We start from the raw sequence: 55,830 nt of genomic DNA on the forward strand, positions 1-55,830 counted from the left end.
CGGCAAGACGACCACCATCATGGAGATCCTCGAGCTCGCCGGTGCCCAGCACGGCACCATCCGGGTGAACGGCGTCGACACCGCCTCGCTGTCCAAGAAGGACCGTCTGGCACTGCGCCGCGACATCCAGGTCGTGTTCCAGGACCCGATGGCGTCGATCGACCCGCGCCTCGACATCGGCTCGGTGATCGGTGAACCCCTCACCGTGCACGGCGTCGCGAAGGACGAGATCCGCCGGCGGGTGCGCGAGGTGCTCGAGCTGGTCGGGCTCGAGCCGAGCTACATCGACCGGTACCCGCACGAGTTCTCCGGCGGCCAGCGGCAGCGCATCGGCATCGCCCGTGCGCTCATCGTCGAGCCGAAGATCCTGGTGCTCGACGAGCCGGTCTCCGCGCTCGACGTCTCGGTGCAGGCCGGTGTGATCAACCTGCTCGAGGACCTCAAGCACCGCCTCGGGCTGTCCTACCTGTTCGTGGCGCACGACCTGTCCGTCGTCCGGCACATCGCCGACGACGTCGCGGTCATGTACCTCGGCCGCATCGTCGAGTACGGCGACGGCGACGCGGTCTTCTCGGACCCGCAGCACCCGTACACCCGGGCCCTGCTGTCGGCCGTGCCGGTGCCGGACCCCATGGCCGAGGCCGCCCGCGGGCGCATCCTGCTCGACGGCGACCTGCCCTCCCCCACGGAGCGCATCGACGGCTGCCGGTTCCGCACGCGCTGCCCGCTCTACCAGCTCCTCGACGAGGGCCGGCAGGAGCAGTGCCGCACGATCGACCCGGGTCTCGAGCCCGTGCACGGCCGCGGTGTCGCCTGCATCCAGACCGACCAGGAGCACCTGCTCACCGAGCGGGTCGGCGCGGCCGTCTGACGACGCTGGTCACGTCGTGGACGTGACCAGCAGACGGACGGGAGGCCCGGAGCACGTCGTGCGCCGGGCCTCCCGTCCGTCCTGTGGTCGCGATCGCGAGCCGCGTCAGGCTCCCAGCCACAGGCTGAGCAGCGAAGCGGCGAGGAGCGCCAGCGCGGCTGCGCCGACCGTCAGGGCCGGCACGTCCCAGCCGCGCACGGCGTCGCCGGCACCGGCGCGCTCGCGGTGCTCGGACCAGCGGTCGAGCAGCACGGTCATCTCGTCGGGCTGTCGCAGGACCGCCCGCTCACCCCGCCGGGCCGGTTTCGGCCGCGGCAGCGACGGGCCGCCCCAGCACTGGACCTTCCGACCGGCGACGGTCTCGATCACGATCTGCCAGCGGAGCCGGACGTCGGCGACGGCCTGCCACGGCACCACGGTGCGGCGGAGCGGGTTGACCACGGTGACCGCGCGCTCGTCGATGACGATGCACGGGCGGTAGGTCAGGACCCAGAGCCCCCAGACGAGCACGGCGATCGGGCCGGCGGCGCGGAGGACGACGTCCCAGCTCCCCCGGAACGCCGCATCGCCGAGCAGGAACAGGCCCAGGACGGCGACGAGGCCGGACGCCACCGCGCCCCCGCGACCAGCGCGGAGGACGACGGGGCGTCCGGCCTCGTTCGTGTCCAGGTGGATCAGCGTCCGAACTCGAACCCGGCGCCGGGGATGGCGGCCAGGAGGTCCTTCGTGTACTGCTCCTTCGGGGCGGCGAAGACCTCGTCGGTCGTCGCCTTCTCGACGATCTGCCCACGGCGCATGACGCACACGTTGTCCGCGACGAGGCGGACGACCGCGAGGTCGTGCGTGATGAACAGGTACGTCAGGCCGAGCTCGGTCTGCAGCTCGGTGAGCAGGTCGAGGATCTGGCCCTGCACGAGCACGTCGAGCGCGGAGACGGCCTCGTCGAGGACGATGACCTCCGGCTTGAGCGCCAGCGCGCGGGCGACGGCGATGCGCTGTCGCTGGCCGCCGGACAGCTCGTTCGGGTAGCGGTTCACCATCGACTTCGGCAGCGCGACCTGGTCGAGCAGCTCGAGCACCCGGGCGCGACGCGAGGCCTTGTCGCCCACCTTGTGCGTGGCGAGCGGCTCGGCGATCGTGTTCCCGACGTTGTACATCGGGTCCAGGGAGCCGTACGGGTCCTGGAACACCGGCTGCACGCGGCGGCGGAAGTCGAAGAGGTCCTTGCCCTTCAGCGCGCCGATGTCGATCCCGTCGAACTGCACGGTGCCGCTCGTGATGCTCTCGAGCTGCAGGACGAGCTTCGCGACGGTCGACTTGCCCGAACCGGACTCGCCGACGAGCGCCGTGGTGGTGCCCTTCTGGATCGAGAACGACACGTCGTCGACGGCCTTGAGCTCACGGGTGGCGAGGCTCTTGCCGCGCAGCTTGTAGACCTTCTCGAGGTTCTTCACCACGATGAGGTCCTCGGCCGGACGGTGCTCGCGTTCCTGGGCCCGGGCGATCAGCTCGGCGTCGTCGTTGCCGGCGTCGGCGATGTCGACGCGCGCGTGCTGCACCTTCGACTGGATGCGACGGCTGGCCAGCGACGGGGCCGCCGCGACGAGCCGCTGCGTGTACGGGTGCTGCGGGTTGGCGAGGATCTCCTTCGAGGGACCGGCCTCGACGACCTGGCCCTTGTACATCACGACGAGCTTCTCGGCACGCTCGGCGGCGAGGCCGAGGTCGTGCGTGATGAACAGCACCGAGGTGCCGAAGTCGCGGGTCAGGCTCTCGAGGTGGTCGAGGATGACGCGCTGGACGGTGACGTCGAGCGCACTCGTCGGCTCGTCGGCGATGAGCAGCTGCGGGCGGCTCGACAGACCGATGCCGATGAGCACGCGCTGGCGCATGCCGCCGGAGAACTCGTGCGGGTACTGCTTCAGGCGGGTCGAGGCGTCGCCGAGGCCGGCCTCCTGCAGGACCTCGACAGCACGGTCACGGACGGCCTTCTTGCCGGTCGCCATGCCGTTCGCACGGATCGCTTCTTCGACCTGGAAGCCGATCGACCACAGCGGGTTGAGGTTCGACATCGGGTCCTGGGGGACGTAGCCGATCTCCTTCCCGCGGATCTCCGACATCTCCTTGTCGCTCAGCCCGACGAGCTCGCGCCCGTTGAACTTGATCGAGCCACCGGTGACCTCACCGGTGCCGGGGAGCAGCTTGATGATCGCCTGGGCGCTCGTCGACTTGCCCGAACCGGACTCGCCGACGATGGCCAGCCGCTCGCCCTGCTCGAGGGTGAGGTTGACGCCGCGGACGGCCTGCACGAGGCCGCTCTGGGTCTTGAAGCCGACCTGCAGGTCGGTGATCTCGAGCAGCGGCGCGCCGGAACCACCGGTGCGGCTGCTGTTCGTCTGGGTCAGTGTCTCGCTCATCGGCGGGCCCTCGCCTTCGGGTCGAGCGCGTCGCGCACCACGTCACCGAGGAGCAGGAACGCGAGCACGGTGATGGACAGGGCTGCCGACGGCCAGAAGATCGTCGACGGTGCCGTTCGGATCGAGACCTGTGCGGTTCCGATGTCGAGGCCCCAGCTGAGCGCTGAGTCCGGGAGCCCGATGCCGAGGAACGACAGGGTCGCCTCAGCCACGATGAACGTGCCGAGCGACACCGTCGACACGACGATGACCGGGGCCACGGAGTTCGGGATCACGTGACGGACCAGCGTCTTGAAGCGGCTCACGCCGAGCGCGGCCGAGGCCATCACATAGTCGGACTGCTTCGCGCTGAGCACGGCACCACGCATGATGCGAGCGATCTGCGGCCAGGCGAACGCGGCGAGGACCAACGCCACTGTGATCGCGTTCCGCGCCGGGATGACTGACATGATCACGATTGCGCCGAGCACGGTGGGGATGGAGAAGAAGATGTCCGCGATGCGGGACACGATCGTGTCGAGCCATCCGCCGTAGAAGCCGGCGAGAGCGCCGATGATGACACCGACGATCGTGACCAGCACCGTGGCGACGATGCCGACGATCAGCGAGTTCCGTGCACCCCAGATGACACGTGAGTACACGTCGTAGCCCTGGCGGTTGTACCCGAAGATGTGGCCTGCTTCCGAGCCTTCGTTGCTCTTGGCGAGGATCGCCTTCCTCGGGTCGATGTGCGTGAAGAGGCCAGGGAACAACGCCACGACGATGATGAGCAGGATGAGCACGGCGGACACCCAGAACATCGGGCGGACACGCATGGAGTCCCAGGCATCGGTCCAGGTGGACCGGGTCTTCTCGTTCTCGTCGACCTGGTCGACCGCTTGGAGCGGGGTCTCCTCGATCGGAGCGACGTAGTGCGTCGCCGAGCGGGATGCGGCGTTACTTGGCATAGCGGATCCTCGGGTCCAGGACGGCGTAGAGCAGGTCGACCAGGAGGTTGGCGAGCATGAAGATGATGACCATCACGGCGACGAACGACACGACGGTCGGTCCTTCGCCGAGCTTGACGGCCTGGAACACCGTGCCACCCACACCGTGGATGTTGAAGATGCCCTCGGTCACCACGGCGCCGACCATCAGGTTGCCGATGTCGACACCCAGGTACGTCACCACGGGGATGAGCGAGTTGCGGAAGATGTGCACGCCGACGACACGACGACGGGGCAGGCCCTTGGCCGTCGCGGTGCGGACGAAGTCAGCACTCATGTTCTCGGCGACGCTCGCGCGCGTCAGACGCACGATGTACGCAAACGACACCGAGGCGAGCACGATCGCGGGCAACACGAGTTCGTCCCACGGCGCTTCGCCGGACACCGTCACCCGGAACAGTCCGAGGTTGATGCCGAAGACGTACTGCAGCAGGAACCCGACGACGAAGGTCGGGACCGAGATGAGCAGCAGCGACACGACGAGTGCGGTGGCGTCGAACAGCTTGCCCTTGCGCAGACCAGCGATGACACCGACGACGATGCCAGCGACCGATTCGAAGAGCAGCGCCAGGATCGCCAGACGGGCGGTGATCGGGAACGCCGAGGCGAGCTGCGAGCTGACCGGCAGACCCGAGTACGTCACGCCGAGGTCGCCGCGGAACACGCCGCCGATCCAGAGCAGGTACTGCACGATGAACGGCTTGTCGAGGTTGTACTGCTGTCGCAGCTGCTCGATCACCTGCGGTGTCGGCTGACGGTCGCCGAACAGCGCGGCGATCGGGTCGCCGGGCAGCGAGAAGACCATGAAGTAGATGAGGAACGTGGCCCCGAAGAACACGGGGATGAGTTGCAGGAGGCGCTTGCCGAGGTACCAGAGCATCAGATCACTGCCCGGTCCGGAGCGATGTCGATCAGGTTCATTGTGGTGAGGGGTGGACGGTCCGAGGGTCGGCACGGAAGTCCGGTGCGGGAGGGCGCCCGCGGTGTGGGGGAAGGTCTTACCGCCGCGGTACGGGGGTTCGGGGGCCATGTGGCCCCCGAACCCCCGTCCGGTGGTCGCGAGGCAGGATACCTGCTCGCGTGGTGGTCTCTACGAGACCAGGGTCAGTTCTTGACCTCGACGTCGTAGTACAGCGGCACCGAGTTCCAGCCGAACTTGACGTTCGACACCTTGTCCGCGTTCCAGACACCGGTCACGTTGGAGTACCAGAGCGGGATCTCGGGCAGGTCCTCGAACAGGAGTTCCTGAGCCTGGTCGAAGATCTTGTTGCCCTCTTCGACAGTGGCTGCCGAACGGCCCTTCGCGAGCAGCTCGTTGTACTCGGCCGAGTCGTAGCGCGCGTAGTTGCTCGACGAGCCCTTGCCCATGGTCGGGCCGAGGAAGTTGTACAACGAGGGGTAGTCGGCCTGCCAACCGGTGCGGCTGCCGCCCGTGAGCTTGTCGTTCGTCTGGAGGTCGAGGGCCTCCTGGAACGTCGGGATCGCGTTGCCTTCGGCCTTGATGCCGAGCGTGCTCGAAATCGAGTTCGTGACCGCGGTCACCCATGCCTGGTGGCCACCATCGGCGTTGTACGTGATGGTGAGGGTGTCGTCGTACTTCGAGATCTTGTCGGCCTCGGCCCAGAGCTTCTTGGCCTCGGACTTGTCGTACTCCAGGACGTCAGAGCCCTCGAGGTCGTCGTTCCAACCGGCGATCACCGGCGAGGTGAAGTCCTTGGCCGGGGTGCGGGTGCCGTCGAAGATCTTGTCGGTGATCTCCTTGCGGTTGATCGCCATCGAGACGGCCTCGCGACGGAGCTTGCCCTCTTCACCCTTCCAGTGGTCCAGGTAGTAGGGCAGGTAGATGCCCTGGAAGATCGCGGCGGGCTGGTTGACGTTCGAGTCCGGGAAGTCGGACTTGTACGTCTGGAAGTTGGCGTCCGGCACGGCGTCGAGGACATCGAGGTTGCCGCCCTGAGCATCCGCGTAGGCGGTGTCCTGCGAGGTGTAGAACGTGATCGTCAGACCACCGTTCTTCGGCTTGCGCTTGCCCTCGTAGTCCTTGTTGGCGACGAGCTTGATGGACTGGTTGTGGGTCCAGGCCTTCTTGCCATCGAGCTTGTACGGACCGTTGCCGATCGGGTTCTCACCGAACGCCTTGGTGTCGTCGTAGAACGCCGACGGCAGCGGCACGAAGGCCGAGTAGCCGAGCGAGAGCGGGAAGTCGGACTGTGCCGACTTCAGCTTCACGGTGAACTCGTCGTCGTTCACGACCTTGAGGCCGGTGAGCTCGGAGTCCTTCTCGGCGTTGTACCCCTCGATGTTCTCGAAGAAGTACGAGGCGCTCTGCTTGTTCGAGAACTGGGCCGCCCAGTTCCACGCCTTCGTGAAGGACTCGGCGGTGACCTTCTCGCCGTTCGTGAAGGTGTAACCCGTGTTCAGTTTGATGTCGAAGGTCTTCGAGTCATCGGTGTCGATGCTCTTCGCGACCTCGTTGACGGGCTTGCCGTCGGCGTCGTACGAGACGAGGCCCTCGAACAGCGAGTCGATGACCTTGCCGCCACCGGTCTCGGTGGTGTTCGACGGGATGAGGGGCTTCTGCGGCTCACTCCCGTTCGTGGTGACGATCCCGGACGCGTTCGCCGAGCCCGAGCCACCCCCGTCGGAGCTGTTGCTGGAGCAGGCGGTCAGGGCGAGTGCTGTGGCCCCGAGCACGGCGAGGGCTGAGAGCCCGGCGCGCTTCTTGATCAAGGTTCCTCCTGGTGCATGGGACGCGCAGGGCACAGCGGTGTCGCCCGGGCGCGTTTGACCTTTGCAGCGTAGGCAAGGTGAACAGCGGCGTCCAAACCCAGGGGCGAACGGTTACACGCCGGTAACCAACTTGCACGATCCTTGCGACAAGATGCAACATTCGCGCGCGTGCCGGTGAAGGGTGCGTTTTTGTTGCATCCGCATGAAATCCATTGCACTCCGTCACACTTCTGTGCAAGTCGGGGGACGGCCGAGCATCGCTCAGGGGTACGGCTCGGGGGCTGCGTCGAGCGGTCAGGACCTGCCGTGGGTGGCACGCCGAGTGGTCACGAACTGTCGGTTGGCGCGGGTCCGGACGACGGTTCGTGACCGCTCGGCGGAACTGAGCGGGGTGTCGTGACCGCCCGGGACGGGACCGTGCCGCCCGCCGGACGCGACCGTGCCCCGCCCGGAGGACCGGACGGGGCACGAGGCGCTCAGCGACGGAGCGCAGGGCGACGACGAGGGTGCCGGCGCCGGTCGGGATCAGGCGAACGCCTCGATCGGCGGGCAGGCACACACCAGGTTGCGGTCCCCGTACGCCTGGTCGATGCGACGCACCGGCGGCCAGTACTTCCGGCCGCTGATGCCCGGCAACGGGTAGACGGCCTGCTCGCGGGTGTAGGCGTGCGCCCACTCCCCCGAGATCACCGACGAGGCGGTGTGCGGCGCGTGCACGAGCGGGTTGTCGTCCGCCGGCCACTCCCCGCGCTCGACCGCTGCAGCTTCGGCCCGGATCGCGAGCATGGCGTCGACGAAGCGGTCGAGCTCGGCGAGGTCCTCGCTCTCGGTCGGTTCGACCATGAGCGTGCCCGCCACCGGGAACGACATCGTCGGCGCGTGGAACCCGTAGTCGACCAGGCGCTTCGCGACGTCGTCGACCGTGATGCCGGTGGTGTCGCGCAGCGGGCGGAGGTCGAGGATGCACTCGTGCGCGACCAGTCCGTCGTCGCCCGTGTACAGCACGGGGAACGCATCACGCAGACGAGCCGCGATGTAGTTCGCCCCGAGGACCGCGGCCTCGGTCGCACGGGTGAGGCCCTCGAGCCCCATCATCCGGACGTACGTCCACGTGATCGGCAGGATGCTCGGGCTGCCGTACGGCGCCGCACTGACCGGGCCGCCGGCGTGGGCCAGGCGGTCGTCCGCCTCGGCGGCGGTCGCGCCGGAGCGCCGGTCGGCCTGCTGCGCGAACGGGTGGCCGGGCAGGAACGGTGCCAGGTGTGCCTTCGCGGCGACGGGTCCCACGCCGGGGCCGCCACCGCCGTGCGGGATGCAGAAGGTCTTGTGCAGGTTGAGGTGCGACACGTCGCCCCCGAAGTCACCGAAGCGGGCGTGGCCGAGCAACGCGTTGAGGTTCGCGCCGTCGACGTAGACCTGGCCGCCTGCGTCGTGCACGGCGTCGCAGATCTCACGGATGTCGTGCTCGTAGACACCGTGGGTGGACGGGTACGTGATCATCAGCGCCGCGAGGGTGTCGGCGTGGGCGGCGACACGGGCCCGGAGGTCCTCGAGGTCGACGTTGCCGTTCTCGTCGCAGGCCACGACGACGACCTTCATGCCGGCGAGCACCGCGGACGCCGCGTTCGTGCCGTGCGCGCTCGACGGGATGAGGCAGACCGTCCGGTCCTCGTCGCCACGAGCCTGGTGGTACCCACGGATGGCCAGCAGGCCGGCGAGCTCGCCCTGGCTGCCGGCGTTCGGCTGCAGGGACACCGTGTCGTAGCCGGTGACCTCGGCGAGCCACGACTCGAGGTCGCCGATCATGTCGAGGTACCCCTCGACGTCCTCGCGCGGTGCGAACGGGTGGATGTTCGCGAACTCCGGCCAGGTCACGGCGGCCATCTCGGTCGCCGCGTTGAGCTTCATCGTGCAGCTGCCGAGCGGGATCATGCCGCGGTCGAGCGCGTAGTCCTTGTCGGACAGGTGCTTGAGGTACCGCATCATGCGGGTCTCACTGCGGTGTGCGCTGAACACGGGGTGCGTCAGGTAGTCACTCTCGCGCTGCAGGGCGGCCGGGAGGCCCGTGGCCGCGTCGCGCACGGCGGTCTCGGTCGCGGGGACGGTCACGTCCACCGCCCCGAGCACGTTCGCCAGCGCCACGACGTCGTCGGGCGTGGTCGTCTCGTCGACGGACAGCTGGAACGTGTCGGCGTCCACGACGTGCAGCAGGTAGCCGGCGTCCTGCGCTGCCGCGACGATCGCCTCGGCGCGACCGACGGCCCGCAGGGTGAGCGTGTCGAAGAAGGCGTCGTGCACGACCTCGACCCCGGCGTCACGCGCCACGGCGGCGAGTGCACCGGTGGTCCGCGCGACCCGGCCGGCGATGAACCGCAGGCCCTCGGGCCCGTGGTAGACCGCGTACATCGAGGCCATCACGGCGAGCAGGACCTGCGCGGTGCAGATGTTGCTCGTCGCCTTCTCGCGGCGGATGTGCTGTTCGCGGGTCTGCAGGCTGAGGCGGTAGGCCATCTGCCCGTCGGCGTCGAAGGACACCCCGACCAGGCGACCGGGGAGCTGACGCTCGAGGCCGGCGCGCACCGCGAGGTAGCCGGCGTGCGGGCCACCGAAGCCGAGCGGGACGCCGAAGCGCTGGCTCGTCCCGACGGCCACGTCGGCACCGAGGTCGCCCGGGCTGGCGAGCAGGGTCATCGCGAGCAGGTCGGCTGCGACGACGGCGATGCCGCCACCGGCGTGGACCCGCTCGATGACAGACGACGGGTCGACGATGCGGCCCGAGGCGCCCGGGTACTGCAGGATGACGCCGAACGCGCCGTCGAGCTGGTCGTCGCTCGGGCCGTCGGCAGCGTCGAACGCGCGCAGCGTGATGCCCACGGCGTCGGCACGGTGGTCGAGCAGTGCACGGGTCTGCGGCAGCAGGTCGGCGTCGACGAGGAACGCGTCGCCCTTGACCTTGGACGCGCGGCGGGCGAGGAGCATGCCCTCGACCACGGCGGTGCCCTCGTCGAGCATCGAGGCGCCGGCGGTGGCCATGCCGGTCAGGTCGGACACCATCGTCTGGAAGTTGATGAGTGCTTCGAGGCGGCCCTGCGAGATCTCCGGCTGGTAGGGCGTGTACGCCGTGTACCAGCTCGGGTTCTCGAGCACGTTCCGCTGGATCACCGCGGGCGTGTGGGTGCCGTGGTAGCCGAGGCCGATCATCGCGCGGCGCACGGTGTTGCGGCCGGCCTTCGCGCGGAGTTCGGCGAGCGCCTCGGTCTCGCCGACAGCGGCCGGGATCACCGAGTCGGCGACTGGGCCGACGTGGATGGACTCCGGGATCGCCGCACGGACCAGGGCGTCGAGCGACGGCTGCCCGACGACGTCGAGCATGGCCTGCTGGTCGGCCGGGGTGGTGCCGATGTGGCGGTCGGCGAAGGACGTCTGGAGGTTCTCGAACGCGGTCATGCGATGGAGGCCCGGTACGCGTCGTGGTCCATCAGGTCCTCGGGGAACGAGGTGCCGTCGACCTTGATCTTCACGAGCCAGCCGGCGCCGAAGGGGTCCTGGTTGACGGTGTCGGGGGTGTCGACGACGGCATCGTTGACCTCGACGACCTCGCCCTCGATCGGGGCGAAGAGCTCGCCGACGCTCTTGGTCGACTCGATCTCGCCGATCTGGTCGCCGGCGGTGGTCGCGGTGCCGACGGCGGGGAGCTCGACGTAGACGACGTCACCGAGCTGCTCGGCGGCGTGGTCGGTGATGCCGACGGTGACGGTGTCGCCCTCGACGAGCAGCCACTCGTGGTCGGCCGTGTACTGGAGTGCGGTCTGGTCGGTCATGGGGTCAGCCTTTCGAGGCGCGGCGGTAGAAGGGGAACGCGGAGACCGTGCTGGGGACGGCAGTCCCGCGGACGTCGATGTGGAGGACCTGTGCCCCGTCCGACACGGCGGCGAGCGCGGCCGGGTCGACGAAGGCCATCGCGACGGGGTGTCCGAGCGTCGGCGAGAGCGCGCCCGAGGTCACGGTGCCGACGACCGTGCCGTCGAGCACGACGTCGTAGCCGGCTCGAGGAGCACGGCGGCCCTCGGTCACCAGACCGACGAGCACGCGGGCGTCCGCCGACGGGGTGACGCCGGCAGCACCGACGAACTCGCCGTCCTTCGCGACGACGCGGCCCAGGCCGGCCTGGGCCGGACGGACGTCGGTGCCGAGCTCGTGCCCGTACAGGGGCATGCCCGCCTCGAGCCGCAGGGTGTCGCGTGCGGCGAGCCCGGCGGGGACGACCCCGCGGTCGGCACCGGCCTCGAGCAGCGCGTCCCAGAGCACCGGGGCGGTGTCCGGGTCGGTGTAGACCTCGAAGCCGTCCTCGCCGGTGTACCCGGTCCGCGCGACGAGCACGTCGGCGCCGTCGAACAGCGCGTGCAGCACCCGGTAGTAGCCGAGCTCGTCGAGCGGGGTCTCGGGCTGCAGGCGGTCGGCGACGACGAGCGCGTCGAGCGTGCCGGCAGCCGCGGGGCCCTGGATCGCGACGAGGGCCGTCGTGTCGGAGTCGTCGGAGACCTCGACGTCGAAGCCGTCGGCCCGGGCGGTGAGCGCGGTGACGGCCACGTCGCGGTTGGACGCGTTCGCGACGACGAGGAAGACGTCGTCGTCGGTCCGGTACACGACGAGGTCGTCGAGGATCCCGCCGTCCTCGGCGAGCAGCAGCGAGTACTTGGCGCGGCCGATGGGCATCGTGCCGAACGAGCCGGCGAGCGCGTGGTCGAGGAAGGCGACGGCATCGCTGCCGGTCACCCCGATCTCGGCCATGTGCGACAGGTCGAAGACCCCGGCGGCCTGGCGCACGGCGTGGTGCTCGGCGAGGTCCGACGAGTAGCGCACGGGCATGCGGTACCCGGCGAAGTCGGTGAAGGTCGCACCGGCGGCCTCGTGCACGGCTTCGAGCGGCGACGAACGCTGACCCGGCGTGGGCAGTGGGGACGGACTCATGGCGGAGTTCTCCTGGCATCGGCAGGGCCCGGCGACGATCGCCGGGTGGAACTCCCCCTCTGTCATGGGCCTGAGAGTTTCACCGCGGCCCGTGAGGTCCGGCGGCTTTCACCGTGGGCGAGACGACCGAGCGTCTGCTTTTCAGAGTGGCCTGTCCGCTGCGGTGTGGGACCTGAGAGATTGACGGGGGGATTGCTCCTTCGGTGCCGTGCGTGCGCCCGAGGGCACGACGTACCCGGAGGTACGTGCACGGCGTCTCCCGCGACGGATGAACGGCCGGTGTGTTCAGTTGTCCGCGACGAGCATACCGAGGCCGCGTTTCGAGCGTGTGTCGCGAGCGAGCCTTCGACATCTCGTAGAATGCGGGGATGGCCGGACAACGATCGCGCCCCCGCGGGCAGCTGGAGCAGGCGGTGCTCGACGCCCTCCGCTCCGCCGACGCCGGGCTCACCGCACGCCAGGTGCTCGACGCGTTCCCGGAGCCCCGCCCCGCGCTGACGACCGTCCTCACCGTGCTCGACCGCCTCGGCCGCAAGGGCCAGGTGGAACGGGAGCAGCACGACGACGCTCCCCTGACGTTCCGCGCCGTGCACAGTCGTGACGAGCAGACCGCGTCGCTGATGTCGAGCGCACTGGCCGCGTCGTCCGACCGCGAGGCCGCGCTGCTGCAGTTCACCGGCTCGCTCGCCTCGGACGACCTCGAGGCCCTGCGCCGCGCCCTCGACGCCCGCGCCCGCTCCTGACCGGCTGCGCACCGTGGTCGTCGCCGGCATCGCGCTCATCGTCCTCGCACTCGCGGTGGTGGTGTTCGCGCCCCGGGTCCTGACCCGTTCCGCCTGGACGATCGACCTGCCCCGCACCGCGCTGGTCTGCTGGTCGGTCGCGGTCCTGCTCGGCGTCGTCGGCTTCGTGGCCGGCATCACCCTCGTGGTGCTCGCCGACCGTCCGGTCACCGAGCTGTTCGGCGGGGACGGCTCCCCCACGCACGGCTTCAACGTCGGCGTCGCGCTCCTCGCGGTCGTCGCGTTCGTCGTCGCGGTCCGGGTGCGCCCCGGCCCGGAACACGAGGCCGTCCGGCAGGCGATGCGTTCCGGCGTCGCCCCGCACCGCGAGATCGACGGCACCCCCGTCGCCGTCGTCGAGGCCGACCACGCACTGGCGTGCGCCGTGCCGGGTCGGAGCGGTGGCGTCCTCGTCAGCACCGGCTTGGCAGACCGGTTGCGCACCGACGAGCTGGAGGCCGTGGTCGCCCACGAACGCGCCCACCTGACCCAGCACCACGCGGCTGCGGTCGCGGTCGCCGAATCGATCGAACGTGCGGTGCCGTGGGTGCCCGGTGCGCGCGCCATGGCGCGGTCGACGCGCGTGCTCGTGGAGTTCGCCGCGGACGACGCGGCGGCCCGTCGCGTCGGACGCGACGCCCTGCGCCGGGCGGTGCTGGTGGCGGACGGGAGCAGCGCGCTCGGCGCGATCCGCGCCTCCAGGCTGTCCTGAACGGGGCGATCCGAGACTGCGCCATCGCCCACACGGCTGTCGTGACGCACCATGTGTCGGGGGCGAGGCATATGGTGATCGGACCGTGAAGCCACTGACCGAAGCCGACATCCGATCGTCGTTCGTGAACGCCACCCCCGACGAACTCGCACAGCTGCCCATCCCGGGCCTGCACGAGACACTCTGGGACGAACGCGAGTTCCTGGGCTGGCGCGACCCGCAGGCCGCCCGCCGCGGGTACATCGTGTCCTGGATCGACGAGCGCCCCGTGGGCATCGTCGTCCGGTCCGCCGGTGGCTCGCTGCGCCCCGGCATCGCCGCGATGTGCTCGTTCTGCCACTCGCCGCAGCCCGCGACCCAGGTCCGGCTGTTCTCCGCCGCGCGTGCCGGTGAGTCCGGGCGCAACGGCAACACGATCGGCACGTACATCTGCGAAGACCTCGGGTGCCCGATGCTGATCCGCACCGCGCCCCCGCACCTGAACCCGCCCGCGACCATCGCGATGCGTGGTGCCTCCCTGCTGCAGCGCGTGCAGAACTTCACCGCGGACATCACCAAGACGGCGTGAGCCGGTTCGGCACCGCCCGCTGGGCCGTGGTCGAGGAACTCGGCGACGGACGGTGGCGGCTGACGCTGCGGGACGAGGCCGACGACGAACTCGGCGCGTTCGGTCTGGGCGTCGAGGGGCCGTGGGACCCCGACGTCGAGCCGCACGTCGGGTTCGTGCTCGTCCAGCTCGGCTTGACACTGCGCGGGGCTCGGCCGTGGCGCATCGACGAACTCGGTGACCACCGGGCGCCGTGCTGTCGCTCGGCTGAGCGAGGACGCCCGAACGGCGTCCGCTCGCGCAGCCGGTCCGCTCGGTCAGTCCGCGGCGACGAAGTTGCGCAGGATCTCGCGGTCGTCGTCGGCGCGCATCGCCCAGGCGAGCTCGCTGCGGTGGTCGCTGCCCTCGAGCGGCAGGAGCGCCACCGTGTCGGGTGCGGCGAGCGCGGCACTCTCCGGCACCACCGTGACACCGAGGCCCACCCCGACCAGGTGCAGCACGGTCGCCCAGGTCGTGGCCTCCTGCACGATGACCGGGCGGCGGCCACCGGCGGTGACCGGCGCGAGGTTGCGCTCGGTCGCCAGGGCCCCCGCGACCGCCGGGAAGAACACGAACGGCTCGTCGACCAGCTCGGTGCCGCGGATGCGTTCCCGATCCGCCAACCGGTGGCCGCGCGGGACAGCGGCGACGAAGGCCTCGGACCGGAACGGCAACAGCCGCACGGCGGGGTCCGGGTCGGCATCGCGGACGACGGCGAGGTCGAGCTCGCCGCGGACGATCCGGGCGAGCAGGGTCGACGAGTACCCCTCGGTCAGTTCCACCCGGACCAGCGGGTAGCGCTCCCGGAACGCCTGCACGCGTTCGATCGGACCGAGGGGCAGCGCGGAGACGACGAACCCGACGTCGAGCCGACCGACCTCGCCCCGACCGACCCGCACCGTCTCGTCGAGGTCCCGTCGCACCTGCCCGAGCAGCGATCGCGCGCGCCCCTGCAGCACCCGGCCGGCGGCGGTCAGGGCCACACTGCGGCTGGTCCGGACGAACAGGTCGACCCCGAGCGCGCGTTCGGTCCGCCGGATCTGCTGGGACAGCGCGGGCTGAGCGATCCGCAGCTGCTCGGCAGCACGGCCGAAGTGCAACTCGTCGGCGACGGCCAGGAACGCCCGCAGCTGCCGGAGGTCGACGTCCGGTTCTCGATCCATGCACATAGGCTATCGATCAGCGCGAACGAGTATTGGACGTGACTGCATCGTCGATCAAGGATGGATGCATGCCCGAAGCGACCTCCACCGTCACCATCGCCGACCTCGCCACCCCCGCGGACGCCGAGGCGTTCCGCACGCTCAACGAGGCGTGGATCACCCGGTACTTCACCCTCGAGGACGAGGACCGCGTGTTCCTCTCCGATCCCGTCGGCCGGGTCGTGGAGCGGGGCGGCGCCGTCCTGGTCGCCCGGCTCGACGACCAGGTCGTCGGGTGCATCGGGGTCGCGCCCACCACCCCCGGCGTTTTCGAGCTCGTGAAGATGGCGGTCTCCCCCGACCACCAGGGGCACGGCACCGGGCGGAAGCTCATCACCGCGGCGCTCGACCGGGCACGCGAGCTCGGTGCGCACCGCATCGACCTGGAGAGCAACGCACAACTGGCCAGCGCCGTGCACCTGTACGAGGCGTTCGGGTTCCGGCACCTGCGCGAGGACGAGGTCGCCCCGAGTCCGTACGTGCGAGCCGACGTGCACATGACCCTCGACCTGCACTGACGTTCGACCTGCACCGCCGTTCGACCTGCACTGACGGCGGGCCGGTCCCGGTACGCTCGCGGCATGGCGACGTACGAGGTGCAGGCGGTCCGCGAGGCCGGCGCGTGGCAGGTCTTCATCGACGGCTTCATGGTGACCGAGGTGTCCCGGTGGCCGTCCGTCGGGTTCGTGGCCCGCGAGCTCCTCGCGATGGACCGTGACGACGACCTGCGCATCCGCGTCGTCGGCCGCAACCAGTACGTGGCCTGACCGCAGCGGGCTCGAGTGTGCAGAAGACATCGAGTGCGTGCAGCCGACCCGACGTCTTGTGCTCACTCGGTGCTGCGTAGCCGGCAAACGACGCCGTTCCACAGGTCAAGCGACGTGCCAGACCAGCCCCTCCTGCGCGCTCGACGGGTACGCCGAGGCGATCCGGAACACGGCCTCGCGCAGGGTCTCCGGTGAGCACGCCAGGTTGAGCCGGACGAACCCGCGCCCCTCGGACCCGAACCCCAGCCCGGAGTTGAGCGCGACGTACGCGTTCTCGCGCAGCGGCACCGCCGGGTCGTCGCCGAGGCCGATGCCCCGGAAGTCGAGCCACGCCAGGTACCCGGCGCGCGGCCGCGTGTAGACGACCCCGGGCAGGTGCTCGGCGAGCAGCTTGGCGAGCAGTCGGTCGTTCGCCACGATGCGCGCCACGACGTCGTCGAGCCAGTCCGTCGCCAGGGTGAACGCCGCGAGGTTCGCGTGCAGCCCGAGGATGCTCGTGCGGCAGGCGACCTCCTCCCACAGGGTGTCGAGGAGCGCGGCGGTCCGGGGATCGCCAGCGACGATGACCGAACACTTCACACCGGCGAGGTTCCAGCCCTTGCTCGCCGAGGTCACGCACACGCTCCGGGCACCGAGCGGCTCGGCGACGGCGGCGAACGGGGTGAACTGCACGCCGGGGTGGGTCAGGGGCGCGTGGATCTCGTCGCTGATGACGAGGACGTCGTACTTCGCAGCGAGTTCGGCGATCGCGACGAGGTCGGCCCGGTCGTGCACGAGCCCGACGGGGTTGTGCGGGTTGCAGAGCAGGAAGACGCCGACCCCGCCGGCGAACGCCCGCTCGAGGCCCTCCAGGTCGAGCCGGTACTGCCCCCACTGCTCGAGCAGCGGGACCTCCTCGACCTGACATCGGGCCTCTTCGACGAGCTCGAAGAACGGCGGGTACACCGGCGGTGTGATCGCGACGCGGCCGCCGTCGGGCAGCGCGAGCCGGAGCGACTCGACGATCCCGACGCTGACGTCGGTGGCCAGGTGGATGCGCGACGGGTCGATCTCCCAGCCCCAGCGGTCCAGCGCGAACTGCGCGAACGCGGGAGCGAGCGGCCCGGGGCCGTCCAGGTAGCCCAGGTCGGACTGCGAGACCCGTTCGATCAGGGCTTGCCGGATCGCCGGCGCGACGTCGTGGTCCATCTCGGCGACGAACAGGGGCAGCACGTCGGGCGCGTACCGCGTCCACTTGATGCTCGTCCGGACCCCGCGGAGCGTGCCGACCGGGTCCTGCTCGTCGCTCGCCATGCGTCCCAGCATGCCCCTGCCTGGAGGCCCGGCGCGACTCCCGACGTCATCCCACGTCGTCTTCGGGTGGGCTCGCGGCCGGGGGCCGCCCCGTCGGCCTACTGTCGGCAACATGAGCACGAGCACCGCCGACAAGGCCGTCACCCTGAAGCAGCTGCACGAAGCCCCCGAGATCCTGCGCGTCGTGAACGTGTGGGACGCGATCACCGCCAAGGTCGTCAGCGACCTGCCCGGCACGAAGGCGATCGCCACCGCCGGGCACTCGATCGCCGCGTCGTACGGGTACGAGGACGGCGGCATGCCCCTCGACCTCGCCCTGTCCGGGGCGGCGATCGTCGCCGCCGCCACGGACCTGCCGGTCACCGCCGACCTGGACGACGGCTACGAGGACCCCGCCGAGACGATCCGCCGCGCCATCGGCTCGGGCATCGTGGGCGCCAACGTCGAGGACCGGCTGCGTCCCTTCGACGAAGCGGTCGCCCGCGTCGCCGCGATCACCGCAGCGGCGCAGGCCGAGGGCGTCGACTTCCAGCTGAACGCCCGCACCGACGCGATCGTGCGGGGCGGCGAGCGCCCGGTCGACGAGAGCATCGAGGACGCGATCGCCCGCGGCAAGGCGTTCCTGGACAACGGCGCCGCCCTGGTCTTCGTGCCCGGCGCGATCGAACGTTCGGTGGTCGAGCGGCTCGTCGCCGGTCTGGGCCGCGGCAAGCTCTCGGTCATCGGCCTGCCCGGCGCCCTGCCCGCTGCCGAGTACGAGGCGCTCGGCGTCGCCCGCATCTCCTACGGCCCGCTCACGCAGCGGGTCGCGCTGCGCGCGCTCCGCGACCTGGCAACCGACCTGTACGCGGACGGCGTCGTGCCGGAGGACACCCCGACCCTGAACTGACGGAGCAGACGGACGGGAGGCCCGTGGCGGTGTCGCCACGGGCCTCCCGTCCGTCCTGTGGTCACGTCACGCGACCCGCTCAGCTCAGCCGAGCGCCGGGTACAGCGCGGGCGTGGTGCGCGCGTGCGTCTCCTGCTCGAAGGCGTAGCCGAGGCCGATGACCGTGCTCTCGTCGAAGGAGCGGCCGAGGAACTCCAGGTTCACGCCGGCACCGGTGATGGTGTTGTCGGCAGCGGTCGCCTGGCCCATCGGGACGGTGATCGCCGGCATGCCGGTGTTCGGGCTGAGGCGCATGTTCGTCGACTGCGTGCCGTACGGCGTGCCCGACGGGTAGACGAGCGCGTCGAGGTCCTGGTCATCGAGCATCTGCGTCACGAGCTGCTTGCCGGTGGCGAGCTGCGTCGTGTGCGACCCCGTCGGTCCGGCCCACGCCTGGTACTGCGTGTCGGTGATCAGGTCGCGCGACTGGTAGGTGCTCTTGCGGCTCGGCACGTACTCACCCGAGGCCAGGATGCCCTGCAGGGAACGCGCGGTGACGTCGGGGTCGAGGTGCTTCGCGACGTACTCGTCCAGGTCGTGCTTGAACTCGTTCGTGCTGCCGCTGCCCTCGGACAGGACCCGGTTGAAGGCCGTCGTCGCGGTGATCGGGACGACGGTGGCACCGGCGGCCTCGAGCTTCGCGACGGAGGCGTCGAACAGGCGCTTCGTCGTGGCGTTCGTGCCGACCATGCTCGTCACGTAGCCGATGCGGGCGCCCTGCAGTGAGTCGGCGTCGAGCGACGACGTGTACGACGTCGGCACCTTGCCGGCCTGCGCACTCGTCGCCGGGTCCGCCGCGTCCACGCCGGTGACGGCGTCGAGCGCGACCGCCGCGTCGGTGACCGAGCGCGTGATCGGGCCGCCGGTGTCCTGCGACAGGGCGAGCGGGATGATCCCGTCACGGCTGGTCAGTCCGACCGTGGGCCGGATGCCGACGAGCTGGTTGTACGTCGACGGCACGCGGATCGAGCCGCCGGTGTCGGTGCCGAAGCCGATCCCCGCGAGGTTCGCGGAGATCGCCGCACCGGTGCCGCCGCTCGAGCCACCGGCCGTCTGCGCCGTGTTGTACGCACTGGCGACCAGGAGCGACGAGCCGGCGGGCTGGTTCGACGAGAACTCGGAGACGAAGCCGAAGGCGAACTCGTCGAGGCTGGCCTTCGCCAGGATCACTGCGCCGGCGTCGCGCAGGCCGGTGACCATCGCAGCGTCGGTGTCGGTCTGGTTGTCGTCCCAGCAGCCGCAGCCACCGGTGGTCGGCATGTCCTTCGTGTCGTAGTTGTCCTTCACCGCGATCGGCACGCCGAGCAGCATGCTCGTCATCCCGTGCTCGGCGCGCTCCGCGTCCGCGGTCTTCGCGGCGGCCAGGGCGTCGGCGTTGGTGGTGACGATCGAGTTGAGCGCGCGCCCGGTCGACGCGGTGTCGACCGTCGTGCGGTCGTACGCGGCGATGCGGTCGAGGTAGTCCTGCGTGATCGCGACCGACGTGGTGACCCCGGCGTTCATCGCGGCCTGCATGTCGATGGTCGACGCCTCGACGACCTGGAACGGGCCGTCGTCGTAGATCATCCGCTGGGACAACCCGGCCAGGTCCGCGACGGTGATGGTGCCGTCGGCGTCGGTGTCCGCGGCGCTGACCGTCGCCCAGTCGGTGCTGGCGGTCGTCGCACCGAGGTGGTCGGTGAGCACGGCGAGGTCGGCCTTCGTCACCTGGTCGTCGCCGGTCAGGTCGAGGTCCGTGTAGTACGGCGCGAGCATGGCGGCGGGGCTGGCGTCGACGGCTGCGGGTGCTGCAGCGGCCGTGATCGCGGGGGTGGCGGCGAGGACGGCGCCGACGAGGGCGATGAGCGATGCGCCGGCGACGGTGGTGCGCTTCTTGCTGGAGGCCCGCTTCGTGGCGGCCTGCTTCGTGGCGGCCTGCTTCGTGGCGGCCTGCTTCGTGGCGGTCATGCGGAGGCTCCGGTGCGGTTGCGGCGGGCACGACGGGCCCGCAGGGTGATCAGGGTGCCGCCGGCTGCGAGCAGGGCGATGGACGCGGCGATCCAGGGCGCGACGTCGGCGCCGGTCCAGGCGAGGTCGCCGCCGGTCGGACGGTCGCCCCCGCCGACTCCCGCCACGGCGGTGGCGCCGCTGGTCGGGTCGGTGCCCGGGGCGGTCGGGTCACCGGGGGCAGTGGGTGCATCCGTTCCGCCACCGGCACCGGGCTGTGTGGTCGCTCCCGGGGTCGGCGTGGCCGTCGGGGCGGTGGTCGCGGCCGCGGCGACCACGACGGTGGTGCTCGCCGGGTCGTCGAGGGTCGTCGACGTGCCGTCGGAGCCGACGAGGGTGATGCTCGTGACGTCGAGGTCGACGCTGCCGACCGCGGTCGGGGTCAGCGAGATCGAGGTGGCCAGGTCGCCGTCGAGTGCCGGCGAGGTGCCGAGGCGGGTGTGCACGATCGTCAGGGCGTCGCCGTCCTGCTCGACTGCGTCGAAGCCGCCGTCCGGGCCGGTGACGCTGTCGTCCCGGTACTGCACCGAGTCGGCCTCGAGCGTGATCTCGTACGCGTAGACGACGGCGGTGTCCGGGATCGTCAGGTCGACGTCGAACGCCGTGCCGACGGTCACGGTGGCCGGGGCGTCGATGGTGGCGGTGGTCGCGGTGGGCGCTGCCTGGGCCGGAGCGGCCGTCAGGACGGCGAGGCCGAACGCCCCGGCGGCGACGAGCGTCGAGGAGACGATCGTCGCGCGTGGGCGCAGCCGTGGTCGGTGCTGCATGGGCGCAGTTCCTTCGGGTGGGGTGGAGGGGTGCTGAGCGGGTACTCAGTGAACCGAAAGCTAACGGGACGCTGTTTCCGGTTCTGGCCCGGCACGTTTCCGCCCCGTTACGGCTCGTTCCTGCCGCTACTGTCGTGCCATGTCGGTCGATGTCGAAGCCCTGCTCACCCCGCCCTCCCCCGTGGCTGCGCGCGCACTGGACGTCGTGCGGGCATGGTCCGAACCCGCCCTCGTCAACCACTGCCTGCGCTCGTGGGCCTGGGCCGTCCTGCTCGCCCCGACGGTCGACCTCGAACCGGACCCCGAGCTGCTCTTCGTCGCGACGATGCTCCACGATCTCGGCGTGACCCCGTCGTTCGACGCCCACCGGGTGCCCTTCGAGGACGCCGGCGGCGCTGTCGGTTCGGTCTTCGCGCTCGGTGCCGGGTGGGACGCCGTGCGAGCCCGTCGGGTCGGGGAGATCATCGAGCGGCACATGTGGCGGTCCGTCGACCCGGAGCTCGACGCCGAGGGGCACCTGCTCGAGGTCGCGACCTCGCTCGACGTCTCCGGCGCGGGCTTCGACAGGTGGGCGTCGGACGACCTGCGGGACGTCACGGCCGCGCTGCCCCGTCTGGACTTCTCGGCGTCGTTCGACGGGCTGATCCACGAGCAGGCTGCGCGCAAGCCCTCTTCGGCCGCAGCCCGCCTCGACGGGTCGGGCAACGTCGCCGCCGGCGGGGAACGCTGGGCAGCCTTCCTGGCGTCCTGACGCTCGGTCTGGTCGCTCGCTGGACTTCTCGGCGGGGTGGGCGTATAGTGTCTGGTTGGTGCACTGCAGCGAACCCATCTGACTCGCGCACACCAACCTCTCGACACCGACTCACCCGAGTCGCATTCCACTCGAGACACCGCTCGATCCGAACGGACGAGCTGCACGTTGAAACTCGACGTGCGCGCCCCGCACTCGATGCGTCGCGCTGGACTGAGACGTCCGCCGACACCGAGTCGCCCTGGCGCCGAATGACCAGGAAGTACAGCACCATGACCAGCAACGAACGAATCACCGTGTTCGGGACCGCACTCGCGGCCCCGACGATCACCCCCGACCGCGTCGCCGAGTTCCCGGTGCGCGACGACCGCTCGCAGCGCGAGTACCTCGTCCGCATCGCAGCCGACGACCTGGGGACCTTCGTCACCCGGGGCACCCGGCTCGACGCCGTCGGCGAGGCCGGCTGGACCGTCCCGGGCCGTTCCTGGGCGGGCGAGGCCAGCCGCACCCTGCTGCAGGCACAGTCCGTGCAGGCGGGCGAAATGGCCCTCGCGGCCTAGGTCCGACCAGCACCACCACGAAGCGCCGCCGAGTCCGCTCGGCGGCGCTTCGTCGTTCCCGGGGCAGCGTGGGTCACTGCGGGCTTCGTGCGAGGTTCCGTGAATCGTGCGAGGCGGCGGTCGTCGCACCGTTCACGGAACCTCGCACCGTTCGTGGCAGCGACTCAGTTCAGGCGCTCGAAGACCATCGTGGCCTGCACCCGGTCTCCGCCGCCGAAGCCCGTGCTCCCCGAGGAAGCCGTCGTGATCGTGTGCAGCCGGTACCCGAGCGCAGCCTGGGCGTTGATCACCTTCTCGAGCTCGGTGAGGTTGCCCGAACCGGTCCCGAAGAACTTCTCCTTGAGCACCACCTGCAGCACGACGTAGCTCATGCCGTTCTGTGCCGGACGCGGCTGACCACCCGAAGCGGCTTCCGCCTGGATCCGGCCGATCACTCCACCGACACCCGACGCCGCGGGCGCCTGCTGCTGCACCTGCTCCGTCCACGCGGAACCGTCCCACCACCGCATGGTGCCGGAGCCGTCGTCGTACCACCCTGCCTGTGCATTCGTCATGCGCTCATCCTGGCGCACGACGAACCACGCCGGCAGGTCAGTTGTTGAAGCGGAACTCCACCACGTCGCCGTCCTGCATGACGTAGTCCTTGCCCTCGATGCGGGCCTTGCCGGCAGCGCGGGCCTCGGCGATCGAGCCGGTCTCGACCAGGTCGTCGAACGAGATGACCTCGGCCTTGATGAAGCCCTTCTCGAAGTCGGTGTGGATGACGCCGGCAGCCTGGGGAGCCTTCCACCCCTTGCCGATCGTCCACGCACGGGCTTCCTTCGGACCGGCCGTCAGGTAGGTCTGCAACCCGAGGGTGTCGAAGCCGATCCGGGCGAGCTGGTCGAGGCCCGACTCGGTCTGCCCGGTCGACTCGAGCAGCTCGGCGGCGTCGGCAGGGTCGAGGTCGATGAGCTCCGACTCGACCTGGGCGTCGAGGAACACGGCCTGCGCCGGGGCGACGAGCGCGGCCAGTTCGGCCTTGCGGGACTCATCGGTCAGGATCGCCTCGTCCACGTTGAACACGAAGATGAAGGGCTTCGCGCTGAGCAGGCCGAGCTCGGCGATCGGCGACAGGTCGATCTTGGTCGCGGACAGCAGGGTTCCCTGCTCGAGCGCGGCACGGGCCTCGCGAGCGGTCTCGAGCACGGCCGGCTCGGCCTGCTTGAGCTTGAGCATCTTCTCGTACCGCGGGAGCGCCTTGTCGATGGTCTCCATGTCGGCGAGGATCAGCTCGGTGTTGATGACCTCGAGGTCGTCCTTCGGGGAGACCTTGTTCGCCACGTGCACGACGTCGTCGTCGGTGAAGCCGCGGACGACCTGCGCGATGGCGTCGGCTTCGCGGATGTTGGCGAGGAACTTGTTGCCCAGACCTTCACCCTCGCTCGCGCCCTTGACGATGCCCGCGATGTCGACGAACGACACCGGCGCCGGCACGGTCTTCTCCGAGTGGAAGAGCTCGGCGAGCTGGTCGAGCCGCGAGTCGGGCAGGTTCACCACCCCGACGTTCGGCTCGATCGTCGCGAACGGATAGTTCGCGGCGAGGACCTGGTTCTTGGTCAGGGCGTTGAACAGGGTCGACTTGCCGACGTTCGGGAGACCGACGATTCCGATGGTGAGAGCCACGGAAGAAGAGCCTACCGGCGGCGGCCTGTCGGAGCCGACCCGGGCCTCCAGTCCGTCCGTCAGATCAGCAGACGCGACCCGCCCATCGGAGGCCGCAGAGCCGTGATGCGGCGCTCGACGACGTCGATGACGTCGGCCTGCAGCCGCTGCGATCGCCGCCAGTCCCCCGGCACTTGCAGCGAGTGGTCGGCATGGTCGACGGTCTGGAGGCGCGCAGCAGTCCCCGAGACCCGCTCGGGCCGCCACATGGTGTCGTCTCCACCCCCGATCGCGTCGTGCACGTCGGTGGCAGCGGCGAGCGCTGCCGCGACGTCGTCGTGGGTGAGGACCGGCGTCAGCCAGACCCCGGGCACCTCGTGGCGGATCGCCCACGGCAGGGCGAAGCAGCCGAACGACTTCGCGACGACCAGGTCGGGCAGCCGGTCCCCCAGGGCGGCGGCGACAGCGGTCTCGACGAACCCGACCGGATCGGCACCGGCAGCGTCGTCGACCTGCCATCGTGGCGCGACGACCTCGCACCCCGACGCGAGAGCGATCTCGTTCGTCCACCAGAGCAGCGGCGCCTGTTGCCCGTAGCCGGCGCCGGCGAGCACCAGGACGAGCGGACGGCGGTCGGCCTCGTTCCCCATGCGCCGAGAGTAGCCACACGCAACGCCGAGGGGAACGGAGGGCGATGTCGGAACCCCGTGCGACGATCGGGACCGTGCCGTTGAACTTCACCGCGATCGACTTCGAGACCGCCAACAGCTCGCCCGCGAGCGCCTGCTCCGTCGGGCTCGTGAAGGTCCGCGCCGGCCGGGTCGTCGATCGGGCGTCGTGGTTCATCCGCCCGCCGTTCGGGCACGACGCCTTCCTGGAGTGGAACACGCGGATCCACGGCATCGTCGCCGAAGACGTCACGCACGCCAAGACGTGGGAGCAGCAGTACCCCGACCTGGTGGCCTTCGCCGAGGGTGACGTCCTGGTGGCGCACAACGCCCGCTTCGACATGGGTGTCATCGCCGGTGGCTGCTCCGCAACGGGCATCGACCTGGCCGAGCACCACTCGCTGTGCTCCCTGGCGGTCGCCCGCAAGACCTACACGCTCGACTCGTACCGTCTGCCGGTCGCCGCGATGGCCGCCGGGTTCGAGGGCTTCCAGCACCACGACGCCGCCGCCGACGCCGAGGCCTGCGCCGCGATCGTCGTGCACGCAGCCGGGCACCACGGGGTCGAGACGGTCGAGGCGCTCGGGGCGGTGACCCGGGTGACGATCGCCCCGGTCCGTGCGCGTGCCGAGAAGCCGAAGGCCGCGAACCAGCCGCGGCTGTCGAACCGGCCGATGGTGTTCGCCGACTGACGCAACGCCCGCTGCGCGCGGCCGGGGTGCCACATCCCCGGTGGTATTGTCACGACAATGCCGTCGGCACCGACGCCGGCATCTCCGCACGTGTGAAGGACCGCGATGACCAACGAAGGCCAGCTGCCGTCCGACCTGTTCATGGACCTGGACCGGTCGGGTCCCATGCCCCTCTACTTCCAGGTCGCCTCGCGCATCGAGGAGTCGATCCGCTCCGGCGCGATGCCCCCAGGGGCCCGACTCGAGAACGAGATCGCCCTCGGTGAGCGTCTCGGCCTGTCGCGGCCGACGATCCGTCGCGCGATCCAGGACCTTGTCGACAAAGGCCTGCTGGTGCGCCGCCGCGGCATCGGGACCCAGGTCGTGCACGGGCCGGTGACCCGCAAGGTGGAGCTGACGAGCCTGTACGACGACCTGGCGCAGGGTTCGCAGGCTCCGGCGACGAAGCTCCTGCAACGCAACGACGTCCCCGCGTCCGACGAGGTCGCCGCGGCACTGAGCATCGAGCCCGGCACGACCGTCGCGCACATCCGGCGGGTGCGGTTCGCCGAGGACGTCCCGATGGCGATCCTCGAGAACTACCTGCCGCCGGAGTTCCTCGACCTGACCGACGAGGACCTGCAGGCGTACGGGCTGTACCAGCTGCTGCGCGGCCGAGGTGTCACGATGCGGGTGGCCAAGCAGCGGATCGGGGCCCGCGCGGTCACCGACGAAGAGGCCGGCCTGCTCGAGATCGAGGACGGCGACCCGGTGCTCACGATGAGCCGCACCGCGTACGACGCCTCGGGCCGTGCGGTCGAGTACGGCGTGCACTGCTACCGCCCCGACCGGTACTCGTTCGAGGTCACGCTCGTCGACAAGTAGGTCGCTCGGCGAGGGGTCACGACACGCTGTCGGTGATGCGCCGAGTGGTCACGAACTGTCGCCCGGACACCCGGCAACCGACAATTCGTGACCACTCGGCGGAACTGAGCGGGGTGTCGTGACCACCCCGCACCCGCACCACCTCAACCGAGCGCGGGCACCCCGAGCTCACCGGTGACGTACTGGGCACGCCCGAAGCCGAACGACCAGTCCTGCGGCCCGTTCTCCACGTAGCCGATGAAGACGTCCTCGGACGCGACACCGACCGCCGCGAGGGCGTCGTGGATCGCCCGGTACAGCGCAGCCTTCGCCTCGTCGGTCCGCCCGCGCTGCGTGAACACCTGGATGACGATGACGCCCTCGGTGCGCTCGAACCCCAGGCCGGCGTCCTCGGCGATGATCTGCTGCGCCGGGTGCTCGGTGATCACCTGGAACCGGTCACGCACCGGGATCCCGTACACGTCGACGATGGCCTGGTGGATGGCGTCGGCGATGCCACGGACGGCCTCCGGCGTGCGGCCGGTGGCGAGGTCGATACGGACGAGCGGCATGGTGCCTCCTGGTTGCTCGGACTTTGTCCTTACATACTAACAAGCGGACGCGGCTACGTGTCTAGAACCTCGGCGTCGGTGCCCCGTACGTCAGCGGCCCGTCGACACGAGCGACGTCGTGCCACGCGCCGTCGACCAGCGAGGCCTCCGCCGCCTCGACGATCGACGCCGCAGCCAGCCCGTCGGCGACCGAGGGTGCGAGCTGCTCCCCGCGCTGCACGCTCGCGATGAACTGCGCCGCCTCGATCGTCTTCAGGTCGTCGTAGCCCATCGCGGTCCCGGCGCCGGGCTGGAAGCGACCGAAGTCGCCGTCCCCGGGTGCGACGTAGTGCGTCGCGTACCCGTCGACCTCTTGCCCGTCCAGGTACGCCTCGAGCTCGTTGAGGCGTTGGAAGTCCCACCGGACCGAACCGCGGGTGCCGTAGATCTCGAGCGTGTACTCGGCGTGCGGCCCGCGCATGACCCGACTCGAGTCCATCGTGCCGACCGCACCGTCCTCGAACCGGAACAGCAGGGCGGCGTAGTCCTCGTTCTCGACGGCACCGAGCTCGCCGGTCGCCGCGGCGCTGCGGTCGACGATGCCGGCACCCGGGCGGGGACGCGACTCGATGAACGTCTCGGCGAGCGCACTGACCGAGGCGATCCGGCCGACCACGTACTGCGCCAGGTCGAGTCCGTGCGACAGCAGGTCGCCGAGCACACCCGATCCGGCACGCTCACGCTCGAAGCGCCAGGTCAGCGGTGCAGCAGGGTCGGACGAGTAGTCGGCGAGCAACGATCCGCGCACGTTCGTGATGCGTCCGAGCCGCCCGCTGCGGACGAGTTCGCGGGCGCGCTCGATCGCCGGGGCGTGCCGGTAGTTGAAGCCGACGCTCGTGATGACGCCGGCCCGCTGCACCGCCTGGTGGATGGAGCGCGAGTCGCTGGCGTACCGGCCCATGGGCTTCTCGATCCAGAACGGCTTGCCCGCCTCGGCCGCGGCGACGGCCATCTCGCGGTGCAGGAAGTTCGGCGAACAGATCGACACGACGTCGACCGCCGGGTCGGCGAGGACCTCGTGGTAGTCGGCGACGGCCCGCTCGTACCCGAGCCGCGTCACCGCCTGGTCGCGTGCCGCCTCGATCGGGTCGGCCGCGACGACGAGCCACGGCTGGACGCCGAGCTCCGGGAAGTGGTCCGGCAACGCTCGGTAGGCACGCGAGTGCAACCGCCCCATCCAGCCGACCGAGATCAGCCCGACGCCGATGCTGTCCATGGAGAACTCCTTCGTTCAGGTGACGCGCATTGGAGCGCGACAACGAGCGTAGCCGATGCGGCGGACTTTGTCAGCACATGACGCAACCGCCTGGAGGCCCGGTGCCGGTCTCGGGGACCGGCACCGGGCCTCCAGGCTGGTGCGTCAGCGCGCGGGGCGCGACCCGTGGTTCCGACTGCGGATCGCACCACGCATCAGATCGCGTCTCAGACCGCGTTTCAGATCGCGGGGACGATGATGTCGCGGACCAGGGCGTCGAGCTTCGCGTCGGCGTCCAGGAACTGCCGGAGCGTCGTCACGGTCGCACCGAAGCGGTCGAACTCGTCGACCGTCATGCCGTCCACGTCGTAACCGCGGGCGAACTCCGGCGTCGCGGCCCGGAGCGCCTCGATGACGTGAACGGGGACCTCGTCGTCGATGGCGTGCGGACGGAACGGGAACGCGTTGTCGTTGATGTCTTTCGTCCACTGGAACGGCGGCGAGACCACCAGGTCCCCGCCCTGGAACTCCGACCACTGCAGTGCGTTGCGGAACGCGGCGACCAGCACGCGCGACCGGAACCCACGCTCCTGGAAGACCCGGTAGGCGTTCTTCACCGCGGCGACACCGGCCCACTCGAGGATGCCCGGGTCCACCATCACGTGGTCGCGCTTGACGACGGTCTTCAGCCAGTCGTCGAAGCGGCCGGCCATCAGGGTGACGACGTGGCCGAACTCCTGCTCCGGCAGGCCCTCGGCAGCACGGCGGTCGAGGGCGCGCTCGATGGCCTCGCCCACGGCGACGACCTGCGGCACGGTGAAGGACACCGTGGCGTTGATCGAGACCCCGCGGTAGGCGGCTTCCTCGATCGCGGCGATGCCGACCTTGGTGGCGGGGATCTTCACGATGATGTTCGGCGCGAGCTGCGAGAACCGGACGGCCTGCTCGACGAGCGCGTCGGAATCGCGGTGGAACCGGGGGTCGGTCTGCATGGACAGTCGACCGTTCCGGCCGCCGGACGCCTCGAACGCGGGCAGCAGCTGCGCCGCGGCGGCGATGGAGAGCTCCTCGACGGCCTTCCAGCCGATCCAGGACTCCCCCGCCGTCGGGTGCTCCTCGGCGATCTCGCGGATGCGCGGGACCCAGGTCTCCGGGTCCTGCTGGATGCAGGTGTACGCGATCACCGGGTTGCAGGTCGCACCGACGGCACCGTACTCGTGGATGGCGGTCGACAGTTCGCGCGGGTCGGCGGAGTCGTTCCACAGGGCGGTGAGGGTCTGCTCCGCGGCCTGCAGGGTGACGGGACGGGAGTCGGCGTCGGTGGACGTCTGCGTCTCGAGGGTGGTGGTCATCGGTGGAGTCCCTTCGTGATCGTGTCGAGCTGGAACCGCGACACGGCGTCGGCGTTCTCGTCCTCGGCGAAGACGCTCGAGACCGCGACGGTGTCCTCGCGCGCCGAGAAACCGACCCGGTCGAGTGCCGCCCAGAAGGCGTCGAAGTCGACGTCCGCCTGGCCGACCGGCAGGTGCTGGTGCACGCGGACCGGGTTGCCGGGCGGGTTCGTGATGTAGCGCAGGCCGTGCGAGCGACGGTGGTCGTACGCGTCGGCGACGTGGACCAGCTGCAGCGAGTCACCGGCGGCGTCGATGATCTCGTCCATGTTGCCGCCGTAGTGGAACGTGTGGCAGGCGACGTACACGAAGCCGACGTGCTTCGAGTTCAGGCCGCGGATCACCCGGAGCGCCTCGAGCCCGTCCTCGACGAAGTCATCGGGGTGGGGATCGATGAGCACACGGATGCCGGCGTCCTCGATGATCGGCAGCAGTTCCTCCATCGACCGGTAGAACTGGTCCTCGGACTCCTCGGCACGCTCGGGGCGGCCGGAGAACTCCGTGTTGATGGTGTCCACGCCGAGGCGCTTCGTGATCTCGATGACCCGCTTCCACTTCCGCACCGCAGCCTGTCGGGCGTCCTCGTCCGGGCCCGACCAGCGCAGCACCGGCAGCACGCTCGCCACCTGGACCCCGGCGTCACGGCAGGCCGCGGCGAACGCGTCGACCAGATCGTCGTCGGCCTTGGGGTGCCGGTAGAAGGGGATGAAGTCCTTGTGCGGGGTGAGCTGCAGGTACTCGTAGCCGAGCTCCGCGACCTTGCGCGGGAACTCGAGCAACGACAGGTCGTGGTGGAACGGGGTCGGGTCGAGCGCGATCTTCGGCATCGATCAGGCCCCGGCGAGCGCGGCGGTCGCGTCGCTCGTCGCGTCGCTCGTCTCGTCGTAGAACGCCGGCTTGGTGACCGCGTACTCGACCACTTCGTGCGCGCCGGACTGCTGGGCCCGGACCGCGACCTCGGCGACGACGGAGGCGGTGTAGCCGTCCCAGGCACTCGGCCCGTCGATGCCGCCGGTCCGGGCCGCGTCGACCCAGCGCTGGACCTCTTCGTCGTAGGCGGCACCGAAGCGCTCCTTGAAGGACGGCGTGACGCCCTGCGAGGTCGCTCCGGCTGCGACGAGCGAGAGCGACGTGTCGCGGCCGATGTACGCGACACCGGACTCGAACACGGCGTCGGTGGTGACCTGGTAGCCGAACTGGGCGTTGACGTTGATCTCGACGATCGCCATCGTGCCGGACTCGGTGGTGAACAGGACGAACTGCGGCTCGGGCAGGTCGGCCGGCGCGAGGGAGTTCTTGCGCGGCTTCTTCACCTCGACGCTCGTGATCGCTTCACCGGTGAGGAACGGGATGATGTCGATCTCGTGGATCACCGAGTCGTGGATGAGCATCGACTCGCTGAAGTTCGGCGGCGTCGTCGGGTTGCGATGCGCGTGGTGCAGGGCGAGCAGGGCGCCGTTCGCCCCCGACTCGCGCAGGGCCTTGAGCTCCTGGTACCCGGCGTCGAACCGGCGCATGAAGCCGACCTGGATGACCGGTCGGGCGGCGTGCTGCTGCTCGAGCTCGACGATGCGCAGCGAGTCCTCGGCGCTGGTCGTCAGCGGCTTCTCGCACAGGACGGTGAGCCCGCGCTCGAGCGCGGTCACCAGGATCGGCTCGTGCAGGAAACCGGGCGTCGCGATGATGACGGCGTCGATCTCGGTCTGCTCGAGCGCCTCGTCGAAGGACGCGGCGGTGATCGCGCCGGGTGCCAGGGCGGCTGCCGCGGCGGCACGGGCCTGGTCGGGCTCGACGACGGCGACGACGTCGGCGTTCGAGATCTTGGCGGTGATGCGGCGGACGTGGTCGGCGCCCATCATGCCGGCGCCGACGACGGCGACGCGGAGGTTCTGCGTGGTGGTCATGGTGGTGTTCTCCTGGGGGTTGTTGACGCTGCGTGGACGGCGCGTCAGGAGGCGCGGGCGGCCGAGGTCGAGCCGAAGATGTGCTGGAAGGTGCGCTCGGCCATCGGGCCGGGGGCGTCGACGGAGCAGCCGTACATGTCCTGCTCGACGATGCCGAAGATGTCCGGGTTGATCGCGGCGACGGCCTCGATGATCGGGGCGAGCTCCGGGGTGCCGTGCGGCGGCTCGGTCATGATGCCCTGCGACACAGCGGTGGCGAACGGCACGTCGTTCTTGAGCACGTCGAACAGCAGGTCGGTGTCGACCTGCTTGAGGTGCAGGTAGCCGATGCGCTCCGGGTGGGCGGCGATGAGCTTGAGGTTGTCGCCGCCGTAGTAGGCGAAGTGGCCGGTGTCGAGGCAGAGGTTCGTGTACTCGGGGTTCGTGACCTCGAGGAACCGCACGGTCTCCTTGTAGGTGCCCACGTGGCTGTCCGCGTGGGTGTGGAACTGCTGGTGGACGCCGTACTCCTCGAGCAGCGCCTTGCCGAGCTGGTCGTGGCCCGTGCCGAGCCGCTCCCACTGCTCGTCGGTGAGCGTGCGCGCCTCGAGCACCTCTTCGGTGGCGTCCGAGCGCCACAGGTCGGGGATCGTCACCAGGTGCTCGGCGCCGAGCTTCGCTGCCAGACCGGCGACCGCGACGGCCTGGTCCCACGCGCGCTGGAACTGGTCCTCGCCCTTGTGGAACCCGGTGAAGACCGTGCCCGCCGACAGCTTGAGCCCGCGGGACTCAAGCTCGTCGGACAGCTGCGACGGGTCGGTCGGCAGGTACCCGTACGGGCCGAGCTCGATCCACTCGTACCCGGCGGCGGACGCCTCGTCGAGGAAGCGCTGCCACGGCACCTGCTTCGGGTCGTCCGGGAACCAGACGCCCCACGAGTCCGGGGCGGTGCCGATGCGGATCGAGGCGGGCGCCGCGTCGGTGGCGGGGCTGCCGATGGGGGTGGCGGTGTCGGTCATGACGTCGCTGTCGCTTTCTGTCTCGTGAACGGTTCAGCCGAGCAGCGGACGCTGCGTGGCGACCTGCTGCTCGTACTCGGCGCGGGCGGCCTGGGTGCTGGGGAGGGTGGAGGTCTGCGCGACCGGCACGTCCCACCAGCCGTCGCCCTCGGGGGCGTAGACCAGCGGGTCGGAGTTGATGTGCACCAGGGTGGTGTGGTCGTTCGCCTTCGCCTGACGCAGCGCGGCCTTCAGGTCTTCGATGCTGTCCGGGCCGGGCTGCACCTCGATGACGTCGACGCCGTACGAGCGAGCGTTGGCGGCGAGGTCGACGGGCAGGGGCTCGCCGTTCTCGAACGACTCGGTCTCGTCGAGGTACCGGTACTTCGTGCCGAAGCGCTCGGAGCCGACGGTCTCGGACAGGTGCCCGATCGATGCGTACCCGTGGTTCTGGATGAGCACGACGATGATCTTGATGCCCTCGGCCACGGCGGTGACGAGCTCGGTGTGCAGCATCAGGTAGCTGCCGTCACCGACCATCACGATCGCGTCGCGGTCCGGAGCCCCGCGTCGGACCCCGATGCCGCCGGCGATCTCGTAGCCCATGCACGAGAACGCGTACTCGACGTGGTACCCGAGCTCGTCGCGCACCCGCCAGAGCTTGTGCAGGTCGCCGGGCAGCGAGCCCGCGGCCTGGATCACGACGTCGCGCGGGTCGGAGACCGACTGCACGGCGCCGATGATCTCGGGCTGACCGGGCAGGTCCGCGCCGGACGGCGCGAACGCGCCGTCGACGGCGGCGTCCCACGCCGCCGTCAGCGAGGCGATCTCGGACGCGTAGCCGGGCTCGACGACGTACGCCGTGTCCGAGGTGAGCGACTCGGTCAGGGCGACCAGGGCCTCCCGGGCGTCCGCGATCAGCGGCAGCTGCGAACCGTGCTTGTAGGCGTCGAACGCGGCCACGTTGACGTTGACGAACGTGACGTCCGGGTTCTGGAACGCCGTGCGCGACGCCGTGGTGAAGTCGCTGTAGCGGGTGCCGATCCCGATGACGACGTCGGCCTGGGCGGCGATCGCGTTGGCGGCCGCGGTGCCGGTCGCCCCGATGCCGCCGAGGTACTGCGGGTGGTCCCAGACCAGGGATCCGCCGCCAGCCTGCGACGTGCCGACCGGGATGCCGGTGGCCTCGACGAAGGCGCGGAGCTCGTCGGCGGCGTCGGAGTACAGCACCCCGCCGCCGGCCACGATGACCGGACGTCGGCCCGCACGGATCGCGGCCACGGCACGCTCGAGCGGGCCGCGCTCGGGCAACGGACGGCGGATGTGCCACTCGCGCGGCTGCAGGAACGCGACGGGCACGTCGAACTCCTCGGCCTGGACGTCCTCGGGCAGGGCGATCGTCACCGCACCGGTCTCGGCCGGGTCGGTCAGCACCCGCATCGCGGCGAGGGCGATCGAGAACAGCTGCTCCGGACGCTCCACCCGGTCGAAGTAGCGCGACAGCGGACGGAAGGCGTCGGTGACCTGCAACGACGTGTCGTGCGGCAGCTCGATCTGCTGGAGCACCGGGTCCGTGGTGCGCGTGGCGAAGGTGTCCGACGGCAGCAGCAGTGCCGGCAGCCGGTTCGTGGTGGCGAGCGCCGCGGCGGTCAGCATGTTGGCGGCACCCGGGCCCACCGACGCAGTGGATGCGTAGGTCGCGCGGCGGCGGTGCATGCGGGCGAAGCCGACGGCCTCGTGCACCATCGCCTGCTCGTTGCGGGCCTGGTGGTACGGCAGCAACCCGGGCTGCTCGACGTGGAGCTGCTTGATGGCCTGACCGACCCCGGCGACGTTGCCGTGCCCGAAGATGCCGAAGATCCCCGGGATGGTGCGTTCGCGGACGTCGCCGTCGACGGTCCACTGGTTGGCCAGGAACTCGACGAGTGCCTGGCCGACCGTCATCTTCCGCGTGGTGGTGGTCACGCCTGCTTCCTTTCGTAGGGCAGTCGTGGGTCGATCGATTCCGATGCCCACGCCTGCCGGACCCACCCGTGGGCCGGGTCGTCGGTGATGTTCCAGACGCGCTCCGGGTCGGGCCCGGCCATCACGTTCAGGTAGTACATGTCGTAACCCGGAGCGGCGACCGCCGGACCGTGCCAGCCGTACGGCACCAGGGCGACGTCGCCGGTCCGGACCTGCCGGAACTCGTCGATGGCGCGGTCGTCCGAGGCGTACGTGCGGTGCAGGGCGAACGGGTCGGCGGCCTCGGGGGCGATCGACTCGAGCCCGCGGGACACCGCCGCCTCGTAGTAGTAGATCTCCTCGAGGTTCGACTCAGAACCGGGCACGTTCGTGTCGTGCTTGTGCGGCGGGTACGACGACCAGTTGCCGGCCGGCGTGATGACTTCGCACACGATGAACTTGACGGCGTCGAGCGCGGCCGGGGTGCCGAAGTTGTGCACCTGACGGCTCGACTGCCCGGCGCCGCGGAGTTCCACGGGTACGTCCGGCCGGGCCACGTAGGTGGTCGGCTTCACGGTGTCGGTGGGGGCTTCCGCGACGGCGAACCGCCCGCTGCCGGTGATGGTTGCCGCGGAGCCGGAACCCAGGTACAGGACGTCGGTGGGACCGTCGAAGACGCTCCCCCGACCCTGCAGGGTCTGCTCGCCGTCACCGGCAGCGCCCGAGTGGGTCACGTGGAACGACCCGGCGAGCGGCACGACGATGCGCTCCACGGCGTCGGCCGGGAGGCGCAGCTCGCCCCCGTCGGTCAGCGCGCCGGTCCGGAGCCCGGTGTGCGCCCACCCCTCGATGCGACCGTCGACCACGTCGGTCCAGCCCGCCTCGGGCCGGGAGCCCGCCGGGATGAACCACTGGTCGTGCTGGTGCTGTTCGTTCGCCATGCTGCGGGTCAGTTGTTCGACGGGAAGCCGAGGTTGATGCCGCCGTGCGACGGGTCGAGCCAGCGGCTCGTGATCGCCTTCTGACGGGTGAAGAAGCTCACGCCGTCGGCGCCGTACGCCTTGTGGTCACCGAACAGCGAGTTCTTCCAGCCGCCGAACGAGTAGTAGGCGACGGGCACCGGGATCGGGACGTTGATGCCGATCATGCCGACCTGCACGTCACGCTGGAACCGTCGGGCGGCGCCACCGCCGTTCGTGAAGATGGCGGTGCCGTTGCCGTACGCGCCGGAGTTGATGAGCTCGAGGCCCTCTTCGTAGGTGGCGACGCGCACGACGCTCAGCACCGGACCGAAGATCTCCTCGGTGTAGACGCGGCTGGTGGTGGGCACCTGGTCGATCAGCGTCGGGCCCAGCCAGAAGCCGTTCTCGTCGCCGTCGGGTCGGACGGTGCGGCCGTCCACCACAACCACCGCACCGTCCTGCTCTGCGACCTCGATGTACGAGGCGACCTTGTCACGGTGCTGCTTCGTGACGAGCGGGCCCATGTCGCACCCGCGACGACCGTCGCCGATGCGCAGGGTCGCCGCGCGGTCCTTGATCTTCTGGATGAGCTCGTCGGCCACCGGCTCGACGGCGACGACGACCGAGATCGCCATGCAGCGTTCACCGGCCGAACCGAAGCCGGCGTTGATCGCGTTGTCGGCGACCAGGTCGAGGTCGGCGTCCGGCAGGACGAGCATGTGGTTCTTCGCGCCGCCGAGGGCCTGCACGCGCTTGCCGTGCTTGGTACCGGTCTCGTAGACGTACTGCGCGATGGGCGTGGAGCCGACGAACGAGATCGACTCGACGTCGTCGCTGGTGAGCAGGCCGTCGACGGACAGCTTGTCGCCGTTGAGGACGTTGAAGACGCCGTCTGGCAGCCCGGCCTCCTTGAACTTCTCGGCGAGCCAGATGGCCGCCGACGGGTCCTTCTCGCTCGGCTTCAGCACGACGGTGTTGCCCGCGGCGATCGCGATCGGCAGGAACCAGAGCGGCACCATCGCCGGGAAGTTGAAGGGGCTGATGATGCCCACGACGCCGAGGGGCTGGCGGATCGAGTAGACGTCGATGCCGGTCGAGACCTGGTCGGAGAACTCGCCCTTCATCAGGCTCGGGATGTTGGTGGCGAGCTCCACGACCTCTTGCCCACGGGCGATCTCGCCCATGGCGTCGTCGATGACCTTGCCGTGCTCGCTCGTGATGATCTCGGCCAGCTCGGCCTTGTCGCGGTTCAGGATCTCGCGGAACGAGAACAGGATCGCCTGGCGCTTGGCCAGTGACAGGTTGCTCCAGCCGGGGAACGCCGCCTTGGCGCTGCCGATGGCCGCCTGGATCTCGGACTCGTCGGCCAGCGCGACCTGCTTGGTCGCGACGCCGAGCGCCGGGTCGTACACGGGGGCGGTGTTGCCCGACGCGGATTCGACGCGCCTGCCGTCGATCCAGTGCCCGACGGTGGTGGTGGTCGTGTCGGTGAGCGTCATGCGTTGCTTCCTTCCGAGATGGACGAGTCCATGGTGGTGGCGCCCGCGAGCCGAGCGGCTGGGTCGTGGGCATCTGTGGAGAACCCGCCCCGGGCCTCCTGGCTGTGGACGAGACCGGCGGCCACGTCCACGGCGGCGGCGACGTCGCCGTCCGAGGGGTAGAGCAGGGTGCGGCCGACGACCAGGCCGCGGACGCCGGGCAGGGCCAGGGCGTCAGCCCACTTGGCGTACGTCTCCAGCGGGCGCGAAGCCGGGTCGCCGCCGAGCAGCAGCGTCGGCAGCGTCGTCGCGGCCATCACGCGCTCCATGTCGTCGACGACGGGGATCTTTAGCCAGCTGTAGGCGCTGGATTCGCCGAGTCCCGCAGCGATCGCCATCGAGGTGATCACGGCGTCGGCCGACAGGTCGTTGACGACCCGGCCGTCCCGCCACTCGGACATGAACGGCTCGAGCATGATCGGCAGCTGGAGCGCCGCGGCCTCGCTGACGGCGCGGGCCGTGGCCTCGAGCGTCGGCGCGGTGCCCGAGTCCTCCAGGGCGATGCGCACCAGCAGCTTGGCGAAGTCGAGCCCGGAGTCCTTGATGGCCTGCGCCGAGTACGCCGTGTACCGGTCGTCCATCTCGAACGTCGCGCCGCGGAGTCCACCGCGGTTCATCGACCCGACGACGACCTTGCCGTCGAGGGCGCCGAGCAGCGCGAGGTCCTCGAGGATGTCGGGGGTGCCGAGCACGCCGTCGACCCCCGGCCGGCCGAGGGCCGTGACGAGCCGCTCGAGCAGGTCGTAGCGGTCCGCCATCGCGGACTCGTCGTCGCGAACCGCCAGCGCACCGCGTGCGGGGTGGTCGGCGGCGACGATGAAGAGCTTGCCGTCGTCGGCGAGCAGGGAGCGCTTGCGGCGGGCGTCGAGCGTGGCACGCACCAGGTCCGGCTGGCCGGCACGGATGTCGCGGAGGCGCTGGAAGTCAGCGGGGCTGAGCTCAGGCATGGGTCTTCTCCTCGATGTGCGTCTCACCCGTGTGCGTCGCACCAGTGTGCGTCCTGCCCTCGGCCGGGTTGTCGGTCAGGAACTGCTCGATCTCGTCGCTCGTCGGCATCGCCGTCGAGCACTCGAACCGCGTCGCGACGATCGCGCCGGCGGCGTTGCAGAACGCCAGGATCCGCTCGAGGCTCCAGCCCTGCAGCAGTCCGTGGGTCAGCGCGCCGCCGAAGCCGTCGCCCGAGCCGAGCCCGTTCACGACGTCGATGTGGTGCGGACGGAACTCGACGAACTCGTCGCGGGTCTTCGCCAGCACGCCCTTCGGCCCCTGCTTGACGATCGCGATCTCGACACCGCGGTCGAGCAGCGCGTCGGCGGCGCGGACCGGGTCGGTCTCACCGACCGCGACCTCGCACTCCTCGCGGTTGCCGACGGCGACGGTGGCGTGCTCGAGAGCGATCGCGACCTCGCGCGTCGCGGCCTCGGGGCTCGACCAGAACATCGACCGGTAGTCCAGGTCCAGGACGGTGTGGGTCTTCGTGCTGTTCTGCGCGGCGGACCGGGCTTCGTACGCGACGTGGTGCGCCTGTCGGCTCGGCTCCTCGCTGAGGCCGGTCACCGTGGTCCAGAAGATCTTCGCGCGCTCGATCTCGTGCAGCGGCAGGGACTTCGCCGTGATCATCAGGTCCGGCGCCTTCGGGGCCCGGTAGAAGTAGAGCGGGAAGTCGTCCGGCGGGAAGATCTCGCAGAAGGCGACGGGGGTGTTCAGCCCCTCCACAGTCTCGACGAAGGCGTTCGCGACCCCGTACTCGGGCAGCGTGCGGGCGATGTACCGGCCGAAGGGGTCGTTGCCCGTCCGGGTGATGACCGCGGCGTCCGCGCCGTGTCGAGCAGCGGCGATGGCGACGTTCGTGGCGCTGCCGCCGACGGACTTCGAGAAGGTCGAGACGTCCTCGAGCGGGCCGGTCTGCTGCGGGTAGATGTCGACGCTGACGCGTCCCATCGTGATCACGTCGTAGGCGTGGGGAGCTTGGTTCGTCATGCGACGCGGTGGACCTTCCGTGCGGCTTCATCGGCGGACGATCACGACTGTACACCCTGTTTGCCCTAATGTCATGACATGGATTCCGCGGTCCGTCACGTTGGTCCCGTGGCGCTGGTCACGCTGGTTCTGCGGGGCGCGCCGGAGTGCCGGGAGGCGCGGTGTCGGTGGGTTCTGCCAGGGTCGCGACATGCAGATCCTCGCCCTGGTCATCGGTCTCGTGATCGGCATCGCCGTCGGTGCGGTCGTCGCCTGGTCGCTCGCTCGCTCGCGCGCGGGCGTCGACGCCGCGTCGTCTCGTGCGACGGCCGAGGCGCTCCGCGGCCAGCTCGAGGCGGCCCGACGCGACGCCGAGGAACGCCTCGACGCCCAGGACACGCAGTACCGTCGCCAGGTCGACTCGCTCGAACGGCGCTCCGCCGAGCTCGAGCACCTGGTGCAGCGCATGCACGGCGTCGACGCGGCACGGAACCAGAACGAGTCCAAGGTGCTCTCCGCGCTCAGCCCCGTGGCGCAGACGCTCGACGTGATGCGCACGAAGATCGCCGAGCTCGAGCAGTCGCGGAGCGAGCAGTACGGCGCACTGTCGGCGCAGCTCCGGTCGGCCGCCGAGTCGGAAGAGCGCCTGCGCGCCACCGCCGACACCCTGGCCAGCGCCCTGTCGTCGAACAGCACGCGCGGCGTCTGGGGCGAGACGCAGCTGCGCAACGTGGTCGAGGCCGCAGGGCTGCTCGAACGCGTCGACTTCGACGTGCAGTCCTCCGTCACCACCGCCGTCGGCTCCGCCCGCCCGGACATGGTCGTGCACCTGCCCGGCGGCAAGACCATCGCCGTCGACGCCAAGGTGCCGTTCAGCGCCTACCTGCAGGCCGCCGAGATCCCGGCGACCGCCACCGGTGCCGAGGCAGCTCGACGCGACCAGCTCATCGCCCAGCACGTCAAGGCGCTCCGAGCGCACGTCGACGCCCTCGCCGCACGGGAGTACTGGACCGGCTACGACGCCTCCCCCGAGCTCACCGTCGCCTTCATCCCGTCCGAGTCGCTCATCTCGAGCGCCCTCGCCGCCGACCCCGGCCTGCTCGATCACGCCTTCCGCAAGCGAATCGCGCTCGCTTCACCCGTGACCCTGTGGTCCGTGCTCAAGACCGTGGCGTTCTCGTGGCAGCAGGACGTCGTCTCGCAAGAGGCGCACGAGCTCTTCAAGGTCTCCCGCGAGCTCTACGGCCGGCTGTCCACGATGGCCGGGCACGTCGACAAGCTCGGCCGCTCGATCCGGGGCTCCGTCGTCGACTACAACCGGTTCGTCGGGTCCCTCGAACGCCAGGTCCTGCCGAGTGCCCGTCGGCTGTCGCTGCTCGACGAGTCGAAGGTCATCGCCGACCCGTCGTCGATCGAGGACGAGCCTCGGCTGCTCACGGCGCCGGAGCTCGTCGGCGCCGTCGACGAGGACTGAGCCGCTCGCTACGATCGATCGTCATGGGGGAAGCACTGCAGAACCATCCCGGCGACCGCGAGTTCCCGGTCCGTCCACGCTGGCGACACCGGGCGATGGTCGCCAAGGCGCGGAAGCAGACCGGGCGACGACGGGACCGCGCCGCAGCGTGGATCACCATGGCGATCGCGATCGTGGCGTTCTTCGTCGCCCTCGTCGCCGCCACAGCCGGTCCGTACGACGTCCGGGCGCACTTCGGGTACGGCATCCAGGCGGTGTGGCGCTGCTTCCTGATCGCCGTCGTCGTGTGGTTCGTGCTGACCTTCATCACCTCGCTCCGTGACATCGGGCTGCCGGTGCGGGAACAGCGGCGGTACCGGGAGCGCACCGGCGCCCGCGAGCTGCCCGTCCGCCGACTGCAGCAGCTGGCCCTCGCCTCGTTCGGCGACTTCCACGACGGATGGTGGCCGGCGTCGCTCGCCCCGTACGGTTCGCGGGTGGAGCTCGGCGGCGAGTACCTGCAGGACACCACGCCGTCGCCCTTCGTGACCATCCCCCTGCCCCCGCTGACGTTCCTGCGCCGCGAACTCGACGAAACCTACAAGATCGCCAGCGGGCGGGACGCACAGGCCTTCGCCGTCGACCTGCTCGGCCCGAAGAGCGTGTCGTGGCAGTTCCTCGCGTTGAGCCGATCCGCCGAGGGTGAGACCCGGCTCACCCGACTGTCCTCACTGCTCGGCACCGACCCGTGGGCAGGGTCGAGCCTGCTCGAACGCCGAGCGGACCGCCCGCCGAAGCTGCTCTGGTCGATGGACGTCAAGAACGCGGTCACCGCCGTCAGAGGTGCGTACGCCGCCGGGCTCCTGAGCGAGGACGATGCCTGGTCGTCGATCGACCTGGTCTCCGATGTCGCCTTCACCCTGTTCGACTCGTGGGACGACTACTTCGACAACCTGCGGGCCGCGTACGCCCTGGTCTACGACGAGCTCAAGACGGTGCAGGAGTTCGATGCTGGGCGGCGTGAGCTCGTCGCCTCGAACTGGCCGATCACGCGGCTGCCGTGGCCGGCGTCGCCGGGGGTGCTGCTGCCCCGGACCGTCAGCGACCCGCTGTGGGCGGACGAGGACGACGCGTCGGTCTCCTGACCACGACAGGATCACCGTCGGGGCGACGGCTCATGCGTCGGAGTACCCGGGGAGCGCGCGGACCGCCTCGGCGTTGCGGGCGCACACGGGTTCTTTCGCGACGAGAAGGCCATCGGTCATTCTGCCTGGTCAGCTGACGAATCAGATGAGGGGGTTACCCTCGAGGACCTTCTTCGACAACGCTTCCCAATCACCAAAATCCGGCGTGTTCGCCCAGTTCGGCTCGACGTCAACTCCGTGGAACTGCTCCAGGTCTTTTGTCTGTTTGGAGTGATCGATCCGCGTGTGCTGCCCCTCGCCGTTCGGAGACAGGTGCAATTGATTGGAGAACAGGGGCTTGTTGGCCAGTGCACGTTCCTTCGGTCTGAAGTCATCAGGTTCGGGGAAGATCTTGTAGATCACTTCGCTGAGGAACAGCCGTCCGCCCCACCGGTTCGAATACGTGGCAAGGGTCACATTGCGGTTGTTTGCGTCCCAAACGAACACTTGGAAAGCTGGCCCGTCGATGGCAATTCCGCCCCGAGGCGTGACCTCCATGGTCCAGGACGGTACAGCGGATGCGGAATCGATTTCAAAGCCGCCGTCGTCCCGCCTCACGAAGGTGCCGACGCTCGGTTCGGCGGGGACCACAGTGAACCAGTCCATCTGGTCATCCTGATGCTGGTGCCAACGCCCGCGACACTCTTGCTCGCTCAGGAATCCTCTCGGATCCGGCGTCCGGGTGAAGTGATTCCACTTCTGCATGTAGAGGTATCCGTGCTCGATCACCGGTTCCTCAATTGTCCTCGAGTTCTCGGCTCTACCGAATCTGAACATCAATCACCCTCGGCATTGAAAGAAGCACCGCGCCAATGTGCGTCAGCCCGCGCTGGGGGAAAGTTTCTGGGCACATATCGAGCGCCGACGCCATCCACGCTCTCGTCAAGCCGTAGTTCAGTCAATTGAATGCCTCTAGATCATTCACGCTGTCTGCCTCCGCTCGAGCTTAGCCGCACGATCGAGCACCTTGATCAACGGCTTCGGCGCCAGGAACGCTCGTGCCAGCCCTTGAGCGGTGAAGCCGTCTGCACCGACCAACCTGGCCTTCGCTCCGGCACTCAGCATTGCACTGGCGCCAGCCACCGCGTCGTCCACAGAGACCGGATGTGGGTTCGATCGATTCGGTCGCACGGGGAGAGAACGTCGTACGAGCAGTCGGAGCGGTGTCTCTCCAGCCACGGCAGAGTTGAGCAGAGCCGCATCGGCATGAACTGCTGATTGGATGTCGATGAGGGACCCATGCGTAGCGGCCTCGAACACGACCGATACGCCCGCCTCATCATGCTCGAACACCCGATCCTGCTGCAGCATGGCGATGAGCCCGGCTGGTGCGTCCCCCAAGATTCGGGCATAGCTCAGTGGGGTCGCACCAAAGTCGTTGACATGGCACGGATCAGCGCCGGCGTCGAGCAAGACGGCGACCGGATCAAGTCCGCCGTCGCCTGAGTTCGTCACTGCGAGCTGCAGCGGCGTCGTCCCCCAACGGTCCGGTGAGTCCACCTCCGCCCCGAGGGCCAGGAGTGCTCGCATCGCATGCACCGCACCGGTCTGAGCCGCGAAGTGGAGGGGCGTGAGGGCGTCGGCATTGGCGCGTGATGCTGAAGACACTTCGAAGCCTTCCGACGCGATCCTCGTGATCGCCTGCGCATCGTCCGCGATGATCGCATCCCAGAACGCAGAACTGTCCATCGCTGTGCTCATCGGATGATGCTATCCAGGACGTCCACGCCACCCGACTGCAAGCCCAGCTGGTCGGATCTGCGCTTCTTCCGAGCAGTCTCACGTCTGATGAGACGAGACTGCTGTCGACCCCCTTGCACTCGCGGGAGACTGAGAGATCGATCCGTTCGACGGGTGACCGTCTCGAGCGCATCGCCCAAGCAATGCAGGAGCCCCGCTACTCGCGCGGCTGAGGCAGGCGCGTCATTCCGCCGAGATGTACCGCGCGGGAACGAGCAAGGCGAGGGTCACCCGGCCGTGGCCCTCCGTGAACTCCACGCCCTCCCGGTGCGCGCGAGCTGCATCGATTCGCAACAGGACGGGAGCGGTGGACTTGCGCCGCCCAGCCTGCATAGCCAGCTCGCGATCGGTCGTCAGATGCGCGTACTGGCGCCCCATCGGCAAGAGCCCTTCGCGCAGGATCGACTCAGCCGCAGCGGGGGAAGTTGCATGCCAGAGCACCGGCTGCGGAACGATCGCCGGCTTCACGATGCGCTCGTCCGTCGAGTGCCCGTACTGAGCACGGATCCGGTCGCTTTCGACGGCGAAGCGCTGCTTGTCGGACTCGGCGACCACTCGGCGCAGATCTTCCAACGATGCCTGAATGCCCGACCGCTCCAAAGCGTCGGCAAGATCTGCGAGCGGGACGCTCCCGTCAGCACCGAGTTCCAGCCCGTACGCACCCGGTTCGTGCCGCAACGCGTGCGACATCGCCTTGCTGATCGACGCGTCCCTACGAGGCATGTCTCAGTCCTCTTCCTGCTCCGCGAGCCACGCTGCTCGATGCTCCTCCATCTCCTCCCACCAGACGTCGAAGGACGTCCACTGCCCCCGGTACTCCGTCCCAGGCGAAGCAAACGTATGGATGATCAGCACGGGAGGGTCGCCCGAATGGTCGCCACCGTCAAAGCAGAACACATCGTCAGTGTCCTGGTGCTTTGCGAAGGGTACGAGGGAACGGACCGGATACTGCTCCCCAACGATGTCGACCCAGTTCTTTGTCTGGTTCTCGTACTCAGACGTCCACATGAAGGGATCGATGTCGGGAAGCGGGTCTTGTGCAAGGGCACGTTGGAAGCGCTCGGGATACTGAAATCCTTCGGGCGCAATCAAGCGCGCCTCGACTTGCCGTTCCTCGACGGTTGTTAGTCGATGTTCCCTCACTGTGGTCCTTCGGGGAGCTTCGGGGGTCGTGAGACCCATCTGGATTCGCTTTCAACCAATTCGCGCCTTGCGACTTTATCCGACCCTCAGCGCCCCCAGCGTTCTGGGCTCGGCGTGGCCACGCTTCGTGAAGCGTTCAACCTCTTTTGCCGTCAACGATTGATGAGGTTCGTGTACTCGGCCCCTGCACCGGAAAATCAGTGTGAGACTTGGCCGATCGTCGGATCAATTCAGATTGGCGCTTGATCAGTTCCTGCCTTGCCCTGCTACCCAACCAACGGTCAACGGAATCCCGAGCAATCGCAAAGAGTTCCAGCTAAGAACTCTGCGGGTGGACCCTCGACCGTCACCTCGTTCCCCTCCGCTCGAGCCGGAACTGGCTTCACCGAGACCGACTGATGACCCGCTGGCCCCGTTCCTCTATTTGTGATTCAACCGATGTGTTCGTTTGAAGAGCAAAACAGGCACTGCCGTCTTTTGGTACAACAAAGGGGGCATTTCCAGCTAGGCTAAACAATGGGTTTTGTGTCTCGTAATACTCTCGACTGTTGTATAGAACGATCCACCAATCGTCGGTCTCGATCCATCCCTTATCCCAAATAAGGTCTTCATCATCGCGCACTTCCTTCGCAAATTCGTCCCGAGCATCCTTCAGAGTTCGCATGCAAAATCACCGTGTCTTGAGTAGGAAGAGTTGATCGAAGTCACCCCTGTCCCGCGGATGGACCGGATGCGCGCAGCGTCTGCCTCCACGATGGCCGCCCGGTACATCTTTGAATCAGCCGCGGCCCCTCCCCGAGGTCCTCGTTCGAAAAGGTAGGCAACTCATCTGTACCGCTGGACGTCGACGAGATCGACTGGGTAGTACGGCGACGACCGCAGCGCCGAATCGTCAAGCCCCCGCGCCACCACGAGCCCAGCGGCTTCCCAAGCCCAGTATCCAAAGTACGCCTCGAACCGGTCTCCCTGCACTGCCTGCAGAGCCGGTGCCCACCAGATGAACGAGATGTTCTTCTGCCACGCGTGCACATACCTGTTCAACGCAGACACGGCACGATCGGGCGGAGCACTTGCTGCCGTAGCAAGGTTTTGGAACGGTCGCTTGTGCCACACGGTGTCCCGCTCCGGATCAACCTCCAGCAGCACCCCGAGCACTGGATCAGCACCGCCAGCAGCAGCAACAATCCCGATCAACCGATCCATCAACTCCGGAGCGACACCGATGCACCGCGCTACAGACGACAGCCACAACGCGTTGTAGTACGTCGACTTGTTGTCGAACTCCAATGGATCCAATGGGAATCCCGCATCCGTCACCGCCGCGTAGCGGTTCCAGGTCTCCCAGACCGTCACGGCCGACTCGACGTCCGCCGCGAGCTCGAGCACGGGCGCTCCGGCTGAATAGCGCGCTCCCAGCAGGAACAGCACATTCTCCAAGTTCGCCGTGGTCCGCATGATGCCAGCCCTGACGTCATCCGACCGGAAAGTATGGCTGAACGGACGAAACTTCTCGATATCCCGCTCGAGGACTCTGAACGCGTCGTCCCAGTAGGCAGCATTCACTCGGTCATCGCGTGGAGTCATGATGTTCCGCTCTTGCGGAACCGCTTGACTTCGTCCGCGGTCAACGCCTCGTTGTGCTCGTGCGCCCGGGTCCGCACCGGAGTACCAGTTTCGCGCGCCGTCCTGATCCGTGTGTTGTCCATACTCGAGACAGCTCCGTCGGGCATTTCGGCGACATCCACAGGGTGACCGCGCCAACCGCCGTCGCGTATGCTGTTGGTGATGTCGTCGTGGTTGCATGGTTCGCCGGTAGTCCGGTCGATCTTGTTTGCAGGAGATGGACTTCTGCGAGAACCGAACCGCCCCAGGTTCCACGATGGCCGCCCATTACACCTTTGAATCACTCCCTGTACCTTCCAGAGGTCCTTCGTTCGAGTGAGAACGCCACCGGCGTCGGGCCGTCTGGTAGGTCATTTCAGATGTGGTCCGGAGGGTCCCGCCTCTTACAGGAGATCGAGCGGCAGGAAGGGCGATTTCATCTCATCGAGGTGCATGTCGGTCGCTTTCGCGATCGCCGGCAGTTCCAGCGCCCAATACCCGACGAATCCCGCACCGTAGCTGTCGCCTGGGGCGACTGCTTCCAGCGACCCCATCCAATCCATCGGTTTCATCCGCGATGGCCAGTCTGCGAGATACGTCTCGATTGCATGGCTGGCTTCGACTGGCTGCTCGAGCGCCGTGAGCAGGGGCCGCGCGAACCGCGGCGTCGAATGCTTGTTCTGATCCCAGGAGTGCTGAAGTCCGGTCGCAGACGCGAGCGCCGAGAACAGCGGGTCCGCCCCCTGCCGAACCACCGTCTCGAGGACCGTCCGCGCATGAGTCGTCCGGCCACAGCCCATCGTGATGCCGAGAAGCCGCAGCACACTGATGTAGTACTCGTTTCCGTCGCCGAGGCTGGGCGACGGCTTCTGGTCGGAGGACGCTAGGTCGACCCACGTGCAGTAGGCATCCGCCACCGATTCAGCGACATCTCCGATGACGTCCAGGCCAACGCCCGCGGAGTATTGCGCGGCCAGGTAGCGGAGGCCCATGTGCCACTCGCCACGAACGGCGCTCAAGCGCTTCGTGGGATCGGTTGTTCGCTGCGCGGCAGCCTTGCGTCCTTCCCAATTGGTCGAGGTCACCTCGATGGCGCTCTGCCAGTATCGCGCATCGAACTCGGCGGCCCGCTGCCGGAGTGCAGTCTTGCGCCGGAAAAGCGGCATCAGGGGATCACCTTTCCACCCGTATCGACCATGAATCGTGTTGAACCTCCATCATGTCCGACGACGACGACACTTCGGGGGAGCTTCCCCTCGTCGAGCAGCTTCTGGACCGCGTCGAAGTGGCGCTCGTCCACGGCTCGTTCCAAACGAGTCAAGGCATCCCGCCCTGCTGGAGAGTCGATCCACTGATCACTCAGCTGACGCCCGCTCAGTTTCGTGTTCTTCAACAGGCTGTTCGGAGCAGCATCATCGTGCTTCGAGAACTTCGCCTCGCCGATCTCGTACTCGCCGGTCTTCTTGTTGAAGTAGACACCGTCGAGCCCGTTGGCACTGGTGCTGCCCTTCGTGTCGATCCGGTCGAAGCCGGAGCGAGCGTAGAGGTCGTGCATCTGCTGCTCTCCGAAGGCAGCCTTCTCGTCCTTGGTCGCGGTCCGTGCCAGGGTCCGCCCGTTCGGGTTGACCCTGACGCCGAGGGGCAGTTCGACCCGACGCCCGAACGGAACGGCAGACTTGGCCTTCCCGATGACCGATCTTCCCGCGGCGAGGACCCGGCCGCCTGCGCGAGAGATCCCACCCATGCCTCTCGCGTACTTGCCCAAACTCGCCAACCGCCCCAGTGCGCCGGCTGCGGGGACGCAGTCGAGCAGGGAGAACGCGAGGTCCCACCCGTCGGCTTCGCCCTTGCTCATCTTGTACAACGTGTCCGCCAACACCACGAGCGCGATCGCCGCGATGATCAACGTCCACGGCCCCGGGATGATCATCGCGATGATCCCACCCACCGCGACGACGACCTTCGCCACCGACACGATGGTCTCCCACGCCTCGGACCCGAAGATCTTGTCCCATGTGGACTGCTTCCCGAGGCCCGCGTCCGCAGCTTCACCGATCTTCGTCGCGGTCCGCTGCTCCGCGTCCTGCCAGTCACCCTTGGCGTCCGCCACGAGCCGCTTCGCTGCATCGATCCGCGACTGCGCCGCCGAGATGTCTCCCTGCGCCGACGACACGGAACCCTGCGCGACGGCCGCGTTGTCGGACGCTGCCCGCAACTGCGCCGGCGAGGGAACATCCACCCCGTCCGGCACGTCGGAACCCGCCGGGTACTCGTCCGCGACCTTCGACAGGTCCTTCGACGTCGACTCGTAGTGCGACAACGTCGACTGCGCATCCGCCAACCGGTCCTGCGCCGCGGCGAGGTCCCCGGTGGCGTCCTTCGCATCCGCCAACGCACCATCAGCCCGGTACTGGGTGTCATCGACCGTGTCAGCCCACCCCGACAACGCCGTCGCCGCGAGCTCGTACGAATCGACGAGCTTCGTCAGGTCCGACGGGGTGTCCTCGATCGCGTCGACGAACACATCAGCGGCCTCACCCTCCCAGTCGGTCAGCCACCCGGACCCCTTCACCGACTGCAGCCGCGTCGAGGCGTCATCGGCCGCGTCGGAGATGCGCTGGTACTCCCGCGCCATCATCCGCAACGTCGACGGATCACCCTTGACCGGATCATCACCCTGATCGACAACGTCCCACCCCGACGGCCGCCCCATCATTCCTCCCCAGGTCCGATCTCTCGCGCTGTTGTCCACAAGCGCGCGAGTGTGACCATATCAGGGGGCAGCGACGGGGACGAGTGCCACCGACCGGGGTCGACCCGTCAGAGGGCCGCGCGGACCGACTCGAGATCCGGGAAACCGCGGAGCCGGTAGCGCGTCGGGCGGACCTCGAGTTCCTCGATCAACCCGGAGGCCAGCTCCCGCAGCCGACCGAACGGCACGGGCTGCGTCTGCCCGTCGAGGGTCACGAGCACGATCGTGTCGACCGCGGCGACGACGGTCTCGACGTCCTCGGTCCACGACGAGTACGAGAAGGCCGGGTCGTCCTCGGCGAGCCGGGCGACCGAAACCGCACCGACGTGGACGTCCTCGCCCCGCCGGTCGAACGACTCCTGCAGGGCGTCCTGCTGCAGGTTCGCGGCGGTCGCCGTCCAGAGCGCGCGGATCGTCCGGAGCTCGCCGTCGAGTGACGGGTGCTCGAACCGGACCCACCCGTCACCGCGCAGCACCATGGGCGGTCCGCTCAGGACCTCGCCCTCGTCGTCGGCCAGGATCTGCTGGGCGACACCGGCCGCGACCTGGAGCCCGTCCTCGTCTTGGTCGCCGGTGACGATGAACGTCGTCGGCGCGACCGGGAAGACCACTGCGCTGCCGCGGAACTCGATGCCCTGGAACGCCTGCGGTGCGAGTACGAGCACCACGGCGAGGTCGGGGTCCTGGATGACGATCGTTCCGGGCTGGATCACCGCGACGTCGCCTCCGGCCTGCTCCTGCGCGGCGGCGACGGCTGCACGCAGGACGTCGTCGTCCGCCCAGCCCATCTCGGCGAGCGCCGGCGCGGTGAGGATCGCACCGTCCTCGTCCGCCAGGATCACGCCGAGGTCGGGTGCCACCGGCACGACGTGCGGCAGCCGGTCGGCCGTGCCGTCCGCCTCCGCGTGCAGCGTGCGGATGCCCGCGGTGTCCAGTCCGACGATCCGTGCCGTTGTCGCAGTCATGCGTCGAGCCTACGCAAGGGCTCGTACAACGGGGCGCCGCCGGAAGACCGGCGACGCCCCGAAGCGGCGGACGATCGTCCGGCCTAGAACCACTTCTCCGCACGGTGGTCCGCCTGGATGCGGCGGATCGTGTTCGAGCGCGAGCGGAGCACGAGCGAGTCGGTGTGGATGACGCCGCGCGAACGACGCACGCCGTCGACCAGGACGCCGTCGGTGACGCCGGTGGCGACGAAGAACGTGTTGTCACCCGTGACCAGGTCGTCCTGGTCGAGGACCTTGTCCAGGTCGTGGCCGGCGGCGATGGCGCGCTCGCGCTCCTCGTCGTCCTTCGGCTGGAGCTTGCCGAGGATCACGCCGCCGAGCGCCTTGATCGCGCACGCCGTGATGATGCCCTCGGGGGTGCCGCCGACACCGACGCACATGTCGATCGTCGATCCGGGCAGGGCGGCGGCGATGCCACCGGCGACGTCACCGTCGAGCAGCAGTCGCGTGCCGGCACCGGTCGCGCGGATGGCGCGGATCAGCTCGTCGTGGCGCGGACGGTCGAGCACGGCGACGACCATGTCCTCGAGGTCCTTGCCCTTGGCCTTCGCCAGCGCGCGGATGTTGTCACCGATCGGCTTCTCGAGGTCCAGGACACCGCGACCCTCGGGGCCGGCGGCGATCTTGTCCATGTAGAAGACGGCGGAGGGGTCGTACATCGAGCCACGGTCCGAGACGGCCATCACGGAGATGGCGTTCTGGCGGCCGGCGGCGGTGAGCGAGGTGCCGTCGATCGGGTCGACCGCGATGTCGCAGGCCGGACCGTGACCGTTGCCGACGTGCTCGCCGTTGTAGAGCATCGGGGCGTTGTCCTTCTCGCCCTCGCCGATGACGACGACACCGTCGAAGTTCACCGTGCCGAGGAACTTGCGCATCGCGTCGACCGCGGCGCCGTCGGCGAGGTTCTTCTCACCACGCCCGACCCACGGCTGCGCACGGATCGCGGCGGCCTCCGTCGCACGCACGAGCTCGAGCGCGAGGTTGCGGTCGGGCTGGAGGAACAGGGAGCCGGTCTCAGTCGTGGGAGTCACGACCCGAGCCTACCGACCGGCGGCCGACCGACGGTCCGGACACCGGGCCCGTGCACGCATGTGCACGCCGGACGTGAGCCGACCGCGTAACCCGGACCGCGCCTCCAGAGCTTCTGACTACGATCGGCGGGGACATCACCGAAGTCGAAGGAGATCCACGTGCCCATCGCAACGCCGGAACAGTACGCCGAGATGATCGAACGCGCGAAGGCGGGCAAGTTCGCGTACCCCGCGGTCAACGTCTCCTCCTCGCAGACCATCAACGCGGTCCTCCAGGGCCTGCAGGAAGCCGGTTCCGACGGCATCCTCCAGGTCACGACGGGCGGTGCCGACTACTTCGCCGGCCACACCATCAAGAACCGCGCAGCTGGTGCCCTCGCGATGGCGAAGTTCGCCCACGAGGTCGCCAAGAACTACGACATCACGGTCGCGCTGCACACCGACCACTGCCCGAAGGACGCCCTCGACGGCTTCGTCCTGCCGCTCATCGCGGCGAGCGAGGAAGAGGTCCGGCAGGGTCGCAACCCGATCTTCCAGTCGCACATGTGGGACGGTTCGGCCGTGCCGCTCGACGAGAACATCGAGATCGCGAAGACCATGATCGAGAAGACGCGGAACATCAACGCGATCCTCGAGGTCGAGATCGGCGTCGTCGGCGGCGAAGAGGACGGCGTCCAGCACGAGGGCACGAACGACGCGCTCTACACGACCCCGAACGACGTCGAGAAGGTCGTCGACGCGCTCGGCCTGGGCGACAAGGGCCGCTGGATCGCGGCGCTCACCTTCGGCAACGTGCACGGCGTCTACAAGCCGGGCAACGTCAAGCTCCGTCCCGAGCTCCTCGGCGAGATCCAGGCGTCCGTCGCGGCGAAGCACGGCACCGGCGAGAACCCCCTCGACCTCGTCTTCCACGGCGGCTCCGGCTCGACCGACGACGAGATCCACGAGGCCGTCCGCAACGGCGTCATCAAGATGAACATCGACACGGACACGCAGTACGCGTTCACCCGCTCGATCGCGGACTCGATGTTCCGCAACTACGAGGGTGTCCTGAAGATCGACGGCGAGGTCGGCAACAAGAAGCAGTACGACCCCCGCGCCTGGGGCAAGGTCGCCGAGACCGCCATGGCGGCTCGCGTCGTCGAGGCCGCGAAGGTCCTCGGCTCGGCCGGTCACGCCAAGGGCTGAGCAGGTCCGTCCGGTCGGGTCCACCGGCCTGGAGGAACGGGGTGCGTCCGACGGACGCGCCCCGTTCTGCGTCGGGTCGCCTCCACCGCGTGCCACGATGGGCGGGTGACCGTCGACGCCATCGCCTCCGAGTTCGCCCAGTTCGTCACCGAGTCGCCCACCGCGTTCCACGCGGCGGCGGCGACCCGTGACCGTCTCGTCGCAGCCGGGTTCACCGAGCTGTCCGAGCTCGACGCCTGGCCGACCGAACCCGGTGCGTACGTGGTGGTCCGCGACGGCGCCGTCATCGCGTGGCGCCTGCCCGACGGTGCCGTCCCGACGACGCCGTTCCGGATCCTCGGCGCCCACACCGACTCCCCCGGCTTCCGCGTGAAGCCGAACCCCGGCGTGCGCACCGGGGGCTGGGAGCAGCTCAACGTCGAGGTCTACGGCGGCGCGCTCCTGTCGACCTGGTTCGACCGTGACCTGCGGATCGCCGGCCGGGTCGTCGACGCCGACGGCAGCGTGCGGCTCGTCAGCACCGATGCCGTCGCCCGCATCCCCAACCTGGCCATCCACCTCGACCGCGGGGTGAACGACGGCAAGGAGATCGACCGCCAGCGCCACACCCTGCCGATCGTCGGGGTCGACGGCGACGCCGGTGGGACCTCCGTCGTGGAGTGGCTGCTCGCCCGGCTCGGCGAGGGTGCCGTGTCGTGGGACCTGTTCCTCGCGGACACCCAGGCGCCGGCCCGGATCGGCATCGAGCGGGAGTTCCTGGCGTCCGGCCGGATGGACAACCTGACGAGCGTGCACGCCGGACTCCGGGGCATCGTGGACGCTCCGACCGACGGTGACCACATCCCGGTGTTCGCGGCGTTCGACCACGAGGAGATCGGGTCGTCGACGCCGTCCGGTGCCGGTGGTCCGTTCCTCGAGGACGTCCTCGGCCGTGTGCAGGAGGGCCTCGGCGCCACCCGCTCCGAAGCGGCCCGGGCATTCCGTGCGTCGTGGCTGCTGTCGAGCGACGCCGGGCACCTGGTGCACCCGAACCAGCCGGAGAAGCACGACCCGACGAACCGTCCGCGCCCCGGAGCCGGTCCGCTGCTGAAGATCAGCGCGAACCAGCGGTACATGACCGAGGCGAAGGGCGAGGCCGTCTGGGCCGCCGCCTGCGAGACCGCCGGTGTGCCGTGGCAGCCGTTCGTCAACGTCAACACGATCCCCGGCGGCTCGACCATCGGCCCGATCGCGGCGACCCGACTCGGGATCCCGACGATCGACATCGGCGTCGGGCTGCTCTCGATGCACTCGATCCGGGAGCTCGTGCACGTCGACGACCTGGCTGCCCTGCACGGAGCGGTCGCGGCGTTCCTGGCCGGCTGACCTCCGGCCGGCGTCGGCGGGCTGGGGTGGTCGCGACTCCCCGCACGCGCAGGGCCGAGGGGTCACGAACTGTCGCTCGCGCCAGTGCCAGACGACACTTCGTGACCGCTCGACGGCGGGGCCGCGGCGTGTTGCGACCACTCGGCGGTGGCTGCTGCGCTCGCCCGCGAGGCTGACGACGCTCGTCGGAGGCACACCGGCACCGCGGCTGGCCGAGGGAGGGGCTGCCGAGAGGTCACGACTCCCCGCACGCACAGGGCCGAGGGGTCACGAACTGTCGGTCGCGCCAGTGCCAGACGACACTTCGTGACCGCTCGACGGCGGGGCCGCGGCGTGTTGCGACCACTCGGCGCGCGGAGACCGGCGCCGCGAGCAGCCCGGCGGTCAGGCGGTCAGGCGGTCAGGCGGTCAGGCGGTCAGGCGGTCAGGCGGTCAGGCGGTCAGGCGCCGGACTGTCGCAGCATGAAGTCGACGAAGGCCTGGTCCTGCATGACCACGACGACGAACGCGATCGTGCTGATCGCCGTGGCGACGACCGCGCCGACCAGCGGCACCCAGAACGTCCGCTTCCGTGCGCGGAGCCGACGGATGGACCACCAGGCGACCAGGGCGAAGACGACGACGTTGGTGATCGCGGCGATGGCGGCCGCCGTGCTCAGGGCGCTCGGGTCGTTCAGCGCCGTGTACTGGGTCTCGAGGGTGCGCCGCACGGTGGAGGCGACTTCGCCCACGGACAGGGACTGCACCACGGAGACGAGCCCGAAGGCGAGCAGCCCGACGGTGAGCACGAAGTCGGCCGGTGTGCGACCGAACCGGCTGCGGGCCATCGACCGCTGCGCCCCCGCAGGGACTGCACCAGAGCGAGCGTCCGCACCGGCGCGTTCGCCGCGGACGCCGTCGCTCGGAGCAGCGTCGCGCACGCCGGTGGCGGGGGCCTGGTCCTGCCGCTCCCGTGCCTGGCGCTCCCGCTCCTGGCGTTCCTGCTCGACGAGGACCGGGTTCACCCAGCCCTCTGGTGCGTACTCGCCGTAGCCGGGGGCGGGACGGCCCTGGGGCCGACCGTTCGCGGGACCGGCGGCCGACGTCGCGGACGCACCCCGGGCCTCCTGGCCGGTACCAGCGCCGGCGTCGCCGTGGTTCGCCGGGTCGCGACGCGGGACCGAGGACCAGCCGTCCGAGCCGCTCATGCCCGACGCCCGCCGAGCGCGCGCGTCGGGTTGCCCGAGGCGTCGGTGCGGAGCTCCTTGGGGAGCGAGAACATCAGGTCCTCGTGTGCGGTGACGACCTCTTCGACGGCGGCGTAGCCGGCGTCGGCGAGCTGTTCGAGCACCTCGGCCACGAGTTCTTCCGGAACGGACGCACCGCTCGTCACGCCGACCGTCTCGACACCGTCGAGCCACTCCTGCTGGATCTCCTCCGCGTAGTCGACGCGGTGGGCGGCGCGGGCACCGTGCTCGAGCGCGACCTCGACCAGGCGGACGCTGTTCGACGAGTTCGCCGAGCCGACCACGATCACCAGGTCGGCACCGGGCGCGACCTTCTTGATCGCGACCTGGCGGTTCTGGGTGGCGTAGCAGATGTCGTCCGACGGGGGGTCCTGGATGGCCGGGAACTTCTCGCGCAGCAGCCGCACGGTCTCCATCGTCTCGTCGACGCTGAGCGTGGTCTGCGACAGCCAGACGAGGTTGTCCGGGTCGGGGACCGACAGCGCGGCGACGTCGTCGGGGCCGTTCACCAGGATCGTGCGGTCCGGGGCGTGCCCCATCGTGCCCTCGACCTCTTCGTGGCCGGCGTGGCCGATCAGGATGATGGTGCGCTCGGCCTTGGCGAACCGGGTGGCCTCGCGGTGGACCTTGGTGACGAGGGGGCAGGTGGCGTCGATGGCGTGCAGGTCGCGCTCGGCGGCACCCGCGACGACGGCCGGCGACACCCCGTGCGCGCTGAAGACGACGTGCGAACCCCGGGGGACCTCGGCCACGTCGTCGACGAAGACGGCACCGCGCTGCTCGAGCGTCGAGACCACGTGCACGTTGTGGACGATCTGCTTGCGGACGTAGACGGGCTCGCCGTACTGCTCCAACGCCTTCTCGACCGCGACGACCGCACGGTCCACCCCGGCGCAGTAACCACGGGGGGCTGCGAGCAGCACCTTCTTGGGGCCGGCGACCGGTTCGTCACGCAGTCGACCCCGTGCCGCGTGCACACGCGGCGGGGCGAGCGGGACCGTGTGGCCGTTGGTGATCGTCACGTCCCCGATGATAGGTGAGCGGCACGCACGCGACCTGGGCGCGCGGAGTGCCTGTGGAGAACACGACGTCCGTCGTCTGTCACCGGTCTCGGGCACGATGGACGTCCCAGCAGGACGAGGAGCGACATGGCGATCGAACAGGGCCCGCCGACGGCCGACAACCCGTGGCCGGTGGCGCTCCTCGGCGCGAAGCTCCGCGACTGGATCGACCGACTCGGCACCGCGTGGGTCGAGGGCGAGATCACGCAGTGGAACGTCGCCGGCGGCAACGTGTACGGCAAGCTCAAGGACGTCGAGGTCGACGCCACCGTGTCGTTCTCCATCTGGTCGAGCGTGCGCTCCCGGGTGCCGGCGGACATCAAGCAGGGCGACCGGGTCGTCGCCGCACTCAAGCCGAACTACTGGGTCAAGGGCGGCTCGCTGACCATGCAGGTCGTCGAGATGAAGCACGTCGGGCTCGGTGACCTGCTCGAACGCCTC

General features: G+C 69.4%; 54 protein-coding genes and 1 riboswitch (2 of these 55 cut by a window edge). Of the genes, 16 read left to right on the top strand and 38 right to left on the bottom strand.

The genetic code is table 11. The annotated features are described in order from the left end of the window. Positions 1-871, top strand: the 3' portion of a protein-coding gene (locus DEJ06_RS06680; RefSeq protein ID WP_111038814.1) for a dipeptide ABC transporter ATP-binding protein. It extends 1,274 nt beyond the left edge of the window; only the last 871 of its 2,145 coding nucleotides appear in the window; its start codon lies beyond the left edge, outside the window; the stop codon is at positions 869-871. A gap of 105 nt (positions 872-976) precedes the next feature. Here the strand turns inward: DEJ06_RS06680 and DEJ06_RS06685 are convergent, their stop codons facing one another. The 8 genes from DEJ06_RS06685 to gcvT form a co-directional block, all read right to left on the bottom strand. Continuing rightward, entirely contained in the window at positions 977-1,483 is a 507-nt protein-coding gene (locus DEJ06_RS06685) for a PH domain-containing protein (protein WP_111038815.1), read from the bottom strand. Positions 1,484-1,545: 62 nt separating this feature from the next. Continuing rightward, the gene (locus tag DEJ06_RS06690) at positions 1,546-3,288 is read right to left on the bottom strand and encodes an ABC transporter ATP-binding protein (protein ID WP_071404173.1); all 1,743 of its coding nucleotides are present in this window, start codon (positions 3,286-3,288) and stop codon (positions 1,546-1,548) included. Next, complete coding sequence (locus DEJ06_RS06695) at positions 3,285-4,235, bottom strand: ABC transporter permease (RefSeq protein WP_111022608.1); 951 nt, start codon at positions 4,233-4,235, stop codon at positions 3,285-3,287. The genes DEJ06_RS06690 and DEJ06_RS06695 overlap by 4 nt, the downstream gene beginning before the upstream one ends. After that, positions 4,225-5,154 carry an ABC transporter permease gene (locus DEJ06_RS06700; RefSeq protein ID WP_111022607.1) on the bottom strand — a complete coding sequence of 310 codons (930 nt, stop codon included), beginning with the start codon at positions 5,152-5,154 and terminating at the stop codon, positions 4,225-4,227. The genes DEJ06_RS06695 and DEJ06_RS06700 overlap by 11 nt, the downstream gene beginning before the upstream one ends. A 224-nt stretch (positions 5,155-5,378) precedes the next feature. Continuing rightward, positions 5,379-7,004 (bottom strand): ABC transporter substrate-binding protein, encoded by a 1,626-nt coding sequence (locus DEJ06_RS06705; protein ID WP_111022606.1) that lies wholly within the window; start codon positions 7,002-7,004, stop codon positions 5,379-5,381. 525 nt (positions 7,005-7,529) lie between these two features. After that, positions 7,530-10,451: an aminomethyl-transferring glycine dehydrogenase gene (gene gcvP / locus DEJ06_RS06710; protein ID WP_111038816.1), complete on the bottom strand. Its 2,922-nt coding sequence runs from the start codon at positions 10,449-10,451 to the stop codon at positions 7,530-7,532. After that, positions 10,448-10,825, bottom strand: a complete 378-nt coding sequence (gcvH, locus tag DEJ06_RS06715) for a glycine cleavage system protein GcvH (protein ID WP_017887079.1) — start codon at positions 10,823-10,825, stop codon at positions 10,448-10,450. The genes gcvP and gcvH overlap by 4 nt, the downstream gene beginning before the upstream one ends. A 4-nt stretch (positions 10,826-10,829) precedes the next feature. Beyond that, a complete protein-coding gene (gene gcvT, locus DEJ06_RS06720; RefSeq protein ID WP_111038817.1) occupies positions 10,830-11,975 on the bottom strand; it encodes a glycine cleavage system aminomethyltransferase GcvT in 1,146 nt (381 codons plus the stop codon). Positions 11,976-12,126: 151 nt separating this feature from the next. Beyond that, a riboswitch (glycine riboswitch) is annotated at positions 12,127-12,247 on the bottom strand. 96 nt (positions 12,248-12,343) lie between these two features. On the opposite strand from gcvT, the gene DEJ06_RS06725 reads away from it, so the two are divergent. The 3 genes from DEJ06_RS06725 (at position 12,344) to DEJ06_RS18205 (ending at position 14,037) form a co-directional block, all read left to right on the top strand. Continuing rightward, positions 12,344-12,718: a BlaI/MecI/CopY family transcriptional regulator gene (locus DEJ06_RS06725; protein WP_027464548.1), complete on the top strand. Its 375-nt coding sequence runs from the start codon at positions 12,344-12,346 to the stop codon at positions 12,716-12,718. Between the two features lie 13 nt (positions 12,719-12,731). Further along, positions 12,732-13,469 carry a M56 family metallopeptidase gene (locus tag DEJ06_RS06730; protein ID WP_071404179.1) on the top strand — a complete coding sequence of 246 codons (738 nt, stop codon included), beginning with the start codon at positions 12,732-12,734 and terminating at the stop codon, positions 13,467-13,469. 85 nt (positions 13,470-13,554) lie between these two features. Next, a complete protein-coding gene (locus tag DEJ06_RS18205) occupies positions 13,555-14,037 on the top strand; it encodes an FBP domain-containing protein (RefSeq protein WP_027464546.1) in 483 nt (160 codons plus the stop codon). 296 nt (positions 14,038-14,333) lie between these two features. Here DEJ06_RS18205 and DEJ06_RS06740 read toward each other — a convergent pair whose 3' ends face one another. Continuing rightward, positions 14,334-15,218: a LysR substrate-binding domain-containing protein gene (locus tag DEJ06_RS06740; protein WP_111038819.1), complete on the bottom strand. Its 885-nt coding sequence runs from the start codon at positions 15,216-15,218 to the stop codon at positions 14,334-14,336. 68 nt (positions 15,219-15,286) lie between these two features. On the opposite strand from DEJ06_RS06740, the gene DEJ06_RS06745 reads away from it, so the two are divergent. Together DEJ06_RS06745 and DEJ06_RS06750 are read left to right on the top strand one after the other, a co-directional pair. Continuing rightward, positions 15,287-15,775, top strand: coding sequence for a GNAT family N-acetyltransferase (locus tag DEJ06_RS06745; protein WP_111038820.1), 489 nt, complete (start codon positions 15,287-15,289; stop codon positions 15,773-15,775). Between the two features lie 63 nt (positions 15,776-15,838). Next, entirely contained in the window at positions 15,839-16,024 is a 186-nt protein-coding gene (locus DEJ06_RS06750) for a hypothetical protein (protein WP_017887087.1), read from the top strand. Positions 16,025-16,129: 105 nt separating this feature from the next. On the opposite strand, the gene DEJ06_RS06755 is transcribed toward DEJ06_RS06750, so the two are convergent. Then, positions 16,130-17,317, bottom strand: a complete 1,188-nt coding sequence (locus tag DEJ06_RS06755; RefSeq protein ID WP_245164561.1) for a MalY/PatB family protein — start codon at positions 17,315-17,317, stop codon at positions 16,130-16,132. A 112-nt stretch (positions 17,318-17,429) separates the two neighbouring features. Here DEJ06_RS06755 and DEJ06_RS06760 point away from each other — a divergent pair, with 112 nt between their 5' ends. Next, entirely contained in the window at positions 17,430-18,206 is a 777-nt protein-coding gene (locus tag DEJ06_RS06760) for an isocitrate lyase/phosphoenolpyruvate mutase family protein (protein WP_111038822.1), read from the top strand. Positions 18,207-18,290: 84 nt separating this feature from the next. On the opposite strand, the gene DEJ06_RS06765 is transcribed toward DEJ06_RS06760, so the two are convergent. Then, positions 18,291-20,192 (bottom strand): amidase family protein, encoded by a 1,902-nt coding sequence (locus DEJ06_RS06765; RefSeq protein ID WP_111038823.1) that lies wholly within the window; start codon positions 20,190-20,192, stop codon positions 18,291-18,293. Beyond that, positions 20,189-20,998: a hypothetical protein gene (locus DEJ06_RS06770; protein WP_111038824.1), complete on the bottom strand. Its 810-nt coding sequence runs from the start codon at positions 20,996-20,998 to the stop codon at positions 20,189-20,191. Before DEJ06_RS06770 ends, DEJ06_RS06765 begins: the two co-directional genes overlap by 4 nt. 139 nt (positions 20,999-21,137) lie before the next feature. On the opposite strand from DEJ06_RS06770, the gene DEJ06_RS06775 reads away from it, so the two are divergent. After that, a complete protein-coding gene (locus DEJ06_RS06775; RefSeq protein ID WP_111038825.1) occupies positions 21,138-21,749 on the top strand; it encodes an HD domain-containing protein in 612 nt (203 codons plus the stop codon). 272 nt (positions 21,750-22,021) lie between these two features. After that, positions 22,022-22,309, top strand: a complete 288-nt coding sequence (locus DEJ06_RS06780; RefSeq protein ID WP_111038826.1) for a hypothetical protein — start codon at positions 22,022-22,024, stop codon at positions 22,307-22,309. Between the two features lie 164 nt (positions 22,310-22,473). On the opposite strand, the gene DEJ06_RS06785 is transcribed toward DEJ06_RS06780, so the two are convergent. From DEJ06_RS06785 to DEJ06_RS06795, 3 genes are read right to left on the bottom strand one after another with little or no spacing between them, the layout of a single operon-like run. Continuing rightward, positions 22,474-22,863, bottom strand: a complete 390-nt coding sequence (locus DEJ06_RS06785) for a DUF2510 domain-containing protein (protein WP_111038827.1) — start codon at positions 22,861-22,863, stop codon at positions 22,474-22,476. Positions 22,864-22,900: 37 nt separating this feature from the next. Then, positions 22,901-23,974 (bottom strand): redox-regulated ATPase YchF, encoded by a 1,074-nt coding sequence (gene ychF / locus DEJ06_RS06790; protein ID WP_111033284.1) that lies wholly within the window; start codon positions 23,972-23,974, stop codon positions 22,901-22,903. A 59-nt stretch (positions 23,975-24,033) separates the two neighbouring features. Then, on the bottom strand, positions 24,034-24,603 hold the full coding sequence (locus DEJ06_RS06795; RefSeq protein WP_111038828.1) for a hypothetical protein: 570 nt from the start codon (positions 24,601-24,603) through the stop codon (positions 24,034-24,036). A 44-nt stretch (positions 24,604-24,647) separates the two neighbouring features. Between DEJ06_RS06795 and DEJ06_RS06800 the strand changes: the two genes are divergently transcribed. Together DEJ06_RS06800 and DEJ06_RS06805 are read left to right on the top strand one after the other, a co-directional pair. Continuing rightward, entirely contained in the window at positions 24,648-25,313 is a 666-nt protein-coding gene (locus DEJ06_RS06800; RefSeq protein ID WP_181435780.1) for an exonuclease domain-containing protein, read from the top strand. A gap of 105 nt (positions 25,314-25,418) precedes the next feature. After that, positions 25,419-26,177: a GntR family transcriptional regulator gene (locus tag DEJ06_RS06805; protein ID WP_027464530.1), complete on the top strand. Its 759-nt coding sequence runs from the start codon at positions 25,419-25,421 to the stop codon at positions 26,175-26,177. A 143-nt stretch (positions 26,178-26,320) separates the two neighbouring features. Here DEJ06_RS06805 and DEJ06_RS06810 read toward each other — a convergent pair whose 3' ends face one another. The 11 genes from DEJ06_RS06810 to iolC form a co-directional block, all read right to left on the bottom strand. Further along, positions 26,321-26,728: a tautomerase family protein gene (locus DEJ06_RS06810; protein WP_111038829.1), complete on the bottom strand. Its 408-nt coding sequence runs from the start codon at positions 26,726-26,728 to the stop codon at positions 26,321-26,323. A gap of 61 nt (positions 26,729-26,789) precedes the next feature. Continuing rightward, on the bottom strand, positions 26,790-27,983 hold the full coding sequence (locus DEJ06_RS06815; protein WP_111038830.1) for a Gfo/Idh/MocA family protein: 1,194 nt from the start codon (positions 27,981-27,983) through the stop codon (positions 26,790-26,792). A 218-nt stretch (positions 27,984-28,201) separates the two neighbouring features. Then, a complete protein-coding gene (locus DEJ06_RS06820; protein ID WP_111038831.1) occupies positions 28,202-29,314 on the bottom strand; it encodes a transaldolase family protein in 1,113 nt (370 codons plus the stop codon). After that, positions 29,311-30,180, bottom strand: coding sequence for a sugar phosphate isomerase/epimerase family protein (locus tag DEJ06_RS06825; RefSeq protein ID WP_110864413.1), 870 nt, complete (start codon positions 30,178-30,180; stop codon positions 29,311-29,313). Before DEJ06_RS06825 ends, DEJ06_RS06820 begins: the two co-directional genes overlap by 4 nt. 3 nt (positions 30,181-30,183) lie before the next feature. After that, the gene (locus DEJ06_RS06830) at positions 30,184-31,257 is read right to left on the bottom strand and encodes a Gfo/Idh/MocA family protein (RefSeq protein ID WP_017887102.1); all 1,074 of its coding nucleotides are present in this window, start codon (positions 31,255-31,257) and stop codon (positions 30,184-30,186) included. A gap of 44 nt (positions 31,258-31,301) precedes the next feature. Continuing rightward, complete coding sequence (locus DEJ06_RS06835; RefSeq protein WP_111038832.1) at positions 31,302-32,255, bottom strand: sugar phosphate isomerase/epimerase; 954 nt, start codon at positions 32,253-32,255, stop codon at positions 31,302-31,304. A 33-nt stretch (positions 32,256-32,288) separates the two neighbouring features. Beyond that, positions 32,289-34,178, bottom strand: coding sequence for a 3D-(3,5/4)-trihydroxycyclohexane-1,2-dione acylhydrolase (decyclizing) (iolD, locus tag DEJ06_RS06840; RefSeq protein ID WP_111038854.1), 1,890 nt, complete (start codon positions 34,176-34,178; stop codon positions 32,289-32,291). Positions 34,179-34,195: 17 nt separating this feature from the next. Next, complete coding sequence (gene iolB / locus DEJ06_RS06845; protein WP_111038833.1) at positions 34,196-35,119, bottom strand: 5-deoxy-glucuronate isomerase; 924 nt, start codon at positions 35,117-35,119, stop codon at positions 34,196-34,198. A gap of 8 nt (positions 35,120-35,127) precedes the next feature. Next, positions 35,128-36,639: a CoA-acylating methylmalonate-semialdehyde dehydrogenase gene (locus DEJ06_RS06850; RefSeq protein ID WP_111038834.1), complete on the bottom strand. Its 1,512-nt coding sequence runs from the start codon at positions 36,637-36,639 to the stop codon at positions 35,128-35,130. Then, positions 36,636-37,625, bottom strand: coding sequence for a class I fructose-bisphosphate aldolase (locus DEJ06_RS06855; RefSeq protein WP_035807563.1), 990 nt, complete (start codon positions 37,623-37,625; stop codon positions 36,636-36,638). Before DEJ06_RS06855 ends, DEJ06_RS06850 begins: the two co-directional genes overlap by 4 nt. After that, positions 37,618-38,658, bottom strand: a complete 1,041-nt coding sequence (gene iolC / locus DEJ06_RS06860; RefSeq protein ID WP_111038835.1) for a 5-dehydro-2-deoxygluconokinase — start codon at positions 38,656-38,658, stop codon at positions 37,618-37,620. The genes DEJ06_RS06855 and iolC overlap by 8 nt, the downstream gene beginning before the upstream one ends. 190 nt (positions 38,659-38,848) lie before the next feature. On the opposite strand from iolC, the gene DEJ06_RS06865 reads away from it, so the two are divergent. Both DEJ06_RS06865 and DEJ06_RS06870 read left to right on the top strand, forming a co-directional pair. Further along, positions 38,849-40,111, top strand: a complete 1,263-nt coding sequence (locus DEJ06_RS06865; RefSeq protein WP_111029583.1) for a DNA recombination protein RmuC — start codon at positions 38,849-38,851, stop codon at positions 40,109-40,111. Positions 40,112-40,134: 23 nt separating this feature from the next. Continuing rightward, positions 40,135-41,235 (top strand): DUF1266 domain-containing protein, encoded by a 1,101-nt coding sequence (locus tag DEJ06_RS06870; protein WP_111038836.1) that lies wholly within the window; start codon positions 40,135-40,137, stop codon positions 41,233-41,235. A 141-nt stretch (positions 41,236-41,376) separates the two neighbouring features. Here DEJ06_RS06870 and DEJ06_RS06875 read toward each other — a convergent pair whose 3' ends face one another. From DEJ06_RS06875 to glpX, 10 genes are all read right to left on the bottom strand, one after another. After that, positions 41,377-42,003 carry a hypothetical protein gene (locus DEJ06_RS06875; protein WP_111038837.1) on the bottom strand — a complete coding sequence of 209 codons (627 nt, stop codon included), beginning with the start codon at positions 42,001-42,003 and terminating at the stop codon, positions 41,377-41,379. 192 nt (positions 42,004-42,195) lie between these two features. Further along, positions 42,196-42,975 (bottom strand): ankyrin repeat domain-containing protein, encoded by a 780-nt coding sequence (locus DEJ06_RS06880; RefSeq protein ID WP_258372447.1) that lies wholly within the window; start codon positions 42,973-42,975, stop codon positions 42,196-42,198. Between the two features lie 222 nt (positions 42,976-43,197). After that, a complete protein-coding gene (locus DEJ06_RS06885; protein ID WP_111038838.1) occupies positions 43,198-43,737 on the bottom strand; it encodes an RNA 2'-phosphotransferase in 540 nt (179 codons plus the stop codon). Positions 43,738-43,740: 3 nt separating this feature from the next. After that, on the bottom strand, positions 43,741-44,196 hold the full coding sequence (locus DEJ06_RS18025; RefSeq protein ID WP_146245807.1) for an SMI1/KNR4 family protein: 456 nt from the start codon (positions 44,194-44,196) through the stop codon (positions 43,741-43,743). A 343-nt stretch (positions 44,197-44,539) separates the two neighbouring features. After that, complete coding sequence (locus DEJ06_RS18705) at positions 44,540-44,821, bottom strand: YrhB domain-containing protein (protein WP_111038839.1); 282 nt, start codon at positions 44,819-44,821, stop codon at positions 44,540-44,542. A gap of 161 nt (positions 44,822-44,982) precedes the next feature. Continuing rightward, entirely contained in the window at positions 44,983-45,741 is a 759-nt protein-coding gene (locus tag DEJ06_RS06900; protein ID WP_181436797.1) for a PoNe immunity protein domain-containing protein, read from the bottom strand. A 422-nt stretch (positions 45,742-46,163) separates the two neighbouring features. Then, positions 46,164-46,925, bottom strand: a complete 762-nt coding sequence (locus DEJ06_RS06905; protein ID WP_111038841.1) for a PoNe immunity protein domain-containing protein — start codon at positions 46,923-46,925, stop codon at positions 46,164-46,166. Beyond that, on the bottom strand, positions 46,925-48,475 hold the full coding sequence (locus DEJ06_RS06910) for a putative T7SS-secreted protein (RefSeq protein WP_375537988.1): 1,551 nt from the start codon (positions 48,473-48,475) through the stop codon (positions 46,925-46,927). Before DEJ06_RS06910 ends, DEJ06_RS06905 begins: the two co-directional genes overlap by 1 nt. 104 nt (positions 48,476-48,579) lie before the next feature. Then, the gene (locus DEJ06_RS06915; protein ID WP_111038843.1) at positions 48,580-49,476 is read right to left on the bottom strand and encodes a hypothetical protein; all 897 of its coding nucleotides are present in this window, start codon (positions 49,474-49,476) and stop codon (positions 48,580-48,582) included. 83 nt (positions 49,477-49,559) lie between these two features. Further along, a complete protein-coding gene (gene glpX, locus DEJ06_RS06920) occupies positions 49,560-50,549 on the bottom strand; it encodes a class II fructose-bisphosphatase (protein WP_017886722.1) in 990 nt (329 codons plus the stop codon). A gap of 159 nt (positions 50,550-50,708) precedes the next feature. On the opposite strand from glpX, the gene fbaA reads away from it, so the two are divergent. Both fbaA and DEJ06_RS06930 read left to right on the top strand, forming a co-directional pair. Further along, positions 50,709-51,737: a class II fructose-bisphosphate aldolase gene (gene fbaA / locus DEJ06_RS06925; protein ID WP_017886723.1), complete on the top strand. Its 1,029-nt coding sequence runs from the start codon at positions 50,709-50,711 to the stop codon at positions 51,735-51,737. Between the two features lie 105 nt (positions 51,738-51,842). Beyond that, a complete protein-coding gene (locus DEJ06_RS06930) occupies positions 51,843-53,102 on the top strand; it encodes a M18 family aminopeptidase (RefSeq protein WP_111029591.1) in 1,260 nt (419 codons plus the stop codon). 440 nt (positions 53,103-53,542) lie between these two features. Here the strand turns inward: DEJ06_RS06930 and DEJ06_RS06935 are convergent, their stop codons facing one another. Then, positions 53,543-54,289: a DUF6264 family protein gene (locus tag DEJ06_RS06935; RefSeq protein WP_111038844.1), complete on the bottom strand. Its 747-nt coding sequence runs from the start codon at positions 54,287-54,289 to the stop codon at positions 53,543-53,545. Continuing rightward, positions 54,286-55,350 (bottom strand): 4-hydroxy-3-methylbut-2-enyl diphosphate reductase, encoded by a 1,065-nt coding sequence (locus DEJ06_RS06940; protein WP_081827167.1) that lies wholly within the window; start codon positions 55,348-55,350, stop codon positions 54,286-54,288. The genes DEJ06_RS06935 and DEJ06_RS06940 overlap by 4 nt, the downstream gene beginning before the upstream one ends. Positions 55,351-55,476: 126 nt before the next feature. Here DEJ06_RS06940 and xseA point away from each other — a divergent pair, with 126 nt between their 5' ends. After that, positions 55,477-55,830, top strand: partial view of an exodeoxyribonuclease VII large subunit gene (gene xseA / locus DEJ06_RS06945; RefSeq protein WP_111029593.1) — the start only. It continues 882 nt past the right edge of the window; 354 of the gene's 1,236 nt are visible here — the first part of the coding sequence; it begins with the start codon at positions 55,477-55,479; its stop codon lies beyond the right edge, outside the window.

The sequence above is a fragment of the Curtobacterium sp. MCLR17_051 genome, from assembly GCF_003234395.1.
Lineage (GTDB): Bacteria > Actinomycetota > Actinomycetes > Actinomycetales > Microbacteriaceae > Curtobacterium > Curtobacterium flaccumfaciens.

Excerpts from the sequence above, each read along its gene's own strand:
- DEJ06_RS06690 (WP_071404173.1), bottom strand. The coding sequence starts at position 3,288 with ATGAGCGAGACACTGACCCAGACGAACAGCAGCCGCACCGGTGGTTCC.
- DEJ06_RS06695 (WP_111022608.1), bottom strand. The coding sequence starts at position 4,235 with ATGCCAAGTAACGCCGCATCCCGCTCGGCGACGCACTACGTCGCTCCG.
- DEJ06_RS06700 (WP_111022607.1), bottom strand. The coding sequence starts at position 5,154 with ATGCTCTGGTACCTCGGCAAGCGCCTCCTGCAACTCATCCCCGTGTTC.
- gcvP (WP_111038816.1), bottom strand. The coding sequence starts at position 10,451 with ATGACCGCGTTCGAGAACCTCCAGACGTCCTTCGCCGACCGCCACATC.
- gcvH (WP_017887079.1), bottom strand. The coding sequence starts at position 10,825 with ATGACCGACCAGACCGCACTCCAGTACACGGCCGACCACGAGTGGCTG.
- gcvT (WP_111038817.1), bottom strand. The coding sequence starts at position 11,975 with ATGAGTCCGTCCCCACTGCCCACGCCGGGTCAGCGTTCGTCGCCGCTC.
- DEJ06_RS06725 (WP_027464548.1), top strand. The coding sequence starts at position 12,344 with ATGGCCGGACAACGATCGCGCCCCCGCGGGCAGCTGGAGCAGGCGGTG.
- DEJ06_RS06740 (WP_111038819.1), bottom strand. The coding sequence starts at position 15,218 with ATGGATCGAGAACCGGACGTCGACCTCCGGCAGCTGCGGGCGTTCCTG.
- DEJ06_RS06745 (WP_111038820.1), top strand. The coding sequence starts at position 15,287 with ATGCCCGAAGCGACCTCCACCGTCACCATCGCCGACCTCGCCACCCCC.
- DEJ06_RS06750 (WP_017887087.1), top strand. The coding sequence starts at position 15,839 with ATGGCGACGTACGAGGTGCAGGCGGTCCGCGAGGCCGGCGCGTGGCAG.
- DEJ06_RS06755 (WP_245164561.1), bottom strand. The coding sequence starts at position 17,317 with ATGGCGAGCGACGAGCAGGACCCGGTCGGCACGCTCCGCGGGGTCCGG.
- DEJ06_RS06760 (WP_111038822.1), top strand. The coding sequence starts at position 17,430 with ATGAGCACGAGCACCGCCGACAAGGCCGTCACCCTGAAGCAGCTGCAC.
- DEJ06_RS06765 (WP_111038823.1), bottom strand. The coding sequence starts at position 20,192 with ATGACCGCCACGAAGCAGGCCGCCACGAAGCAGGCCGCCACGAAGCAG.
- DEJ06_RS06770 (WP_111038824.1), bottom strand. The coding sequence starts at position 20,998 with ATGCAGCACCGACCACGGCTGCGCCCACGCGCGACGATCGTCTCCTCG.
- DEJ06_RS06775 (WP_111038825.1), top strand. The coding sequence starts at position 21,138 with ATGTCGGTCGATGTCGAAGCCCTGCTCACCCCGCCCTCCCCCGTGGCT.
- DEJ06_RS06780 (WP_111038826.1), top strand. The coding sequence starts at position 22,022 with ATGACCAGCAACGAACGAATCACCGTGTTCGGGACCGCACTCGCGGCC.
- DEJ06_RS06785 (WP_111038827.1), bottom strand. The coding sequence starts at position 22,863 with ATGACGAATGCACAGGCAGGGTGGTACGACGACGGCTCCGGCACCATG.
- DEJ06_RS06795 (WP_111038828.1), bottom strand. The coding sequence starts at position 24,603 with ATGGGGAACGAGGCCGACCGCCGTCCGCTCGTCCTGGTGCTCGCCGGC.
- DEJ06_RS06800 (WP_181435780.1), top strand. The coding sequence starts at position 24,648 with ATGTCGGAACCCCGTGCGACGATCGGGACCGTGCCGTTGAACTTCACC.
- DEJ06_RS06805 (WP_027464530.1), top strand. The coding sequence starts at position 25,419 with ATGACCAACGAAGGCCAGCTGCCGTCCGACCTGTTCATGGACCTGGAC.
- DEJ06_RS06810 (WP_111038829.1), bottom strand. The coding sequence starts at position 26,728 with ATGCCGCTCGTCCGTATCGACCTCGCCACCGGCCGCACGCCGGAGGCC.
- DEJ06_RS06815 (WP_111038830.1), bottom strand. The coding sequence starts at position 27,983 with ATGGACAGCATCGGCGTCGGGCTGATCTCGGTCGGCTGGATGGGGCGG.
- DEJ06_RS06820 (WP_111038831.1), bottom strand. The coding sequence starts at position 29,314 with ATGACCACCACCCTCGAGACGCAGACGTCCACCGACGCCGACTCCCGT.
- DEJ06_RS06825 (WP_110864413.1), bottom strand. The coding sequence starts at position 30,180 with ATGCCGAAGATCGCGCTCGACCCGACCCCGTTCCACCACGACCTGTCG.
- DEJ06_RS06830 (WP_017887102.1), bottom strand. The coding sequence starts at position 31,257 with ATGACCACCACGCAGAACCTCCGCGTCGCCGTCGTCGGCGCCGGCATG.
- DEJ06_RS06835 (WP_111038832.1), bottom strand. The coding sequence starts at position 32,255 with ATGACCGACACCGCCACCCCCATCGGCAGCCCCGCCACCGACGCGGCG.
- iolD (WP_111038854.1), bottom strand. The coding sequence starts at position 34,178 with ATGACGGTCGGCCAGGCACTCGTCGAGTTCCTGGCCAACCAGTGGACC.
- iolB (WP_111038833.1), bottom strand. The coding sequence starts at position 35,119 with ATGGCGAACGAACAGCACCAGCACGACCAGTGGTTCATCCCGGCGGGC.
- DEJ06_RS06850 (WP_111038834.1), bottom strand. The coding sequence starts at position 36,639 with ATGACGCTCACCGACACGACCACCACCACCGTCGGGCACTGGATCGAC.
- DEJ06_RS06855 (WP_035807563.1), bottom strand. The coding sequence starts at position 37,625 with ATGCCTGAGCTCAGCCCCGCTGACTTCCAGCGCCTCCGCGACATCCGT.
- iolC (WP_111038835.1), bottom strand. The coding sequence starts at position 38,658 with ATGACGAACCAAGCTCCCCACGCCTACGACGTGATCACGATGGGACGC.
- DEJ06_RS06865 (WP_111029583.1), top strand. The coding sequence starts at position 38,849 with ATGCAGATCCTCGCCCTGGTCATCGGTCTCGTGATCGGCATCGCCGTC.
- DEJ06_RS06870 (WP_111038836.1), top strand. The coding sequence starts at position 40,135 with ATGGGGGAAGCACTGCAGAACCATCCCGGCGACCGCGAGTTCCCGGTC.
- DEJ06_RS06880 (WP_258372447.1), bottom strand. The coding sequence starts at position 42,975 with ATGAGCACAGCGATGGACAGTTCTGCGTTCTGGGATGCGATCATCGCG.
- DEJ06_RS06885 (WP_111038838.1), bottom strand. The coding sequence starts at position 43,737 with ATGCCTCGTAGGGACGCGTCGATCAGCAAGGCGATGTCGCACGCGTTG.
- DEJ06_RS18025 (WP_146245807.1), bottom strand. The coding sequence starts at position 44,196 with ATGGGTCTCACGACCCCCGAAGCTCCCCGAAGGACCACAGTGAGGGAA.
- DEJ06_RS18705 (WP_111038839.1), bottom strand. The coding sequence starts at position 44,821 with ATGCGAACTCTGAAGGATGCTCGGGACGAATTTGCGAAGGAAGTGCGC.
- DEJ06_RS06900 (WP_181436797.1), bottom strand. The coding sequence starts at position 45,741 with ATGACTCCACGCGATGACCGAGTGAATGCTGCCTACTGGGACGACGCG.
- DEJ06_RS06905 (WP_111038841.1), bottom strand. The coding sequence starts at position 46,925 with ATGCCGCTTTTCCGGCGCAAGACTGCACTCCGGCAGCGGGCCGCCGAG.
- DEJ06_RS06910 (WP_375537988.1), bottom strand. The coding sequence starts at position 48,475 with ATGATGGGGCGGCCGTCGGGGTGGGACGTTGTCGATCAGGGTGATGAT.
- DEJ06_RS06915 (WP_111038843.1), bottom strand. The coding sequence starts at position 49,476 with ATGACTGCGACAACGGCACGGATCGTCGGACTGGACACCGCGGGCATC.
- DEJ06_RS06935 (WP_111038844.1), bottom strand. The coding sequence starts at position 54,289 with ATGAGCGGCTCGGACGGCTGGTCCTCGGTCCCGCGTCGCGACCCGGCG.